The sequence below is a fragment of the Melioribacteraceae bacterium genome, assembly GCA_035362835.1.
Taxonomy (GTDB): Bacteria; Bacteroidota; Ignavibacteria; order Ignavibacteriales; family Melioribacteraceae; genus DSXH01.
Genome location: DAOSDY010000007.1, coordinates 1 through 44850, shown reverse-complemented (window position 1 = coordinate 44850; position 44850 = coordinate 1). Strand labels below are relative to the sequence as shown.

At 34.6% G+C, this 44850-nt stretch carries 39 protein-coding genes; 17 read left to right on the top strand and 22 right to left on the bottom strand.

Annotated elements, in window-relative coordinates:
- Nucleotides 1–415 precede the first annotated feature (415 nt).
- The 7 genes from PLZ15_15255 to PLZ15_15225 all read left to right on the top strand — a co-directional run bounded on the left by PLZ15_15255 (nt 416) and on the right by PLZ15_15225 (nt 6095).
- Nucleotides 416–712: a hypothetical protein gene (locus tag PLZ15_15255; protein ID HOI31102.1), complete on the top strand. Its 297-nt coding sequence runs from the start codon at nt 416–418 to the stop codon at nt 710–712.
- 351 nt (nt 713–1063) lie between these two features.
- Complete coding sequence (locus PLZ15_15250) at nt 1064–1375, top strand: hypothetical protein (GenBank protein ID HOI31101.1); 312 nt, start codon at nt 1064–1066, stop codon at nt 1373–1375.
- Between the two features lie 175 nt (nt 1376–1550).
- Nucleotides 1551–2246, top strand: coding sequence for a Crp/Fnr family transcriptional regulator (locus PLZ15_15245; GenBank protein ID HOI31100.1), 696 nt, complete (start codon nt 1551–1553; stop codon nt 2244–2246).
- A 109-nt stretch (nt 2247–2355) separates the two neighbouring features.
- The gene (locus tag PLZ15_15240; GenBank protein HOI31099.1) at nt 2356–2970 is read left to right on the top strand and encodes a DUF6448 family protein; all 615 of its coding nucleotides are present in this window, start codon (nt 2356–2358) and stop codon (nt 2968–2970) included.
- 83 nt (nt 2971–3053) lie between these two features.
- Nucleotides 3054–3497 (top strand): hypothetical protein, encoded by a 444-nt coding sequence (locus PLZ15_15235; GenBank protein ID HOI31098.1) that lies wholly within the window; start codon nt 3054–3056, stop codon nt 3495–3497.
- A gap of 381 nt (nt 3498–3878) precedes the next feature.
- Nucleotides 3879–4427 (top strand): hypothetical protein, encoded by a 549-nt coding sequence (locus tag PLZ15_15230; GenBank protein ID HOI31097.1) that lies wholly within the window; start codon nt 3879–3881, stop codon nt 4425–4427.
- 42 nt (nt 4428–4469) lie between these two features.
- Nucleotides 4470–6095, top strand: a complete 1626-nt coding sequence (locus PLZ15_15225) for a cbb3-type cytochrome c oxidase subunit I (protein ID HOI31096.1) — start codon at nt 4470–4472, stop codon at nt 6093–6095.
- 59 nt (nt 6096–6154) lie between these two features.
- On the opposite strand, the gene PLZ15_15220 is transcribed toward PLZ15_15225, so the two are convergent.
- The 22 genes from PLZ15_15220 to PLZ15_15115 all read right to left on the bottom strand — a co-directional run bounded on the left by PLZ15_15220 (nt 6155) and on the right by PLZ15_15115 (nt 27581).
- Complete coding sequence (locus PLZ15_15220; protein HOI31095.1) at nt 6155–7483, bottom strand: BamA/TamA family outer membrane protein; 1329 nt, start codon at nt 7481–7483, stop codon at nt 6155–6157.
- Between the two features lie 57 nt (nt 7484–7540).
- On the bottom strand, nt 7541–8878 hold the full coding sequence (locus PLZ15_15215; GenBank protein ID HOI31094.1) for an inositol-3-phosphate synthase: 1338 nt from the start codon (nt 8876–8878) through the stop codon (nt 7541–7543).
- A gap of 22 nt (nt 8879–8900) precedes the next feature.
- Nucleotides 8901–9611: an HAD family hydrolase gene (locus tag PLZ15_15210; protein ID HOI31093.1), complete on the bottom strand. Its 711-nt coding sequence runs from the start codon at nt 9609–9611 to the stop codon at nt 8901–8903.
- Nucleotides 9608–10621, bottom strand: a complete 1014-nt coding sequence (locus PLZ15_15205) for a lysylphosphatidylglycerol synthase transmembrane domain-containing protein (GenBank protein ID HOI31092.1) — start codon at nt 10619–10621, stop codon at nt 9608–9610. The genes PLZ15_15210 and PLZ15_15205 overlap by 4 nt, the downstream gene beginning before the upstream one ends.
- A 9-nt stretch (nt 10622–10630) precedes the next feature.
- A complete protein-coding gene (locus tag PLZ15_15200) occupies nt 10631–11581 on the bottom strand; it encodes a CDP-alcohol phosphatidyltransferase family protein (protein ID HOI31091.1) in 951 nt (316 codons plus the stop codon).
- 5 nt (nt 11582–11586) lie between these two features.
- Nucleotides 11587–12450, bottom strand: a complete 864-nt coding sequence (locus tag PLZ15_15195; protein HOI31090.1) for a hypothetical protein — start codon at nt 12448–12450, stop codon at nt 11587–11589.
- A 23-nt stretch (nt 12451–12473) separates the two neighbouring features.
- Nucleotides 12474–13406 carry an MlaD family protein gene (locus PLZ15_15190; protein HOI31089.1) on the bottom strand — a complete coding sequence of 311 codons (933 nt, stop codon included), beginning with the start codon at nt 13404–13406 and terminating at the stop codon, nt 12474–12476.
- A 22-nt stretch (nt 13407–13428) separates the two neighbouring features.
- Entirely contained in the window at nt 13429–14223 is a 795-nt protein-coding gene (locus PLZ15_15185) for an ATP-binding cassette domain-containing protein (protein ID HOI31088.1), read from the bottom strand.
- Nucleotides 14208–14963: an ABC transporter permease gene (locus tag PLZ15_15180; GenBank protein ID HOI31087.1), complete on the bottom strand. Its 756-nt coding sequence runs from the start codon at nt 14961–14963 to the stop codon at nt 14208–14210. Before PLZ15_15180 ends, PLZ15_15185 begins: the two co-directional genes overlap by 16 nt.
- Nucleotides 14964–14968: 5 nt before the next feature.
- Nucleotides 14969–15742: an NDP-sugar synthase gene (locus tag PLZ15_15175; protein ID HOI31086.1), complete on the bottom strand. Its 774-nt coding sequence runs from the start codon at nt 15740–15742 to the stop codon at nt 14969–14971.
- Nucleotides 15743–15749: 7 nt separating this feature from the next.
- Nucleotides 15750–16874, bottom strand: coding sequence for a BamA/TamA family outer membrane protein (locus PLZ15_15170; GenBank protein HOI31085.1), 1125 nt, complete (start codon nt 16872–16874; stop codon nt 15750–15752).
- Complete coding sequence (locus tag PLZ15_15165) at nt 16871–17281, bottom strand: hypothetical protein (protein HOI31084.1); 411 nt, start codon at nt 17279–17281, stop codon at nt 16871–16873. The genes PLZ15_15170 and PLZ15_15165 overlap by 4 nt, the downstream gene beginning before the upstream one ends.
- 420 nt (nt 17282–17701) lie before the next feature.
- The gene (locus PLZ15_15160) at nt 17702–19120 is read right to left on the bottom strand and encodes a DUF3943 domain-containing protein (GenBank protein ID HOI31083.1); all 1419 of its coding nucleotides are present in this window, start codon (nt 19118–19120) and stop codon (nt 17702–17704) included.
- Nucleotides 19121–19196: 76 nt separating this feature from the next.
- Complete coding sequence (locus PLZ15_15155) at nt 19197–19889, bottom strand: class I SAM-dependent methyltransferase (GenBank protein ID HOI31082.1); 693 nt, start codon at nt 19887–19889, stop codon at nt 19197–19199.
- 15 nt (nt 19890–19904) lie between these two features.
- Nucleotides 19905–21035 (bottom strand): ABC transporter permease, encoded by a 1131-nt coding sequence (locus PLZ15_15150; protein ID HOI31081.1) that lies wholly within the window; start codon nt 21033–21035, stop codon nt 19905–19907.
- 5 nt (nt 21036–21040) lie between these two features.
- Nucleotides 21041–22171 carry an ABC transporter permease gene (locus PLZ15_15145; protein HOI31080.1) on the bottom strand — a complete coding sequence of 377 codons (1131 nt, stop codon included), beginning with the start codon at nt 22169–22171 and terminating at the stop codon, nt 21041–21043.
- Nucleotides 22161–23102 carry an ABC transporter ATP-binding protein gene (locus PLZ15_15140; GenBank protein HOI31079.1) on the bottom strand — a complete coding sequence of 314 codons (942 nt, stop codon included), beginning with the start codon at nt 23100–23102 and terminating at the stop codon, nt 22161–22163. Before PLZ15_15140 ends, PLZ15_15145 begins: the two co-directional genes overlap by 11 nt.
- Nucleotides 23102–24415, bottom strand: a complete 1314-nt coding sequence (locus PLZ15_15135; protein ID HOI31078.1) for a TolC family protein — start codon at nt 24413–24415, stop codon at nt 23102–23104. Before PLZ15_15135 ends, PLZ15_15140 begins: the two co-directional genes overlap by 1 nt.
- A gap of 27 nt (nt 24416–24442) precedes the next feature.
- On the bottom strand, nt 24443–25351 hold the full coding sequence (locus tag PLZ15_15130; GenBank protein HOI31077.1) for an ABC transporter ATP-binding protein: 909 nt from the start codon (nt 25349–25351) through the stop codon (nt 24443–24445).
- Nucleotides 25352–25365: 14 nt separating this feature from the next.
- Complete coding sequence (locus PLZ15_15125; GenBank protein HOI31076.1) at nt 25366–26331, bottom strand: efflux RND transporter periplasmic adaptor subunit; 966 nt, start codon at nt 26329–26331, stop codon at nt 25366–25368.
- The gene (locus PLZ15_15120) at nt 26318–26917 is read right to left on the bottom strand and encodes a TetR/AcrR family transcriptional regulator (GenBank protein ID HOI31075.1); all 600 of its coding nucleotides are present in this window, start codon (nt 26915–26917) and stop codon (nt 26318–26320) included. Before PLZ15_15120 ends, PLZ15_15125 begins: the two co-directional genes overlap by 14 nt.
- Nucleotides 26918–26990: 73 nt before the next feature.
- Nucleotides 26991–27581 (bottom strand): TetR/AcrR family transcriptional regulator, encoded by a 591-nt coding sequence (locus PLZ15_15115; protein ID HOI31074.1) that lies wholly within the window; start codon nt 27579–27581, stop codon nt 26991–26993.
- A gap of 404 nt (nt 27582–27985) precedes the next feature.
- On the opposite strand from PLZ15_15115, the gene PLZ15_15110 reads away from it, so the two are divergent.
- The 10 genes from PLZ15_15110 (at nt 27986) to PLZ15_15065 (ending at nt 44647) form a co-directional block, all read left to right on the top strand.
- Nucleotides 27986–28300 carry a hypothetical protein gene (locus PLZ15_15110; protein HOI31073.1) on the top strand — a complete coding sequence of 105 codons (315 nt, stop codon included), beginning with the start codon at nt 27986–27988 and terminating at the stop codon, nt 28298–28300.
- Between the two features lie 547 nt (nt 28301–28847).
- Nucleotides 28848–34649 carry a CHAP domain-containing protein gene (locus PLZ15_15105; protein ID HOI31072.1) on the top strand — a complete coding sequence of 1934 codons (5802 nt, stop codon included), beginning with the start codon at nt 28848–28850 and terminating at the stop codon, nt 34647–34649.
- Between the two features lie 50 nt (nt 34650–34699).
- Nucleotides 34700–35146 carry an NUDIX hydrolase gene (locus PLZ15_15100; GenBank protein HOI31071.1) on the top strand — a complete coding sequence of 149 codons (447 nt, stop codon included), beginning with the start codon at nt 34700–34702 and terminating at the stop codon, nt 35144–35146.
- A 3-nt stretch (nt 35147–35149) separates the two neighbouring features.
- Entirely contained in the window at nt 35150–35401 is a 252-nt protein-coding gene (locus PLZ15_15095; protein ID HOI31070.1) for a hypothetical protein, read from the top strand.
- 254 nt (nt 35402–35655) lie between these two features.
- A complete protein-coding gene (locus PLZ15_15090; GenBank protein HOI31069.1) occupies nt 35656–36429 on the top strand; it encodes a Cthe_2314 family HEPN domain-containing protein in 774 nt (257 codons plus the stop codon).
- A 203-nt stretch (nt 36430–36632) separates the two neighbouring features.
- Entirely contained in the window at nt 36633–37376 is a 744-nt protein-coding gene (locus PLZ15_15085; GenBank protein ID HOI31068.1) for a nucleotide-binding protein, read from the top strand.
- Nucleotides 37377–37580: 204 nt separating this feature from the next.
- Nucleotides 37581–38927 carry a HEPN domain-containing protein gene (locus tag PLZ15_15080; protein HOI31067.1) on the top strand — a complete coding sequence of 449 codons (1347 nt, stop codon included), beginning with the start codon at nt 37581–37583 and terminating at the stop codon, nt 38925–38927.
- A 253-nt stretch (nt 38928–39180) separates the two neighbouring features.
- Entirely contained in the window at nt 39181–41100 is a 1920-nt protein-coding gene (locus PLZ15_15075) for a YCF48-related protein (protein HOI31066.1), read from the top strand.
- A 265-nt stretch (nt 41101–41365) separates the two neighbouring features.
- Nucleotides 41366–42139, top strand: coding sequence for an MBL fold metallo-hydrolase (locus tag PLZ15_15070; GenBank protein HOI31065.1), 774 nt, complete (start codon nt 41366–41368; stop codon nt 42137–42139).
- A gap of 279 nt (nt 42140–42418) precedes the next feature.
- The gene (locus PLZ15_15065) at nt 42419–44647 is read left to right on the top strand and encodes a T9SS type A sorting domain-containing protein (GenBank protein ID HOI31064.1); all 2229 of its coding nucleotides are present in this window, start codon (nt 42419–42421) and stop codon (nt 44645–44647) included.
- The last annotated feature ends 203 nt before the right edge of the window (nt 44648–44850 follow it).

Below are 44850 nucleotides of genomic sequence, written 5' to 3'. Positions count from 1 at the left end.
TTGCTCTCACAGATCCTAAAGTCTTTCTTAAAATCGAATAGCTGTGAATTATTTAATGCACTAAAAGAACTTTATTAAAGATTAATGAAGTGAATTATTATCAGAACTATTTTATTTAACTGACCTCAAAAATTTGGCGTAAGAATATGACTTATCGCATATATAGTTTAATTAATAAAATACGACCTCAAAAAAATCGCGTCTGCCTGCATTCTTTTCGGCGGTTAGAAAATTTGATGAGCGGAATGATAAGCGGAAATTGCTGTTTGACGATCCCGATTTCTATAAACTATTTACAAAAAAGAGCGGGGGAGGAGTTCAATTTCCGCAATGCAGCGAATCAAATTTTAGCAGATTTTTTTGCAGTCTTGATTTTTTGTTACTTTTTTATCAAGAAAAAAGTAAAGGCACCTTTATGAAACACGGTGATAATGATATTCTTATACTCAACATCAAAAAAATTCATTTCTGGATTATTTTGATCTCGGCTTTCCTCTCCCTGGCATTCTCAATCGGTGCCGTTGTCGCACAGGGAAGAATGATAGACCAGACAATTTTCAACCACCAAAAACGACTCGAAAAACTCGAAGAAATAACAAACAAACGATTCAAGCTCTTATACGAAATCAAATTCAATCTGAAAGAAGTCATGGAAAAGAACGGCTACACTTACAGGGAAATTGACGGCAATCTCGATTCAATCCTTAATTAGTTATAAATAATAATTTCTCATAATGACATCAAATTCTTGACGAATAGAATATAAATGAGCACAACGATAAGAAAAAAATTCTGTCTTACGATTTTATTGATAATTCTGTTCGCACCTTAAAAGAATTGCGTATAAAAACTGAACGAAGCGAAACGTTGGGCCCGATAATTTACGGGACAAAAGAGAAAATCTGTCTGACCCCGCATCCCATAAATTCTAATCAAAAGCGGGGGAGTTTTTTTCTCTTAGTTGAGCAAAGTGAAGTTTTAGCAATTCTTTTTCAGTGCTGTTTCTTTTGCTTCTTTTCTTACGTTAAGAAAAGAAGTAGAACAAAATAAAGGAGCACTTATTATGGAATTAAAACAAGGTGTAAAATCAATGGGAATCAAACCCGAAATTATCCTTGCCGCAGTAATTGCGGGAGAAGTATACAAAGCTTTTGAAGTCGATTTCGTTATAACTTCTATGACTGACGGCAAGCATGCCCAGCAGCACTCGCTTCACTATTGCGGATTCGCATTCGATATAAGAATTAAAAACATACCTAATAAAAAAATGATTGACGAAATCTTCCTCGAAATCCGCCGCCGGCTGACTAAAGATTACCAGGTCATTCTCGAAACAACCCATATTCATGTAGAATATCAGCCATTATATCCGTAATAATTCCTGTGCAGTTAGGCTTTGCCCGATTACTAGAGTTGCAACTCAGGTTTGTGCATAATATATCTGCCAAAATCCTGAAGTAACTCTTCGCATAAAGTGCTTCCATTTGTCTCATAATTTTTTATGCTAAATAAGAAAATATTCTCTAAATTATTATAGGATGAAAAATATTATGCTAGCCGAGAATAAAATATCAATCGAATTATTAAAGAATCTTCCCTTATTTTCTGAATTAACCAACCAGCAATTAGACAAAGTTGCAGCTATCTCTAAATTAATTAATTGCAAAAAGAATGAAATAATTTTTCAGGAAGGGGAATTATATAAAGGATTTTATATTTTAATTACCGGCTCTGTCAAAATATTTAAATTCTCATTTGAGGGGAAAGAATCAATTCTCCATATAATAAAGCCGGGTGAATCATTTGGAGATGTACCTCTTTTCGAAGGCACTAACTTCCCGGTCTCTTCACAGGCGATAGCTCATTCCTCTTTGTTATTCATTCCCGAAAAATCTTTCAAAGTAGTAATAAAGAACAATCCGGTTATCTGCTTTAATATGCTGTCAGGATTTGCTAAAAAAATGAGGCGTCTTACCCAGAAAGTTGAAGAGCTCTCTACAAAAGAAGTTTCTAACAGACTCGCCAGGTATCTTCTCGATGAAATAAAAAAATCAGGAAACGAAAACTTGCCCGAACCTTTTGTCCAAATTAGTCTGTCAAAAAAAAATATCTCTTCTTATATCGGTACTATTCCGGATACTCTATCCCGGCTCTTAAAGAAGTTTTCCGAAGAAAAAGTTATTCGTGTTGACGGAAAAACAATATTTATTACTGATTTGAGAAAACTAAGATCACTTGCTAGGTGAATTAAACTCCTTTTGCACCTTTTACTAAAAATATCTAAATCCGACTTAAGTCAAAGGATATCTGCTCCGATGATTCGATATTTCACATGTAAAAAAAAGGAGATTTACCATGTTACACATTTCATCAAAAACTAAAACTTTTGTTGCGGTCGTTTTCAGCCTCTTACTTGTTTCTTCAACTCAATCATTAGCCCATTGCGATGGATTAGATGGTCCGGTAATTAAAGACGCTAAGAAAGCCCTCGAAACTGGAAATGTCAATCTTGTTCTCATTTGGGTACAAAAAGCCGATCAGGAGGAAATAACCTCCGCCTTTAACAAAACTCTCGCGGTACGTAAATTATCACCCGAGGCAAAAGAATTTGCCGACATGTATTTTTTCGAAACTTTAGTCCGTATTCATAGAGCTGGAGAAGGTGCGCCTTATACTGGTATTAAACCCGCTGGACGTGATCTTGGCCCTGCAATCCCGGCAGCCGATAATGCATTGTCATCTGGTTCGCCAAAAGAACTTATCAAATTCCTGGAGGACGAAGTCCACAAAGGTTTGCATCCTCTTTACATGGAAGTTCTGAAAAAAAGAAATTTTGACCCAAACAACGTTAATGCTGGAAGAGAATTTGTTAAAGCCTATGTTGAATATGTTCACTATGTAGAAAAAATCTATCAGCTAACTTCCGGTAATTCACACAACGGTAACGGAATAGATTCTCATTCTCATTAATCTCTACCCGGCACTTTTTGCCCTATGCTTTAAGATGCCGGGAGTAATAATTAAATATGTATAATAAATGAAGGAAATATAAAATGGAATTTACAATCCCCAATTCTCTTAAAATAGAACACGAAGAGTTGCATATGCATTTACTTAAAGTAACTAAAGAAAACGGCAAAGTTGGACCTGCCGCTAATAGAGTTGCAGAAATTCTTCACAGTCATTTTGTTAAAGAAGAAGAATTTGCCGCCCCGCCTCTTGGTCTTCTAATCGATCTATCTAATGGGATTATAACTCAAGACATGAAACCCGTTCTTGAAATGACGGATAAACTTAAAGCGGAGCTTCCCGTTATATTACAGGAACATCAATTGATAAAAGATGCGCTCCAGGATTTGATCTCCGCTGCTTGGAGTGACAGTAAACTCGAATATGTGGATTTTGCAAATAAACTGATTCTTCACGCTCAAACCGAGGAAGAGGTGCTTTATCCGGCTGCTATTTTGATCGGAGAATTTCTAAAATTAAAACTGTAGTATTATGACGGGGGACTAGTGTTCTCAACCGTTATATATTTTGTTAAGACCAGTAAAATATTCCTTGTCATAGGAATAATGGCTGGTCTTTACTTGTTTCTCAAGAGTATTTATAATAATGATTTGCATCTTACAGTTTTGGTTTCTGCTCAATCACATATCATTCTATTTGGTCCGGTAATTATGATTACATTAAGCCAATCATTCTGGTTTTTCCCGCGCCCAGAAATAGACCATGAAATTTATAAACCATTATTTAGCTCTTGTAAAACGTATTCAGAAACCTAAATGAGAAATATTCTAAATAATAAATTCTTTTATGCTCAAATACGACATGCTTATACTTATTAACTAATTCTTTATTAAAAAAAGGGTAAAACTATGATTGATTCCAATGTAGTGCTGACGGGACAAACTATAGCATACACGCTATATGTTCTCGTAATTATGATTTTAATGGGATGGTTTACCTTCAAGGTAACTAGAACAGGGAAAAGTTCAATTATTAAACCGGCTCTCTTTTATTCTTTTGTCGGGCTATTGTTAGTCATCGGTGTTTCCCTTCATATTATTACTTACAATACCATTCCATGGGCTTCGATGGATTTAAACAGAGATGGTATCAAACCTGATAAGGTCTTTAATATCAGAGTTGAAAATCATCAATTCTACCTTCCATCAGAAAAATTAATCATTCAAACCGGTGAAACTGTTTTGTTTAATGTCTCTTCAAATGATTTAACATACGGATTTGGCTTGTTTAGAAACGATAATTCTATGGTTTTTCAAATGCAGGTTATTCCAGGTCATCAAAACGATATCCTTTGGAAATTCGATACGCCTGCTCTCTATTCTATTCGATCTACAGAGTATTCTGGTCCAAAAGGAAATGATATGATTGTTAAAAATGCTGTCCATGTTCTGGAATAACTATCAAGAATAACTTTTTATAACTAAACGAGAGAAATCACTATGAACTTTATTAAAATCCTTATCAGTGGCGAACAGGAATTATTTAAACCCGATTCCTTAACGCCTATGCAGAAAATGACACTCCGGTTTGTGGTAATAGGATTGATTTTTTATGGTATCGCTGTTATTGAAGGTATGATTATGAGAATTCATGAGGTCACTCCTGTACCATCTGTCGATACAAACCAGTTCTTTGCTATTTTAACAGCTCATCCGCTCGTTGGAATCTTTGGGTCTACATATCCAATTGTTTTTGGTGCGTTTTTATTTCTTGTCCCTTTCTTAATGAAAAAACCTCTTTGGAGTATTAAACTCGCAAATTGGACAGCAGCTTTGATTGGAGTCGGTACTTTTATTTTTTGGTTTGCTGGTTTCATTAGCGAGTATGCACCACTCTATACCCTCTACTGGCCTTTACCGGCAGATTTTACTCAGTTTAATCCCGTCGGCGGTTCATTCTTTATCCTTGGCATTGCACTCGTTATGGTAGGTACAGCTTTTTTTGTAGTCAATATCTTTAAAACTATTGCTTATACCCCAAATGGTTGGGATCATCAGCCCGCCGGAGCTCTGTTAAGTTCCGCTCTCGGTATTAGCGGAATAAAAAATATCTTCAGAAAAAAGAAAAAAGAACATCTGGTCTCCTTGCCTGTTGCTGCTATCGCTAGAGGTACTGTCGATACTGCGCTGAATGCCGCTATAATATTATTTACTGGCGTCCTGATTCTTATTTATATGCTCTCTTATTTATTCGGGCTTGATTTGAAACACTCTTCCATCGATGCGCTCCTATACAAAAACTGGTTCTGGTGGGGTCTCGATTTAATTGCCGATGGAATGGTTCTTATTTTTGTTGCAGGTACCTGGTACCTTCTCGCTATGCTTATTACTGGTAAAAAACTTTATATGGAAAACATTGCTCGCGCTGCTTTGCTCGTTGAACTTGTTGTTTCCTGGACTGTCTGGTCGCACCATTTGTTATCAGATCAGGCACAACCTGGAATCTTGAAAGTTGTTTCTGGTGAAATGGTTACTGCTTTTGAACTTATAACCCAAGGTCTTGCATTCTTTATTACCCTTGTTACCTTGTGGAGTGCTCGTCCTCTGCAAATGACTAATCCGTTAAAATTCTTACTTGGTGGTCTGCTTGGTTTCGCTCTTGCGGTTCCTGCCGGTATTATGCAAGCAGATATAGGTCTGAACAGAATCCTCCATAATACGCAATGGATTGTTGGTCCACATGTTCACGTGGCTGTATTGGTGGGATTAACTATGACTCTTTATGCTGCTATCTATTTTCTATTTCCAATTTTAACTAATGGTGCAAAATTGTTTAGTCAAAAACTTGCTACTTTTCATTTTTGGACTCATCTGATCGGCGGCATTGGAATGGGGGCTTTTATGGGTATGGCTGGCTTAAAAGGAATGCTGCGGCGCACTCTCTATTTTGATGGTGAATTTTCTTGGTATATGATTCTGGCCGCACTGTCTGGATCTTTATTACTTTTTTCTTTCATTGCCTTCTTCTTCAATATCGTTATGAGTGTGGGATTGAAAGGTGTTATTGGAATTTTTATGCCGGCTAAATTGGATACTATTGATGTCTTACCTGTTAAGACGGATTAATTTTTTTTTATTATGATTATTTATTGCCCGGTATCTTGCCGGGCAATTTTTTATACGTCTCAAAATGCGTGATCTACAAACATTTGAATGTACATTCCTTCCTTGCCTATTGAATTATCTAATCTTAATATCAAATTGTTCATAAATATCCTTATTCCTGCACCCACATTCCATTTCATATCTTTATGAAGTGTTGAAATCTCCCATTCAGGTGCAACTCTTCCTATTTCTCCATATAAGGCAAATTGTATCCAGTGAATATTTAGATTTCTTAATAACTTCCAGGAATTGAATGGATTCAATAAAAATATCTGTCTGTATTCTGCACCATAATAAATTGCTGCGCGGTCGTTAAATCTTCCTTCGTAATATGCCCGCAAATGATATCTGCCTCCAAGATATGCTCCGGTATACGGCGGTGGGCGATGGTATCGTTTAATGTTATTTCCGTATTGATCTATCCCAACAACATCGTAACTATCCCAGGTAAGTGTGTTAACCGTCCAAAAATTAAATGCTAATACTTTAGGGAGAGAATTTTTACTTCCAAGTAATTCGTTTATTGGTAAATACCATCTAAGATCGGTTTCTATTACACTCCATGGTGCCATTGAATCAAACCAGCCGAAGTCTCTTCGAATGGCAAGTTTTTGGTAACTCCCTCTCGTTGGATTAATATAATAATCAGTATTCTCGCGGGTTATTGCAAATTCAATTCCGTTCGTTGCAAAAGATACTCGCTTCCTGTAGAATGGTTTGATATCTATAAATGTCCTTCCGCTTTCTATCGGATTACAGCTGGTGCCACCCATTTCTCCGGATTTCAGAATTCCGTTTTTAAGTTTTGGTGCAAAATAAATTTTATCTCTACCGTGACCTATCGGAAGCAGAAATCTGAATTTCAATTCATACCACTGATCTGATCCGCTTACTTCTATATAGTCTTTTTGGTCGGATTCATTACTTCCGGCTCTAAATTTTGTATCCGCTGGAACAGGGGAGTTTGGCGGATCTTTATATACATTTAATACGCCAAAATAACCCCCTAATATATCTGGCGCGATGTATATCCTGGGATAAAATGGTAAATAGAATTCTCTGAATTGTATAAATCCGTATTTTGTCCCGTTCGTGCTGATTAATCCTCCCATATAAAGAGACATATTCTTTTGAGAAAGACCCTGTATTCCTACAAAACCGCCGGCAGCCCATCCGAATATTTCACTGTATAACGCGAAGGGGAGTGATGAAATTTTTAGCGCATTTTCACCTGACTCCTCAGCTATCATATCACTTGATGTTTTATTCTCAGATTCCAACTTGGTTGCAATTTGTGCATTTACCATTGATGCAAAAAAATAGGCCGCTATTAGAATTTTAAAGTTCATTCTATTCTATTTCCGTTGGGTCTTGCTCGCATGTTTATTCTATCTGTAATTTGTCCCTTATTCATAGCATATTAATTTGCCTATCTCTTTTTCATCCATTTCAATATGAGTAATAGGACTTTCATTCATCAGCTTTCTTAAAGTGTTTTTTAACTTCATCATTTGAATGAATAAATCATGCTCGGGTATAGTATTCATTGCTTTCATCGGACTTTTGAAGAAGACCGAAAGCCATTCCTGTATCCCTTTCATATTGCTCCTGCTTGCTAAATCAGTAAACAAAATTAAATCTAGCAGTATCGGAGCCGCCAGTATCGAATCACGGCATAGAAAGTTTATTTTCAATTCCATAGGGTAGCCAAGCCATCCGAATATATCGATGTGATCCCATCCCTCTTTGTTGTCACCTTTCGGTGGATAATAATTGATTCTAACTTTATGATAAAAATCCGAATAAAGATCACTGTAAATTTCTGGCTGCAATATTGAATCAAGTACCGAAAGCTTGCTCTCCTCTTTTGTCTTGAATGATCCGGGATCATCCAGCACCTCTCCATCTCGGTTGCCTAGTATATTATTTGAAAACCATCCGTGTAATCCTAATAATCTCATTTTTAACATTGGAGCTATTACCGTTTTTATTAATGTTTGTCCGGTCTTAAAGTCCTTTCCGGCTATCGGTACATTCATTTCATTGGCATAGTCAACTATTGCGGGTATATCTACGCTTAAATTAGGCGATCCGTTTATGTATGGAACTCCCTCTGCAATTGATGCAAATGCATATAACATGCTTGGCGAAATGTCCGGATCGTTCTTAATCATCCCATTTATAAAATTATCTTTTGAAGTATGAACCACTTTCTGTTCTATAAATGTTTCTGTGCTGCCGGACCATATTACCACAACTCTCTCCAGCGAGTTATACTCTTTAAAGAATCTTATATCCTCCCTTAGCTGTATCATTAGGTCGTATTTATTTGTACCTGTTTTTATATAACTGCCTTCTAATCTTTTCACGAAATCAGGATTGAATACTCCTCGCATTGGTTTTATTTTCTTTAGCTCATCCGAAACATTGCTTAAATCTTTTTCGCTAAGCACTTTTGCGTATTGTGCTGACTCAAAGCAATTCTCATCCCGTATATCCCAGCCGCCAAATACCAGTTCGTCTATCAACGTTAGCGGTACAAAATCTTTAATCAATGGGAAATTATTCTCTGTTCTTTGGCCGATACGTATTGTTCCCATTTGAGTTAAGGAACCGATGGGTAACGCTAAACCTTTCCTTACTGCATGTATTCCTGCTAAAAATGTCGTCGATACAGCACCGTTTAACCCAACGATTAATACTCCTAGATTGCCGTTTGGTTTCTCAATTATTCGATTTTCCATTCTATTTCTCCTTACTTATTTTTTATAATAATTTATTTATCGATTCTTCTATTTGACTGAATGAATTGATGATTATATCTGCATCTTTTGTATTTATGGGGGTATCCCAACTTCTGACTTTCAACCAAATCGTGCTGCACCCGATTTGTTTTGATGGTGAAATATCATTTGTATAGGAATCGCCTACTACTATAGACCTGTCTGGACTCGAATTTATTGATTCAATTGCTAGTGAGAATATTTTTGAATCCGGCTTGCGTACCCCTGCTGTTTTTGAATCAACAATTGTTGAAAAGAATTTCTTTATTCTAATTTCGTTTAACACCGAATGAAGATTTCCGTAATAGTTGGATACAATTCCAAGTCTGTAATTTCTCTCTAATCTAGAAAGAATCACCTTGTTCTCTTTAGTATTTCTCAATACCGATCTATAACAATATTCAACTAATTCATCAATAATTGCATTGTAAGCGCTTGAAAGAATGTTGTTCCTTTCAAAATATTTCAGCTGATAAAACAACTGGGCTCTGTATGTCTCTCTTAATCCGCTTACCGGTTTTATAATGTTCTGCACATTCTTCTCAGAAAATATATACGCATTACTAAAATCTTCGCGCATAACTGGTATTTTGAAATATTTATACGCATCCCAGAATTTTTCTCCCCAGTGAATCCCTCCCGTATCTATTGTGCCTCCATAATCAAAAATTACCGCTGTTATCTTTTTGGTCATGATATCTCTATATACCCCGAATTATTTTCTATAACCGTTTTATCCTTTCTTAATTGTATAATTGCTAATCCAATTATTATCCAGAATAATTCTCTAAGCCTGTTTACTAATCCGACATATATGCCTACCCCGGGTGAATATTTGAGCAGATCCATTATGTAGAATAAACTCCCTTCTCGTACTCCTAATGTCATTGGCATGAAAAAAAGTATATTTATCATTAATGAGGAAAATGCGTTGATTAACACTGCTTCTGTTAATGTGATCTGTAATCCGATTGACCACAATATGAATACGAACTCCAATGATGCAGCTATTCGTGCGGCAACTTCAATTAGTAGCGAACTCCAAAAGTATTTTTTCTTATTATTGTAAAGATCTGCTATCTGCTCGTCTATAATTCTCGGCGTTTCTTCTTTTATCCCTAATCTGCTTACTATTTTTTGTGAGAATGGAATCTTGTTAATAAAGCGTAGAAGCCATTGTATAATCCCGTTTTTGTGCCTCGATAAAAAAAATGCTATTCCTGATATTGAGATTATTAAAATTACCATTGATATATATTTCAATTCCGAATTCATTGGAATTGTAAATGGAATAATTATTATACCTATCACCCAGAATATAAACGATGAGAGGAAATGAATCATGCTGTATAATACAATAGAAGTAACTGACGGATGTAATCCTATCCTGCTCTTTAATGCCCATATCTTGTATGGCTCGCCGCCAAGATTTATGCCCGGCGTTATATAATTGATCGCAAATCCGCTTAAGGAAATTGATAATGCCTCCCTATAAGGTATCCTTTTATTCATCGCTTTCAATATTAATATGAATGCCGTTGTATTAAGAAGATAAACTCCCAGCCAGGTCCCTATTATTACTGTTATCCACCACCCGGTCTTTTCTAAATTGATGATTACGTTGTCTATTCCGTAATTGTTTATCAATAACACTAGGATCGTGGTTCCCACTAATAAAAAAAATATTTTTATTTTCTTTTCCATTTGCATTTATTAGTTAAGTACGCGCTCTTTCTTGTCCAGACTTCCTTTTGAAAGATTCTTCTTTACAAACAAATGGATTGCTTGGCTGTTCAATTCATGTATGACTACCATGTAAATAAAAAGTAGATTCAGTAACGTTAATTCGAAAAAGAAGTAGATTATTGGTTCGGCTATGATTATGCTTGCGAACAGTACAATCATTCTGGTGTTGGTAGTAAGTATGTTGAAATACTTTACCAATGGTTTGTTTCTCAAATAGTAAAGCTGACTTACGTACTCTGGAATATTTCCTTTATAGTTATTTTCTATTGTTCGGTATAGGTTAATTAAGTTGCTTGAGAGTAATTGCTGTTGTATCGTGTAGTTTATATAAACCCTCATTAAGAATTTTTTTACAATATTGCTCTTCCATGTAAAATTTTCGTATTCTTCTTGCAATGTCTGGAGATCGTCTATTTCACTCTTGCTTCTCCCGTAAATAAAATATAGAAAATGATTGCGGTAGTAATCGGCATATGCTGATTGGAATGAATGACTGATCCCTGCAACAAGAATTAACAGAAAAAATAATGGCTGGATACCTTCGTTAATTAGTCGAAAATATACGCTTAGATAAATGCTTAAAAACCATAAATTGCCACCCATACCATCCAAAATTCTCCCGTATCTGCTTTTGGTGTTTGTCATTCGGGCAAGCTGCCCGTCTGCACTGTCCATTGCGTTTGCGATTATCAGTAATATAATCCCACCAATATTTAATAACAGGGAACTATAATAAAAAAGATGTCCTGCTATCATTCCTAAGAAAATGCTCGAAATTGTAATCTGGTTTGGAGTAATTCGAAATTGGTATGCTAGTTTTGCAATTACAAAACCAAATCGCCTGTAAAAGATTATGTCGATCAGCTCTTCGGTCTCTTTGGATTTATATGTCGTTTCTAATTTGCTTGCAACTGTCATAGATACTATCCCTGTAATTTTTTCTCTGTAATGCTTGTCTCTACTGCATAACTCTGTTCCATAGCGTGGTTAAATACTGTCTCGGCAATTACTCTGCTTGCTTCATTTCTTACTGGAGCAAAGCTTGGCCAGTCATTCATATCTATTATAATTATCGTCCCGTCACTCTTAATTATTGCATCGCCACCGTATACTATTATTCCCAATTTATCAGCCGCAGCTGTCGCGAGATCGCGAAGGCGGCCCTCGCTGAACTTATAACTATTGTTGCCATTTTGATAATACCAGTGAAAAAATGTTGTCCCTGAAACTGAATAAAATTTTATTACGTCTCCTTCAATATGTTCTTGAAGGAGTGCTTCGCGGATTCCGCGATTCGAATATTCTTTTAATAAAAAATTTAATTCTTCATCGCTGTAAGCTGGTGTAACGTCTTCCCTGTGTATTGCATGTACGTCCCCGCGTTTTACCCATATTTTTCTCTTCACGCCCAAATCTGATATACTGAATTGCTCTTTGGAACTGGTATTGACTGCTATACTACTCGGAAATGGAATATCATTTTCTACTAGTATCTTATGCATATTCGTTCTGTAACAGTTTAATGTTGATTGAGGTGGATTTATCACAATTACTTCTGACTCTTGTAATCGCATCAATTTGTCTATCGAACCTTCTCCTCTTGCCATTGAGAATATTGTAGCCCCTTTCAATTCTTCAATATTAACATCTTCTTCGGCGTAGATATTTACACTTGCGCCTAGTTTAATAAGTTCTTGTGCTGTCTTTAAGAATATTAGCGCGTCATTCGTAGTTTGATTCGGTGAATAATTACGGCTCCTCTTTATTCCTGCGATTTGTAATTCCATCTTATTTCTTTTCCCTTTGAAAATTAGAATACTGAAACATTTATGTAACGCGTTGGATTCTCTCTTATATCGGTTACCAAAAAGTTTAATTCATCAATTAATGTGTTAAGTTTTATATAAAGATTTTTATCATTTAACGAACCCCCAATTAGTGTGCTGTCCTTCTCGGTTATTCTAATTATATTATTTAATCCGCTCGTTATATTGTTAACTTCATTGTATAACAAATCATCTCTTAAAAGTTTACCTATTGTGCCTTTGCCTGATGCTAGTGAATCTGTTATCGTCTTTATATTCAATGTTATTGAAGCAAGGTCATGGTATAATCCCGGCTCGTTTATCAATTTGCCTATTAAACCTTTTGATGAATTAATTGATGAAACAATACTTGTAATCTCCTCAATTATCTTGTCCAACTTATCCACTGCAGAATCTTCAACTAATAACTTGCCGATAGTACCGTTTCCCGCTGAAACTTTTCCGGTTATCGTTTTTACATCCGTAACTATCCCGTCTAGCTTACTTAATATTGGTCCAATTGCTGTCCCGGCTGTTTCAAGTGAAAATGACTCCTTTACTTTAAGAAAATCCCCCTCTCTTAATGGCTCTTCATTATATTTTCCTAGCGAAATGTTGACCATCTTGTCTCCAAGCAGTCCTAATGTTTCAATCGATGCTGTCGACCCTGCTGTAATCTTGCCGGCGTATTCCTGAAGGATTGATAACTCAAGTATAATTTTATTGTTGTTATCTTCAGGTACTATTTCTATATCCGTTATGTTTCCTATTTTTAATCCGCCTAGTAATACAGCCCCTCCTTTTTTCAACCCTTCCGTCTCTTTTACGGCAAGGTTAAGATTGTAAGTCTTTGAAAAAAAATTTTCACCGGTTCCGACAATTATTGTGAATAATATTAAAATTACCAGTCCGGAGAATATTGTATAACCAACTTTCATATTATTCTTCCTAGAATTTATATTATGCATTTATCAGCTCGTACTTTTTATATCCTGGTTCTATAATTTGGTTGTGTCTATTTAGTTGATAGAAAAATCTATTAACCAGCGGGTCCTCCGATGTAACTATTTTATCTATTGTTCCTGTTTCAACTATCCTCCCGTTGTTTATAAAAAGTATCTGTTCTCCTAACTCCATTACATCGTTCAGTATATGCGAAACTACAACAGAAGTCGTCCCCTTATTTTTAAGCTTTTCAATTAATTCTATAATCGCCTCAGAGTTTAGGGGATCAAGGCCTGTAGTCGGCTCATCAAAAAGTATTAGCTTTGGTTTGAATGCGAGTGCACGGGCTATTGCTATCCGTTTTTTCATACCACCGCTTAATTCTTCCGGATACAAATATCCTGTCCCTTCCATATTTACAAAACTCAGCAGTCGCTCCGATATCCCTAGTAATTCACGATCTGTTAAACTTTTTCGCTCTGGTAAAAAGTATAGAATGTTCTCATTTACTGTTAATGAATCGAATAATGCATTACTTTGGAATACAATCCCGATCTTCTTCCGCATCGCGTTATATCCTTTTTCTGTCATCCTAAAAACATTTTCTCCGTTAAATATTATCTCCCCGGAATCTGGTCTCCACAATCCGGCAATTATTCTTAAAATAGAACTTTTCCCAGCTCCGCTCGGTCCTACTATTACTGTCGTTTTATTCTTTTCTATCCTGAAAGAGAAATCTTTTAGAATTACTTTATCCCTAATTGAAAGTGAGATGTTTTTTAGTTCAACCATTGCTATAATACTTCCCATACAATTTTTGTAAATATGAAATCAATGACTAGTATTACTATTGAAGAATAGACCACAGCATTTATTGTGTTTTTCCCGAGTCCAGACGTTCCCCCTGTGGTCCTGAGGCCGAAGTAACAGCTTATTGTCGATATGAAAAAAGCAAAGAAAAAAGGTTTTGCAAAGCCAACAAACAAATCTCTCACCTTTAATGCATTGATTGCTGTGTCCCAGAATAAGGCTGTTTCTATCTGAAAGGTCTGATTTGCTATTAACATCCCTCCCAATATGCCAGTAATGTCCGCTATTAGTGTCAGCGGTAAAAACATTATTATTGCTGCAGCTGTCCTTGGTAATATTAATTTATGAACCGGATTGAATCCAAAAGCAGTTAATGCGTCAATCTGATCACTCAGCTTCATCGCTCCTATCTCGGATGAATTTTTTGCCCCAGTTCTTGCCGCTAGTAATAACCCGGTTACTACCGGTCCCAATTCTCTCACCATTCCGAGTGATACAGTCCTGCTGATTAGCGATGTGGCACCAAAAATTTTTAATTGATGTCCTGTCTCTATCGCTAATATCACTCCTGTAAATAATCCTCCTAATAAAACTAATGGTATTGCCTTCGTCCCTAATAAATACATCTCGGTCATTGTTTCATCCCAGTTTTCTCTTATTGTCCTAATTCCCGAAATGAGATCACTTACTATTATCCAATATTCTCCAAAACTTAATATCATATTCCTGAATGCAGTCATAATCTTTAAGTATCCTGTCCCTGTTCCATTCCCAGGTACTCTTCTGCTTTTGTTATATCGCTTCTATGATCAACATCAATAATCCTTGAGAATGGGAATATCTGGAAATAGAATTCCTTCTTGACCAGAAAGCGCAAAAAATTTCGTAACCTTTTTATGTTTGATCTCATAGCGTCTTCAATTTCTTTATTTATTTTTTTTCTGAAGAGATACATTCCGCCTGTTACATAAGAAAAATTATTAGCGGCATCATCAAATCCTGTTACTCTTCCTTCTTCATCAATATTTATGTATAGAGGGCTTTCGTCGTCTTTAAAATCTGTCGCCGCAACTATCACATCTGCCCCTGATTCATTCAATCCGAATTCTATAAAATGTTTGAATTCATCCGCCTTGAAAATTGAATCTGCTGTCGCTATCAGAAAAGGAGGGGAGAGGTATTGTGATATTTCTTTCAAACTGTGAAATGAACTTTCTGTGGTCTTTACTAATATATTTATGTCGTTCGCCTTATCATAATTTCTAATGTATGATTCAAGATCTTTCGATTGTTCATTGATTATACAGTTTATTTTGTTAGCTCCACTATTTCTTGCCGCATCTATTATTATTTTAATTAATGGTTTACCTAGTATCGGCACCATAGGCTTTGAAGTTTTAATCCCTTCTGACTTTAATCTTGCTCCTTCACCTGCCGCAATTATTCCAACTTCGTATTTTGCTTTTTTACTCTTCTGTATCATTTCTTTTAATTGTTTGTTCTTCGAATATTTTTTCATTATTAAACTAAAAAGCCTCTTGAATAGTAAAATAAACATATGTCCCCTCACGAGATTGAGCGATATCTAACCTTACATTTAAATGCTGGTCTTTATCTAGCATATATCTTAGCCCGGCTCCTCCTGCAATCTTTAAATCACTTATGCTGAATTCGGAATATTTTGGAAATACTTGTCCGACACCCGCAAATAGAGATAATCCTATTCTCCAGAATAATGCTCTTCTGTATTCTGCCTGAAATGCCCATAAATTTTTATCAAGGTATTTACCCATTGGATAACCGCGCATCATTTGATGGCTCCCTAACTTCGGTAACATTTGTATTGGCACTTCGCCTGCTGTGCTGTTTAATAACGTATTTAAAGCTATTACTTCTCCTTTTGCTACTTCCATATAGTATCGGATGTCAACATCAAATCGTAAAAAATTTACATCACTCCCGATTAATTTGTTGAAATAGAGTCCTTTCATGTCGGCAAATATCCCTTTCGTTGGGAAAAATAAACTATCGCGCTTATCAAGTATTATTTCTATTCCTAATCCTGATGTGGTTATTCCTAATGAACCTGTCAGATTTCCTGCGGCTATTACTCCTCTCGGATCATATTCTGAAAGTGTGAATTTTTCAAACCAGTAGTATGGACCAACATATATGTCTTCCTTAATAGAGCCAAGAAAATCTAGCTTTAGTCTGGTCTGATTATATGTTACTTTCTCGCTCACTTTTGTACTTGGATCAGGACCAATCCCCCAGAATATATCGGGTGTATGATAGTATGATGCCTCAAAATCAAATCGATATTTATTACCATCGTAAAATCGGTTTACTCTTAAACTCCCTTGAATTTGTCCTTTAGTTGAATATGTCCCGTATCCTCCAATTATGTCCGGGAATCGATCGGGATTTGCTGAATCAGGTGTATTGTAATATATAAATGCTGCTCCGAATGCATACCCCGTTGATGGTAAATAAAATAAAACCGGAACAGGGTAAAATCCTTCTTTACTTACCTTTATACTCTCTTCTATTGATTGACTGTGTGATTCTTCTGTAATTATTATCAATCCTGCAATCAATATTAAATATCTAATTTTATTGTTTATCATCTCACCGCTTTGCTGAATCATCATTTCTCCGAACCAAAGATCTCTTCTTTGCGGAGACTTCTCAATTCGGGTTTATTTATTCTTTTGAATTTTTCCTTTTGGTCTCTGCTCAATTGACCCTCAGCTACCCTTATTAAATCCTTTATTCTAGATCTTCTTTCATCTCTCCCGTTTTTTACCTTTATCTTTTCAAAAAAGCCTGGTTCATCATCATTCTTTACTCTTTCCTTTAGTTCACTAATTATTTTATTGTCTTCCGCCAATATCAGTTCAATTTCTTTTACAATTTTTATTATTGAGTTGTATTGACTTTCATTTAACAATAAATAGTCTTTTACTTTTTCAACATCCGTTAATGATATTTTTTCTTGCGCAGGTAAATGAGCACCGGTTGTTAAAAAAAATGAGAATAAAAATATTATTGCAATCATATCTTTTCCTTTTGTTCGTGATTATTTCTATAGTTCACTAGCAGGGTAATAGTTATGATTAACCATATGGACGATCGAATTATCATCGCAGTAAGACTATGCATTGATATATATGAATCAAATAAGTATAGGAAACTTATTGATGCCAGCGTACTGATATGGGAAAGTGTGATGACCACTGAATATCTGATTGCATTTTTGTTTCGCCGGAATATCTGAATCCCTCCTAGGACCCCGACTACACTCATTAATATATTGTAAACCAATAAAGGCGTAAAAACAATGTAGTCTGGAATTGATATCTTCAATGCAACTTGCATGCCTTCTATAAATGATAGTACGCTGAATATTATTGCAATTGTTGCGGCAATTCTGTCGGCTGCTGTTCTCATTTGATTATTCCTTCCTCCCATTTTGTACTCATATTGATTGCTTTATATAAAACCTGATTGCTGAATTCGAATCCCTGGTATCCGGGAAATTGTCGTATTCTCCATACCTTTCGTAAAGCAAAAAATCTAATCCTAACGATGTCTTTGAAAATATTCTGTAGCTTGTTCCTGCATTTAGTAAACCAACGAATTCTTCGCTGTCCGCTCCGCTCAATGTGTGTATCCAGTACCTTTTATAGTTTGCATATATGTCAGCATTATCTTTAAACGATATCTTGATCCCTATTTTCCCGCTTGCACCGGGCCCTAAATTGTAATCTTTCCCATATTCTTTGGCATATTGTGAATTTGTTCCGCCCATTAATATTGCCGATATCCCTAAATAATTTTGCATCATAATCCCACCCGTTAGAGGTACTGTATTTATTATTTGTCCTGTTACACTTGTTGCTGACAATTTATAAACTGTATTTATATGAATATCTACTTCTTTATATATACCGATTATGTTTCTGGTGCCATCGAATAAATCGAGTTTATTATCTGTCAGAACTCCGCTTGCAAATATTCCAACTATATTATCTCCCTTTATAAAATTTACCTCCGAGTGTACCTTGAAATAGTCAAAGGGTTTTTTATGATTCCGAATATCTAATTGATTCCCATATTCTAAATCGCCTCTAATAGTCATGTATGTTTTACTGTTATTTATATTTTTACTTAAAAATACATTATGTATCCCGCTTGATATTGTTAAATTATATTGTGATTTCTCGCTTCCTAACCCATCCTTCCACATATCACCTCGCAGTAATCTGTGTATTCCATTCATCGGATTGATCAATGTTGCAGAAAATTCCCTAATAAATCGCTCGAATCCAGTTGTGCTCTCATCTACTATTAATTCTGAAACTCTGAAAGATATTTCTCCAAGTAAAATTCCTGTTACAGGCGTATTTACAATGTCATTATATGATGGGGGCTCAATCTCCATAAAATATTCCCACATCAGGCTGCCCCCAAATGCATATGGTGCAGATTCCCAGAATTCTAATCCGTTCGCCCTTGCAATACTGTAATAGTTCGCTCCATGATATGGATGCCAGAATTGATTCATTAAGTAGCCGTCTGCATCCCATTCAAATCCATTTTTAAAATTATTTTTTATTGATTCCCAGCTGATTGCTGACCAGCCTTCTGTCGTAATATATCGGTTGAATGCCCATATCCCCAGATTTAGTCCCACAACCTCTGCTCCTGGTAGCCAGTAATTCTTTTCATTTTGTTTTATCCCTTGCAATGTGTCTTCTATCTCTTCCAGAGTATATTTCGATAATCCAGCCGGCAGTGTTTCTATACTCCAGGTCTGTGCCTCAATTCTTATTAATCCTGCTAATTGCATTACTATTAATATTGCAACTATCAGCGCTTTTTCTTTCTTTATCATAAAATGTCCTTCGTATTATCTTTCATTTACTAAACTTTTTCTAATTCTATGTTTATGAATCTTTTTCACATCTACTTTATATTTTTTCTGCTATAAAACCTGTATGCAGAAATGCAGAGTAGAATCTCACAATGTTGTGATATCCCGTCTCTGCTAATAGTTTTTTAAACTTATTCTCTGTTATTAAACTTCTTTTTGCCAATGCTTTTTCAATTATCATTCCTGCTGCATTTACGGAAACTCCGTTCATTAATAGAAAATTATTCCAGCCATTTCGTAATAGGTTAAACTGCTGACTTTGTGATTGCTCAAATTGATCTATTATTACAATCCTTCCGCCTGGTTTTAATCGCTCGTTTATTCTTTTCAAAAGCTCCATTTTCTCGCCTTCACCCTCTACAAACCTTAATACAAAAATCACAGTCGCTATATTGTATCTTTCGTCAGGAGGCAAATCCTCAACTGTGCCCTTATATAAGTTTATTTTATTTACTAATCCTTTTTCTTCAATCTTTTTTCGGGATATTTTTATCATTTCTTCTGAAGGATCAATGCCTGTCATTTCTATAAAAGGCATATAATTCCCAAAAGTTATTATCTCCTTGCCAGTGCCGCTTCCAACTACTAAAACTTTTGCATTAATACTTCTCTCATCCATTAATAACCCTAATGTCATCTGGTATAATTGATTATAGCCGAATACAGCTTTTTCTGCATAACCCTCATATTTTGCTGCTTGATTTTTATCGAATTTTATCTCCTTCATCATCCTTTTTCTTCCTTTCTACTCAATTCTTTTACTGAATCTTAATGAGCTGAATATTAATAATACTATACCCATGCCAAATAGAATTACCGTCTCTAACCACAATGACGAAAAACCAATTCCCTTCAAAACTATTCCGCGCAGAATAGTTATGAAATACCTTAGCGGGATTAAGTAGGTAATATATTGAACAACAGAGGGCATGTTTTCAATAGGGAAGGCAAATCCCGAAAGGTAAATCATTGGCATCATGAGGGCGAATACCGATGCCATCATTGCTTGCTGTTGTGTCTTCGATACTGTCGAAATAAATAATCCGATCCCTAGATTAGACAAAACAAACAGTAGTGCCGTAAATAATAAATAAATCTTACTTCCTCGCACTACTATCCCAAACCATTGTGTCATTATTACCATTACAATTATGAGCACAACAAAACCAATCAATGTGAAGGGAATCAGTTTTCCAAGTAGGAGTTGTGAGGGTTTGAGGGGTGTTACTATTAATTGTTCCAATGTACCAATTTCTCTTTCGCGAACTATCGCCATCGACATTAATGATATTGTTGATATCATCAATATCAATCCAAGTATCCCGGGTACCATATAATTTCGTGTCTTCATTTCAGGATTGTACCATACGCGTACTTCGGGAGAAATCGAACCGTTTAATGAAACCTTCATACCGTATTTATCTTTTGCTTCAGAAGCGATGTGTTGCGAGTATTTTGTTGCAATTCCTTGAATGTATCCTAACGCTATCGATGCCTTGTTCCCGTCCGATCCCTCGAAGATTGTCTGAAGTGGAGCTGTCTCTCGTCTGCTTATTTTCTTCTCAAAGTCCTTTGGAATTACAATCACTACTAATGTCTTACCATTTTCTAGCAGCTCAGTAACTTCGTCATAACTTTCAACATAATGATCAATCATAAAATAACCGGACTGTTCAAATCGCTGGATAAAATCACGGCTTGTGGCGGTCCTGTCTAGATCATATATAGTAGTGTGTACAACGTTAACATCCATGTTGGCTGCATATCCTAAAAAGATCAGCTGAAGTATCGGAGCCATAAATATTACTACTAGCATTTTCTTATCCCGCTTTACCTGAAGCAGTTCTTTTATTATAAATTGAATAATCGTCTTCATGTTGCTCACTTATTTTTTGATTTTTTATCTGCTAGTGTCGCTAAAACAATAAATACTGTCCCGAAAATTCCGAGATAAATCAATTGATCCCAGAATGCACTTATACCTGCCCCGCGGAGGAGAATTGCTCGTAAAATCACTATATAAAATTTTGCCGGTGTTATATTTGTCAGTAATTGAATTGCTGCGGGCATACTCTCAATCGGGAATATAAAGCCGGATAATATTAACGATGGTAATAGTGATGTAACGTTTGCTGCTTGAAATGCGACTTGCTGTGAATCTGCAATCGTCGAAATGAATATTCCTAAACTTAGTGCTGCAAATAAAAATGTAAACGTTCCTAATAGTAATAATAATATGCTCCCCTTTATAGCAATTCCAAAAAGAATATAGCCTGCTGATAAAACTATTGATGCATTTATTAATGATATTGCTACATATGGTATTGTTTTTCCAACTATGAACTCAAGCGATGATAGGGGAGAGACATTTATCTGCTCAATTGTCCCTCTCTCTTTTTCCCGTACTATTGAAAGTGAAATCGATATTACCGCGGTTATTATCAAAATCATTCCCATTAATCCCGGTATTAGGAATCGGGTCGATTGTAAATCTGGATTGAACCAAAACCTTGGCTGCAGATCTATCGGTACATACATCCTTTTACCTGTTACTGCCAAATACTCCTTTGTCAATTCAAGTGAATAACTATAAGTCGCGGCGTTTACATAATTTTGAATTACATTCGCCGAATTACCGTCTACACCGTCTACTAAAAATTGAATTTTGGCTTCTCTCTTGGTAAGGATTTTCTCTGATAAATCTGCCGGAATTACTACTACGGCTTGTACAATCTTCTTATTTAGTAGCTCTTTTATTTTATCATCACTCTCTATATTAACAATCAAATCAAAGTATTCTGAACTGATTAATCCGCTGATGAAATCCCTTGAATAATCTGATCTGTCCTGGTCATAAACCGCTATTTGAATATGCTTAACATCAAAATTTATTGCATATCCGAATATTGCTAGCAGAACAACAGGGAAGAAGAATACAATAAAGAGCATTCTTGTATCCCGCCGCAATTGCCGCGATTCTTTTTTTGCTATGGCATAAATTCTATTGAACATATCTTTTGCTGTCCTTTTCTATGAGATGAATAAATACATCTTCAAGTGTCGGAATTATCTTCTCAACTCTTTTTGTTTTTATTCCGTATCCATTCCATAACAAGTCTATAACCTGATTTTCTGTAAAATCCCTTTCTTTAAGTATAACATGTATGTAATTCCCGAATATCGAAGTTTCACCAACCCAATCTTGTTTCTCAAGGATTTCTAAGCTGTCTACTACACGCTCGCTTTCTATTTCCAGAATTGGATTTTTGATGTAATTCGTTTTCAATTCTTTGGCATTTCCTTGTGCAATTAATTTCCCTGCATTTATTAAAATTATATCGTTGCAGAATTCAGCTTCGTCTAAATAATGCGTTGTTACTAATATTGTTGTTCCGGCTCCGGATAAATCGTTTATCAAATCCCAGAAACTCCTCCTTGATATTGGATCAACTCCGCTTGTCGGCTCATCCAGAAATACTATCTTTGGCTCGTGTATTACTGCTGTGCCTAATGCTAGTCGCTGCTTTATACCGCCGGGTAAAGAACCAGTTATTACATTTTCCATATTCTCTAGGTTGGCTACTTTCAAAACCCAACTTTTCCTTTCTTCGTATTTTTTTCCGCTTAATCCGTACACTCCTGCAAAGAATCGTATATTCTCTGCTACCGTCAAATCATTGTATAGAGAAAACTTTTGAGACATATATCCTATATTCTTTTTTACCATGTCAGGCTCATTTTTTATACTGTAGCCGCCTACTAATGCATCACCGCTCGTCGGTTCCAAAATCCCTATTAACATCCGAATCGTTGTCGATTTTCCCGCACCGTTGGCCCCTAGAAAACCGAATATTTCTCCTTGTCTTACACTAAAGGATACATTGTCAACGGCGGTGAACTTTCCGAATCTCTTCGTAAGGTTGTTAACTTCTATTGCTTCCATCAGAATATCCTTCTTCCTAATGATTTATCCAGCTTTACTTTAGATACTTGTAATTCTACTTCGGCTGTTTTCAAATTTGTCTCGGCCTGAAGCTTTAATGTCTCGGCATCAATTAAATCTGTGGTTGATGCTATTTGAACTCTGAATTTTTCTGAAGTAATTCTATAGTTTTCATCAGCCTGCTTTAATGCATCTATATTTACAATTACCTTCTCATGGTTTTTTTTCATTTCTAAATAGTTTGAATAGACTTCTTGCTGTATATTTTCAATCAGCTGTTCTTTATTTACTTCTAATTGTACTTTTGTTTCTTCTGCCTGCTTTGATTGCGATGATGTCAATCCCCAATTCCATATATCCCAGCTTAATGTTAATCCCAGCTCCCAATTTGTATTGAATTCTGCCGCTGGTGGTTGAAATCTTGGGTTTGGATTACTGTAGTTTAGATTACCGTTTAAATAAATTGATGGAAACCAGTTTGATTTGGCAGCATTAATTAAATCCTTACTTGCATCCAGTTTATATGATAATGTTTTCAGTTCATCTCTCTCACTTAATGCTTCGGCAAAAATCTTTTCTATTGATTCATTTATCGTTATTTCATTTATCTCGTCGCCTTTAACGCTGGTATCTGATGTTAATTCAATTCCTATCGATTTGTTGAACATCATCTTAGCAAGATTTCGATTTTTTTCTGCTTCGATTAGCATCAGTTTCGTATTTGAATATTGCACTTCTAGCTTCAGTAAATCGTTCTTTGAAATAAGTCCGTTATCAAAAAAGTGTTTTGCGTTTCTAAGATGCTCTTCCATTTGAATTAATGATTGCGATATTAATTTTTTTATTTCTTCAGCTTTATAATAATTCCAGTAAGCATTATAAATGTTAAAGGCTACTTCATTTTCTTCTTTTGAGATTTCTGACAAGCTTGCTTTTATATTATTATGAGCTGAACTCTTCAGCGAACTTAGTTTCATCCCGGTAAATATCGGCTGACTGAATCCTAACCTAAATGAATAATTATCATATATTGGTTCCGATATTGTAAATTTACTCGGTGCATTTGGCAGCTGAACTTCAAATGCTGGAATATTATCACTTAAACGTGTGTAATTTCCCGAAAGCTTAAATTGTGGCAGAAATAGACTGTTGATCTCTGCTAACTTTGCGTCCGCTGTGTTTAGCTTGGAGTGCGATAACTTTAATTCCTTACTATTCTGTATTCCAAGCTCAATACTTTCTTTTAGAGATAGCACTTTACCTTGTGCATAAAGCATCGAGCTCATTAATATTATTAATAATATTTTATTCATCTTTATTGTCCCTTTTTTATTAAAACGTTATTTATTCATAAAATGGATAAATACATTCTCTAGAGATGGAGTTATTACCCTTCGGTCAATTTCTTTAATAGAATTATCCTTGAATATTTCCGCGATAATTGAATAGTCTTCATCTATATTATGTACTGCTACATTCAATCTGTCGCCATACATCTGTACTTCAAACTCCGTATTCAATTTTATTACCTTGTATGCTGTTCGTATCGGTGTGCATACTATTTCAATTACTTGCATATGCATGGAATCTTTAACATTCTTTGGCGTATCGCAGCTTATTATCTTGCCTTTATCCATAAGCGCCACTCTGTTGCACCTTTCTGCCTCGTCTAAGTAGGGGGTTGACATAAATATCGTAATCCCTTCTTTTAAGAGATTCGATAATATTTTCCAGAAATCCCTTCTCGATACCGGGTCAACCCCTGTTGTCGGTTCGTCAAGAAATATAATTTTTGGTTTGTGTATTAATGTGCATGCCAATGCCAGTTTCTGTTTCATTCCTCCGGATAATTTATCGGCAAGCCTGTCGCGGAAGGGTGTCAGCCTTGTAAATTCAAGTAATTCATCCCGCCTTTTCTGATAATCCTTTACTCCGTGTATTTCCGCAAAGAATTCAATATTTTCATCTATTGTCAGGTCTCCGTATAAAGAAAATTTTTGAGAGAGATAACCTATTTCATCTTTTATTAAATTTTTTTGAGTCAATAAATCATAGCCTAATACTTCTGCAGTTCCACTGTCCGGATTTAATAACCCAACTAGCATTCTTATTGTCGTTGTCTTCCCGGCGCCATCAGGTCCTACCAAACCGAACATTTCACCTTCACCTACCGTGTAGCTGACTCCATTTACCGCTTTTATCTCAGTGTAGCTTTTATGAAGATCAGTTATATTAATTACCGTTTTCATCTTATTTATCACCTTTATAAACCAACTCTTGCATCTGCTGGCATGCCTGGCTTTAAATCAAAATTATTATTTGGAATTTCTATCTTTACTGCGAATACTAATTTTGTTCTTTCATCTTTTGTCTGGATGTTCTTTGGCGTGAATTCAGCTTCTGGAGAAATGAATTTTACTCTCCCGGAATATTTATTCTCAGGGTAAGTGTCAATTGTTATTTCTGCGGGTTGTCCTAATTTAATTTTTCCAAGTTCTTCTTCAGAAACGTAAATAACTAAGTTAACTGTAGTTAAATCTGATATTTTAACTAGGGAGGACATCGGTGAAACTGTTTCACCAATTTCTACAAATTGCTTAACAACAATTCCGTTAATGGGTGATATCACATAACTATCCCTGATGCTCTTTTTTAATTGCTCTGCTACTGCTTTGGATTTTTTTAAATTTGCTCTTGCCTGCTCTATTTCTTCTGGCCTGAATATTTTTTTTACTTTTTCATGGTTTTCTGTTGCGGATGCAAGTTGTGCCGCTGAAATTTGATATCGGGCTGTCATTTCTTCAAATTGCTTTTGTGTAATTGATTTACTTTCCCAAAGCTTCTTATATCTTTCAAAGTCAGCTTTCGAAAGCTGGTAGTTTGTTTCTGCTTGCTTCTTGGCCTCCTCGGCTTGTCTTACATCTTCCTGCCGCGCACCTTTGAGCATTAAACTTAATTGCGCATTTGAAATATCCTCGGCTGCCTCTGCTTGCTCTAGTTGATAGAGAAGTGATTCGTTATCTATTACAAGAATTGTATCACCCTTCTTAACTACACTTCCTTCGTCAATAAAAATTGACTCTATCTCACCCATGTTTTTAGAACTTATGGTTACATTGGTAGACTCAATGGTCCCGGTAGCTTCTATCGTATTATTACCACCGTTGCTGCTGCAGGCAGACAATGTTGCTAAGAGAACAAGCGCCAAAATGATTTTAATTGCTTTCATATTTCATCCTTTTATTAATTGCTAATAATTTTTTCCCTTTTTTTGTCAATATCCCGTTTAACAGTATCTCGAATATTGAGTTGAATACTTCCTTATACTTTTGCCCGACCTCAAAACTGCTATTTCTTTCAATAGCCAGATTCAGAGACGTGCTGAATAATTCAATAATCAGTTCATTCGGATATTCCTCTAATAATCCGTTCTTTCTTGAGTGATCTATAAGTAAATCGATAAGAGGGTAAACCCTGTTCTTTCTGAATAAAACTATCTCCTTCCATAATCCGTAATACTCTCTCTTTATATTTTGTAAAGAGCCTATGTTAAAAAGGATTAAGTTCTTCTCTATTATTTTAGATAACTTGTTTACCTTTTCGGCCATTGGACCTTTTTCTTGTATCAGAATTATTAAACTATTATATGCGGCCTCAAGCTCATAGTTGAATAGATCTTCATACATTGACTCTTTGCTATCATAATGCCTGTATATCGTTTTTTTACTAAGACCAAGTCCCTTTGCTATATCGCTTACTGAAATCCGGCTGTATCCGCTCTCCCTTATGCTTTCTCTTAAGTATTCTCTTATCATGACTCTGTATTTATTATTCCTGTCTTTCATATGTATGTTAGTTAACACTCACTAACTTAATAGATAAAAAAAATTATTTTTTACTTAAAATCAGCCTTTCAATCGTCTCAATTGTCTTTATACCTCTTTGCAGTAGGGAAAAGGAGAAACCGCTCAGTCGCCATTCAAGTACAACTAATCTTATGTAACCCAAAATTACTGTAAGTATTTCGTTCGTGTCTATTTCTATTATCTCGTTCCTCAGCTTGGCTTCTTCAATTATCCCTTTTATTATCTTTTTTCTCTTTTCTATGATAAATGCCATTTTCTCTTTTAATATTTTACTATTATTAAATATATCTTCAGCAAATATTACCGATGTCATTTCAGGCTTTTTTTCCAGAAAATCAAAATGATACTGTATAAAACTCTGAATCTTCTCAACAGGCTTTTCATATTGTCTAATCTTTTCAAATAAAAATGTATCAAATTCCTGAAACCTGTTTAAGATCCCCAGTACTATATCCTCTTTGTTCAAAAAATGCCTGTAAATTGCTGCTTCTGTTATTCCAACTCTTGCTGATAACTCCCTTATCGAAAATGATAAGAAGCCTAATTCGTGTATTATCTTGATCGCTTCGTCAATTATTAGTCTTTGTCTCTCTTCTGTACTGATCCGCGCCAATTATTACTCCGTTAAATATGTTAGTTAACACTCACTAACAAATATAACGTTTGAGCTTCCACTTGTCAAGAAAAATCTTTAAAAATTATTTTTCCATCTTTTCTTACTAAAAACAAGCTTTTATAAACAAATAATCCGTTTATCAGTTGTGATTAGTCGTTTTTAATGTAACTAGTACACTTTCCATCAGCCCAATTCTAATCTTTCGACGAGATAACAAACAAACGATTTAAGCTCTTATACGAAATCAAATTCAATCTGAAAGAAGTAATGGAAAAGAACGGCTACACTTACAGGGAAATAGACGGCAATCTCGATTCAATACTTAATTGATCCGTGATAATCCGTTCAATCCGTGTCATCCGTGTTCTATTAGCTTATTAATTTTTTAGGAGAGATATTTAATGGAACTTAAACAAGGTGTAAAATCAACGGGAATCAAACCCGAAATTATCCTTGCCGCAGTAATTGCGGGAGAAGTGTACAAAGCTTTTGAAGTCGATTTCGTTATAACTTCTATGACTGACGGCAAGCATACTCAGCAGCACTCGCTTCACTATTGCGGATTCGCTTTCGATATCAGAATAAAAAACATACCTAATAAAAAAATGATTGATGAGATCTTTCTCGAAATCCGCCGTAGATTAACCAAGGATTACCAGGTCATTCTCGAAACAACCCATATTCATGTAGAGTATCAGCCTATTCATCAATCTTAGTCTAATAGTTTACTAAATGGATATTTAGTGTAGAATAAAATCAAAAACTTATAATTATATCTTGACTATTTAAAACTAAACAGTTACATTAAACTACAGTCTGTAATGCAATGTCCGTGGCGGGGACTTACCCCCTCGGCTGCGGACTACCTTGTAAATTATTTTTTTTATAAATCTTTTTTACGAATGTACCTCCTCTCAAATAATGCTTTATATAACTTCCTAATTCATATTCCTTTTTAATGAGGTTTATATGGCCAAGGTAAGTCCCGAAAAAGATGTTAAGAAAAAGAAAATAGTAAAAAACAAACGTTACTTATGTAATTTTGGATGTCCTAAGTCATCTTGTCGTGGAAAATGTACTGATTCTGATGGTCATTCCGGAGGTCATATTTGTAATACTTGTGGGCATGCTTGGTGCTAAATTTGTTCTTAAACCAAACTCTCTTATCCTCATTCAAGCATCACAAATAGAAATAAAAAGTTTTATTTCTATTTCTAATATGAAAATATTACAAAATATTTTGTAAGTATTTCAGAGCTATTTATGAAGCTAAAGTATCTTGCTCTCATTATTTCTCTTTCATCCTCAATATTATATTCACAATGGCCTCCTGCAAACATTAATAGTTCAGCTTATACGACTGGCTATTATGCCACTGATTCTGATCTTTTGGTCGGACAATGTACTTGGTTCGTCTACGGAAGAATTCAAGAGACGGGATTAATACCAAAAACTGTTCTGGAAAGTAATAGTATATTTTGGGGTAATGCAGAAACTTGGGATAATATTGCAAAGAATGTCGGTATTGCAACAGGCTTTAATCAAGTACCTGGTTCTATCGCTGTTTATGAAAAAAGACATGTAGCATTTGTTGATGCTATCGATCGGTTTACTGAGTCTAATGCTATTCCAAGAAAAGGCGAGAGTGTTGTTATCGCAGCTAATAAAACAAGGTTACGAGAAAATAACTCAAGTACTTCCCATATTATTTATGAAATGCCAATGTTCACCATAATGTCCATTGAATCTGAGGCTGTATTCAACGAAGGTTTTGCTTGGTACAAAATGTCTGGAAATGGTTACAGTGGATGGGCCGCTTGGTTAACAATCGACGGCTCAGGTCCTGCAATTACTGACTTTAAAAATGTAAGAGGATACTGGTGGAATTTCACTAGAATCAGGCTTGAACCTACCTATCCATTTGCGGGCAACAAACCCGATGTTTACATTTACCCGAATGCTCAACCTCTTTCTCCAAATAATGGTGAATCTAACTGCTCGTCAAAAATTACTTTAAAATGGTCCTCGGTCAAAGGTGCAACATACTGGCTTCAAGTTTCAAAAAATTCATCCTATACAGATTTAGCATACAACCAGAAAAATATATCTTCAACCTCCTATCAGGTTGAACTTCAGCCGGGGACTAAATATTGGTGGCGTGTTCATATTGGTACTCCTGTTTACACCACTCAATGGGAAGGATGGAACTTTACTACTTCATCCGATATCTCTCAACCTAATATTATCCTTAGTACAAATTCTATCTCTTTTAATAATCAACTTGTTAACACAACATCGTCAATTAAAAGCTATACTGTCTCTGCTAGTAATTTGGTATCTAATTTAATAATCACTGCTCCCTCCGGTTTCCAATTATTAAGTGATGGTTCTTCAGGATTTTCAAATCAAATTCAATTGTCTCCTGCCGGTGGCAGTATTATTAATAAAACAATTCATGTTATCTTCAATCCTGCTTCAGCTTCGGCTTATTCAGGTAAACTCGTACATAATAGTAACGGGGCCGGTACAAAAGAAATTTCTATTAGTGGAACGGGTATTAATCAAATAAAAATCGATGATATTTCCTTATCTAAGAATAATCTCTTTCCTTATGAACAATTTTTAATTAATTATTCTATCAATTCTTCATATACCAAATCAGTAATTCTTGGCGCCAGTATTGGATTTTCTTCAAATAATAACTGGTTCCTTTCGGATCCTGCGAATGATAAAAAAGTAAGCTTATCTATCGGAACCAATAAAGTTTCCAGAACCTTTAATCTTTTGAACACAATTTCAACAGGTATTTATGATCTTATCGTTGCTCTCTGGTCCGATGAAAATAACAATGGTAAGATAGATCCTTCAATCGATTATCTACTTGATAGTAGAATAATCTTAAACTCTATTTCAATTAATCAATCCCCGTCATTAGTTCAGGTTACTATTAATTCTATCCCTTCTGGCTTAACGTTTAACCTTGATAATGGTCAGAATTATCAAACCCCTTATACCTTTTCTTTTGTTAAAAACTCCTCTCATGCTATCGTCTGGAATTCTTTGCAAAACGGCGTGGATGGTACAAGATATTCTTTCAATAAATGGCAGGATAATATCACATCTAATCTTAGAACAATATCTGTAAATGATAATGCCAATTTCACAGCTTTATTCAATACTCAATACTATTTGAACATGTTACCTAATAATAATGGAATAATTACTCCAGTTAGTGGATGGTTTAATAAAGGTGATATTATTAATATTAAAGCTGTACCCAATACCGGGTACAAGTTCAATTCTTGGATTGGCAACGGAACTGGCTCTTATTCAGGTTCTTCAAATGTCGCTTCTGTTACAATGAATAATCCTATCTCTCAAACAGCCTTTTTCGAAAATTCCTCCGGATCAATCGCTGTTATCAACCCCGCTCCCGCTGTTAACTGGCTAGTTGGTAATCAGGTAATTATTAATTGGAATGCTTCTAATAACATTAATTCAGTAAATGTTAAATTATCTAAGAATGGGGGAGTAACTTTCCCAATTATTTTGGCTTTGGGAGTTAATGCCAATTCCTCCTTTTATCTTTTAGTCCCTAATTACCCTGGTACACAAAATCAAATTAAAATAGAATCCCAAAATGACCCTAATGTCTTCGGACTAAGTGGAATTTTTACTATCCAGGCACCTGTCGTTCAAAATCCCCCTTCTGCTGTTACTGATCAGCCAACTAATATTACAACTTCTTCTGCTCAATTGAATGGAACTGTCAATGCCAATGGTCTTAATACTACATATTATTTCCAATATGGAGAATCAACAAATTTCGGCAGCACAACTAATGTTAAAAATTTGCAGTCAGTCTCAAATTCTTTAACCGTGAATGAAGTAATTACAAATCTCAATCAAGGAAAAACTTATTACTACCGAATAATTGCAACTAACTCATCAGGTACTACATTTGGTACGCCAATATCTTTCTCAACCAGTCAAAACACTGCTAACCAAAAACCTATTGTTTTTACACGTAATGCAACAAATTATAATTATAATTCTGCGCTTTTAAATGCCTCTATTAACCCTAATGGTAAATCAACATCTTATTATTTTGTCTACGGAAAAACTACAAGCTATGGAAATCAAACATCTTCTAAGAATGCTGGGTCATCAACTTCATTTTCTGATTTTTCTGATCAAATAACTGGCCTCGATGCAAATACTGTTTATCATTTTAAAGTAATAGCTACTAATCCCGAAGGATCATCAGAAGGAGTTGATTTTACTTTTACTACCGAAGGTATTATCTCCTCTCAATTACCCATCGTAAATACAACTGTATCTGGAAATATTACAGCAACGTCTGCTCAGGTAAAGGGTGTCGTTAATCCAAACGGATATAATACCACCTACTATTTTGAATATGGAAAAACTCTTGCTTATGGTAGCAGATCTGCAGAGCAAATGTCAGGTATAGGTACTTCTAATATTAATGTTGCTGCGGATTTATCCGGCTTAAGTTCAGAAACTGTTTACAACTACCGTCTTGTTGGCCAAAATGCAGCGGGAACTTCTTTTGGGCAGAATATGACCTTTAAAACTGCTAGCACTAATGCTGTTCCAATTTTAGTTTATGAAGAACCTAGTGGGATTGAAGACAAAACCGCGCAACTTAATGCTAAAGTTAATCCAAATGGCTTCCCGACTACTGCCCATTTTGAATGGGGTACAACTACTAGCTATGGTAACTCTACTAATCCTTATGCTATTGGATATGGTACCTCTGAAGTCCATTATCAGGCATATTTAAATAAAATCCTAAGTCCTGGCACTACTTATCATTACCGTGCAGTAGCTGTTAATTCTATCGGCACTACTTATAGTAATGATTATACATTTAAAACTCTGTCCGAACCATTACAACCACCTACTCTCAATACTCTGCAGCCAACAAATATTACTGATAAATCTGTTGAATTCCATGGTACAATTCATCCGCATGAAGTTAAAGTTACATATTCTTTTATATATGGTTATTCTCCTTCGGGTACCGGAAAGCAGGCCACTTGGATTGATATTCCGGCAGGTAATCAGGTTGTTAATGTTTCGCAGAAAATTACTGGACTTATACCAAATACTTCGTATACTTACCAGATCTACGCTCAAAGTAGAGGTGGTAATAGTTGGGGTAATCAAGTTACTTTTAAAACTCTCACGTCCAATGTCCCCGCTCCTCAGGTATATACGCTTGATGCTTCTCAAATTAGACTTACTGAAGCCTATTTGAATGCTGCCATTAATCCTAATGGATCCGCAACTACTTATTACTTTGATTATGGACCAACTCAAAGTTACGGATGGAAAACTCAAACTGAAATGACCGGTAATGAATCTTCACCAACTAATGTATCTTCTGTAATTCAAGGATTAACTGCAAATACACTCTATCATTATCGTATTGTAGCTTCTAATGCAGGTGGTTCTGTTATTGGTGCTGATAAAACATTTACAACTGCCCTTACCATTAATAATCCGCCATCTGCAAGTACTGTTGCCGCCTCTAACATTCTTAGTAATAAAGCGCAGCTTAATGGGAAAATTAATCCTAATGGTAGAATTACTAACTATTATTTCGAGTATGGCTTAACTCTTTCTCTTGGTAATTTTACTTCAACGCGTAGCCTTAGTTCTGGAAATAATCTCGTTGATCTTAATGAAATTGTTGATGGCTTAATGCCAAATACTAAATACTATTTTAGAATTATTGCTGAAAATCAAGGTGGTAAAACTGAAGGCTCTATCTTTAATTTCTCTACTGCTACCCAGCAGTTTAATGTAAATCTTGCCGTTAATTTACCTCAAGCTGGTGCGGCAAATGGAAGTGGTTCTTTTAATGTGGGGCAGAATGTTAATATTCTGGCTGTCCCAAATAATCAGTACATTTTTGATAATTGGACAGAAAATGAAAATGTACTTTCTATTAATGATAGCCATGATTTAACTATTGATAGAGATCGTAATATTGTTGCCAATTTCAAATTAATTGGCGCCCCGGTTTTACAAATTTCACAATCTTCATTTACTGCCGATTTTCAATCGGGACAATTATCCATTAACATTTCTAATTCCGGTACTGGTGAAATGATCTGGTATGCTACAACTTCCTATGATTGGATTGTACTCACTAATGCCAATGGTGTCAATTCTGGCAACATTAATATTGAATATTCTGAGAATTCCGGCCCTTTCCGCGAAGGCAAAATCATTATTGTCTCCGAAGGAGCTGCAAATAGTCCTCTTGAAATTTTGATTAATCAGGGACCTTATCAGTCTTATAATCTATCTACCAGCTCTTTCCCATTAAATGCTGGTATTACTTCTGGCAACGGTGCCTATTCAGCTAATTCTCTTGTCAATGTTCATGCTATATCAAATGAAAATTATAAGTTTAAAAACTGGCAGGATAATAACAATGTTCTTTCAACAGATCCAGAATTCTCCTTTAACCTAACTCGTGATCTTAACCTTGTCGCTCATTTTGATCCTTTGCCTCGCTCAACTTTTACAGTTTTAGCTTCTGCTAATCCTCCTGAAGCTGGTTCTGTAACTGGTTCGGGAAATTATTCAGCGGGATCAATGGTTTCTATATCCGCTATCCCCAATAGTGGTTGGGATTTTCTTGCATGGATTGAAAATCAAAACTTAATTTCTACTGCTAATAGTTTCACCTTCCCGGTTAGTAACGACAGAAACCTTATCGCCTTATTTCAAATATTAACTGATAAAAAAGAAGAGGTCTTTATAACTGATTATAAACTTTATCAAAATTTTCCAAATCCTTTTAATCCTGTAACAACTATAAGATTTCAGATCCCCGTGTTTGGTTTAGTAAGCATTAAGATTTACGATTCCCTCGGACGTGAATTAGTCACTTTACTTGATCAAGAAAAATCCCCGGGATCATATCAAGTTTACTTTAATGGTATCGAATATTCAAGCGGGGTCTATTTCTGCGTTATGCGCACCAACGAAAACGTTGTTGTAAAGAAAATGTTGCTCTTAAAATAATATCAAGGCACTTTAATCGATTTGTTTAATATGGATTGCTATCCAATATTATGCTTTTTTATCAATTTGTAATAAATCCATTACTAAGATTGTTATTTAAGTATCCGTCCTTTTTATTTTTTATTCAAAATATTTTTAACCGTCATTTCCTCTGTACCGTTGTCGGAATCATCCGGGACGATCAGGGCAGGATCCTTCTTTTAGATCACCGATATAGAAACGAACCATCAGCCTTGCCGGCCGGATTCATGAAGAAAGGAGAGAGTCCTTTCGATTCAATTGTAAGGGAGTTAAAGGAGGAGACTAACTTTGATATAATCCCCCAGCGCATAATAAATGTTAACTCCTCTGCAAACCGCTCCGCCCTGGAATTTATTATCTCAGCTTTCTACAAAAGCGGTGAATTTATTCCTAATAAGGAGATTGGCAATTATTCTTGGGTCGATGAATCAGAAATTCACAGCACAATCGAAAAACTAACAACAAAATGTCATTAGATTATGCCTAGAATATACTATTCACTCCGTATAGTTGATGATCAGGGAAACGGTATCCCCGATTCAGAAGTTAGGGTCCATTATGATTTTACGAAGGATATCAGGATAACAGACGCTGAAGGTTATGTTACCTTCCGAAAGAATAATTTCATGTCTAATGCGGCCTACGTAAAAATCTATTTAAACGGTAAAAAGCTAGGCTCCCTCTTCGCTCAAAACCATAAAGTATATTATTTAACCAGCAACACTAATTAATATTTTTAATAAAGTATTACTTGCATATTTAAGTTCAACCTATTAATTTCTCTTTACCCTCAAATCAATATTGGATTAAGTCGTATGAGCTTAATACCTATACTGCCTCAAGATTTTCCTTTGAAAACAAAATTAAATATATATAGCAATATATCGCTTAAGGGAATTGTAGTTTTTACTTAAAAACGCGGACTTCACCTCTTAATACAATATATCCGCTCGCAGTAGAAATATATGTTAGCTGTATAAATATTATGAGAACAAACACTCCAAATACTCTTAAAAAATTGATTGACCATCCTTTTTCTAAAAGAATATTAAAGGACTCAATTGAGATAAAAAATGAATTATATGAAAACCATATTAAAATAGATGATGCACCTAAGCGGTTACCAAATAAATTAGAATATTACAAACTAGATGTTGGTTTTCATATTTCGCAATTATTCTCTTGGTGTCAGCAACTAGTAAATAATGTTTATTTTCTCCGTGCTAAGTCGCCTCATTCTACATTAAATAAGTATAAGATCACAAGTTATGATTTGCTTATTTATCACATTGAAAATTATTATATCCGTGTTCAGAGTATGTATGACAGATTGTTGAATATTACAAATGCTTTATTCTTCCTTGGTAATTCTCCAGAGAATGTAACTCATAAAATTATTATTGAAAACATTTTTGTAAAACAAGCTAAGCTAGATACCGATTTAAAGAAAATAAATAAAATTATCCGTGACTATTTGGGAGCTAAAAGGAATCAAATTATTCATCAAGAAGGTTACCAAGACCAAAAAATTCGCGATCTTGAATTCTATTGCTTGTTCTTAGATGGGATAAACATCCCTGATGAAGACGTAGAAGCAAAAAAATATATTCCAATGGAGGTTAAAGCGATAGCGTCTGAAATCACCAATGAGAAATTTGAAGAATTCACTGTATTTAATGATAAAATATTTTCAGAAATGAATAGTCTTTTTAGTAAGTATGAAAAAATATATGATAATAAAATAAATGAATTTTCGTAGAATACAGCTAACCGCTTAAAAAAGGATTTAGTCAAGTGGTAAATAAATATAAGCGAGCAATAAAAGTTGTTCTGAAATATAACTTAGTAAAAGATATTTGTCGTTATTGTATTAATTAAGTACACGGATTATATTTCTTAGAACATGATATCCGCTTCCAGAATAAATATATGTTATATGGACAATATATTTTAGGATAAATTATGGAAAACAAATCTATTGTTTTTGCAAAATTAGCTGGAACTTATAAAACTCTTCAATCTCTATTAAGTCCACAAGGAAATCGTGATAGATTAGTTTTGAATTTTAACCCAAGCCAAGTTAGAGAAGTATTTAATGACTTTTCTAAATTACTAACACAACTCAAAGAATTATTTCCATCACTTTATTCCGATGTGCCTGAAAGAGTTGTCCCTGAGCCAACGGAAGGTGGTTCTATAGGTAGAGATTTTTTAGAAACTATAAAAAGGGATATGGATTATATCTTCGAGTTAAATGCTCAGTTATCGGTAAATGAATCAAAAGAAATTAGGAGACCGGGAAGAATATTTATCAGTCATGGGTCGAGTAAAGATTGGATGCAAATTCAGAATTATATTGAAAAAGATTTATTGATTGATACTCTAGAACTTGCACAAGAGCCCAATAAAGGTAGAACTGTTTTGCAAAAACTAAATGAAGAATCTGAGAAATGTTCATATAGTGTCGTTGTAATGACTGGAGACGATATAATTTCGGAAGGTGAAGTTAGAGCACGAGAAAATGTTATGCATGAGATTGGTTTTTTCCAAGGGAAGTATGGACTTGAAAAAGTATGTCTTCTTTATGAAGAAGGAACTAATATACCTAGCAACATACATGGATTAGTTTACATACCATTTCCCAAAAATGTAGTTGATGCAGTATTTGGTTCTTTATCTAGGGAGTTAAAAGTATATTTTAAATAAATGCCATATAACAAGCAACTCAGCCGGACGCCGATTTTCAAAGCGTCATTTGTTTTGTTCTTAAGTCTCGTTGCAAAAGTTAGTTGTCTTATGAATTTAGTTAAGTAAACAAAGTTATTAATAAATTATTGGCATTGATTTTCAAAGCTGTATTGCTGTGTTGGGTGGCGGCTTAAAAACAACGCCGTTATACACATTATAGAAATGATTGAAATACATCCAAAAGCCATTGAATCTTTTGATGCCCAAGCAAATGAATTATTGCTTTTGTTAAAGCCTTATAAATTTTCCGACCAACAAAAGCCAAAGGATTCATCCTCACGCTCGGCAGAGTATTATCAAAATTTACCTGAAGAAAAGGTTTTAAAACATAGTATCAGCGGATTTGTCGATGGTTTTGGCAATCGTCTATCTAGATATTTTAATTACAAAGGTAGCTCAGTTGGTCTCGATGGCGATGATTATTCTCAATTAATAGATTTCTTAGAAAACTTATATCATAAAAAAGAGATAAATAATTTTCTTAGCAGAAAATTTTTAGAGCACTGTTCGTTTGATTGGTTTGAATGTAAATATAAAGGTGAAGTTGATTCATCGGTAAGTTTCACCAAATATTTGTTTGAGAAAGCTGAAAATGTGGTTAAAGAAACAAAAATCTCTATCCCAATTTCATACTTATCAATTGAAGCTAGCTTCAAACTTGGTAATCTCACATATGAGTTCTATGATAAAAAATATTTTGATGATTTATTATCCAAGTTAAATGAAAGCAAGGAAGATAAAATAACTGAGAAAGAATATGAAGGTTTGCGCAAAGATTATCAAGGGGTAGTGTTTGCATCAAAAACAATAACCGCAGAGAAAGAAAGAGCGGTTGAATTAATTATTGATGAAGTTGATAAACAAATAAAACTTATTCGTTGTTTTTCTCCAACAACATTTCTTCCCACAGTAGATTCTTATTTTAATAGAATGGGGCACACCTTAATTCCTCATAACCATTCTTTTATTTTTGATGGAAAGCATCCGACAATAAATACTTTCAGAGATAAAAGCATAGATTATTATTTCCCATTTACATTGAAATTACTTGCTGATTATGAAAAAACTGGTTTTATTAAAATTTTCGATATTATTAATAAATCTGACCTCTCAGATTTTGAAGACCATTTATTAAACTCAGCATTTCTTTTTAGTCACGCTATTGAATCAAAGAATTTTCAAGATAAGCTAGTTTATTCGCTTGTCTCTTTAGAAACTCTGTTATTAAAAGATACTTCTGAACCAATTCAAAACACTATTGGATTGAGATTGTCATTTTTAACAAGAAATAATATTACTGATAGGAAGGCTGTTATTGAATTAATTAAAAGAGCTTATAAGTTGAGGAGTTCATACATCCATCACGGAAAAAAATCTGATGATTTGGAAGTCCTTCAAAAACTTCAGCATTTGGTTTGGCAATCCATTGTGAATTTAACGAATTCGATAAATAAATTTGATTCACAAGCTGCTTTCTTAGAATATATAGAAGAACTTATTTTAACATAAAATGTGTATAACCAGCTTTTCCACCTGACCGCGTTTTCAGTGCGGCATTTGTTTAATTATAAAGTAGCTTTGTAATAGTGATTTGCTTTTTGTATGTAGTCAATAGAACATGTTCATAAAATAGAACTCAGGACGCCTGTTATTGATCTTTAATAACTTTTCCCGATTGTCGGGATAACATGACGTTATGTTGCTGAGATTCAAATATTACATTGTAAAGTGAGGAATAAATACGTCTTTTAATAAAAAAATATTGTATTTGATATTCTTATCTCTTCTTTTGCAAGTAAAGATTTTAGCCCAACACAATACAAGTGGACCTACTAGATCAAATAACATATCTCAAGGTATTACAGAACAAACCCTCACTCAAAAAATTATAACCGGTGTACCTGCATATACTTGGAGACATGGTTGTGGTCCTACGGCTTTAGGTATGGTAATTGGTTATTACGATAATTATGGTTTTTCCGAACTTATTTATGGGAATGCAAATTTTCAGAATGATATTGTTAATTCATTTATTGCAAATGAAATGCACTATCAAGATTACTCATTGCCCTTGGACAGTTATGGTAACATTATACCTGATAAATCTACTTTAGGTGGTGCACACGATGATAATTGTTTGGCCGATTATATGCTTACTTCTCGTAGTAGTTATGGATTAACATATGGTGAAAGTTATTGTGCTCTTATTTTAACAGCATTCAAAAAACATTTATCGAGTGTATATAAAAATAATTCTGACTATTTCATTATATCAAATGATGTATATACATGGTGCGATAATTCATTTGATCTTTATAAAAATGAAATTGACCAAAATAGACCAGTAATTCTATTTGTTGACACTAATGGAAATGGTGGTGAGGATCATTTTGTTACTGGTATTGGATACGATGATATAACTAAAATGTATGGAATATATGATACATGGGATAAAAATATTCACTGGTATCTTTGGCGCCCAATTGGAAGTGGAATAAGATGGGGTATAGACAGATTTGTTACTTACTCAATCAATAAATCACCCATTTGTTGGGAAAATAATAAAAGTACTCTTGAAGGGAATTTAAGTTCAATTACATTTTTTAATGATAAATTTGGATTTATAGGAGCCAACTCTCAGATTTATAGAACAACTAATTCCGGTCTTAGTTGGCAAAAGACAAATCCCGGTATATGGGGCAGCGTAAAAAAAATTATAATTCTTGATTCCTTGAATATCTGGGCACTATCTGAATTTTCTGTAATCAATTCGACAAATGGTGGGCTTTCTTGGAATACTTTATTGCAAGAATGGGGAATCGATTATTTTAATGCAATCAAAATATTTGATAAAAATAGTTTGGTTATTCTAAAAAATGGGAAAGTACTTAAATCTTTAAATGGTGGAAATACCTGGCAGTATATAGATGTACCAGAATTGATTGATATAAGTAATGTCTTCTTTATTGATAATAATAATGGTTGGGCAGTTGGATATAATGGGAAATTATTTTCAACAAATAACGGAGGTATTAATTGGACAATCCATGATAGTAAAACCAAAAATTGGTTTAGGGATGTTTATTTTAGAAATAAAAATGAAGGATGGATCATAGGCCAGAATAGTTTTCTGTTTACTATAGATGGCGGTAAAAATTGGGTACTGGATTCTAGAAGTCCCTTATTATTACTAAACCAATTGGTTTTCAAAGACAATTATGGATTGATAATTGGAGAAAATGGAGTAGTGTTAGTTTCAACTGATTTTGGGAAAACATGGCTAATACAAAACTCTGGTGTCTCAAATAATCTTCTTGCTTGTCGTATAAATAATTCTAATTCCATGTTTATTGTTGGAAGTGATGGGGTATTACTTAATAATAATTCATTTTTAGTTACAGTAAAAGATGAGGTACCTTTAAACTATTCATTATTACAAAATTATCCGAATCCATTTAACCCTGTCACAAAAATAAAATTTACTATACCAAAATCAGAGCAAGTACAAATTAAAATATTTGATATTCTAGGTCGGGAGATCATCACTCTTATTGATGAGGTAAAATATCCGGGTGAATATGAAGTATTATTTGACGGTTCAAAAATTAGTAGTGGTATTTATTTTATTAGGTTTCTTTCGAATTCACATTCTCATACGATTAAATCCATACTTTTAAAATAGCATTTGATATTTTTGAGACATAACACTCCGCGCAACACGGACAGCGTTTTCATTGCGGCATTTTAGTAATTATAAAGTATTGTTTACAAAAATAAGTTACTTATTAAAGTAGGTTGTTCTAAGAAATATTTTTATAAATAAAAGTAGTTGCGGTTAATTAGCAATGCTGTTCTGGGTCGTCAGACTCCGTTAGATTCTGACGGACTCTAACGAGCTGAAGGTTAGCGGCAACACAATTATACTGTGTAAATAAAAGGATGATTTTATGAAAAGGATTCTCTTTTACTTTTTATTTATAGTCTGCTTTTTACAATTAGCAATACTTGGACAAGGTAAATCTAAGGTCATTTCTCAAATTCAAGGACCTATAAAAACAAACTGTTATTTGTTGTATGATTTGTCAACTAGAGAAGCTGCTATTATTGATGTTGCCGGAAATCTGGATAGTTTAACAACTTATATCTCCATAAACAATCTAAATCTCAGATATATATTTCTTACTCATGCGCACTGGGATCATGTTGAAGGATTGCCCGCTCTAAAAGAAAAATTCCCAAATGCTAAAGTTTGTCTTAATAAAGAAGAATTTATTGCCATGCAGAATTATTATCGATTTTCTAAAGAGAGTGATCCTGCTAGATTTGCAAAAGTTATGCAAGATAGTGCTTTAGCCAGGATGATGAACTTTGACCTTGCTTCTATAAATCCAGATATATACTTGAATGATAATGAAGAATTTTCTTTAGGCAATCTTATAATCAGAACATTACTTACTCCCGGTCATTCTGCCGGAAGCATCTGTTTTTCTTGCGAAAATGTCTTATTTGCCGGTGATGTTTTATTTTATAGGACTGTTGGTAATACCGATTTTTATAAAGCGTCTAGATCAGATCAAATATTATCTGTGAGAAAATTGTACAAATTATTTCCGGATTCAACCACGGTTTACCCCGGACATGGCCAAATCACAACTATAGGTTCAGAAAAAAAAGAAAATAAATATATTACAGTTGATGGCGGTAAATGGGATATTAAATAAAAGAACACTATAACCACGTTAATAAGTAAAAAGTCAGTCGATAATAACATAATGTACTCCACCGCAAAAGCACGCCAGCGGTTGACCAAAATTATACAGCTCTAATCCTTTTTTATTGTTTGATTTTTTAATTATGGAAAATTAGTTTTACATAACTCGTTTTCATCGCCCCTCTTATAACAATGGGCTTTATTCAAGAAAATATTTTTTTTGCTTGATAGATATCTATTGTTTCCTTTATTTCTAAAATTATATCTAAAAATAAGATAGGGCGATATTATGAAACCATTTATTCTTTCCATTATTATTTTTTTCGTAATAACAACTCAAATAATTTCTCAAAGCAATTGGTTTACTACTGGACAGGATGCTGATTTAATGTTATCTGGTGTTGATTTCAATAATACCGGTGGTCCTCTAATGTTTAACCATCCAATGGGATTATCATCTGACGGAACAAGATTTATATTAAGCGATACTTTTAATAATCGTGTTCTTATCTGGAATACTCTACCTGAAAAATGGGATGACAATCCTGATCTTGTCCTGGGTCAACCAGATTTTTATTCTAATAATCCGGGAATGTCGAAAAGCGAATTTAATTGGCCTGTTAATGTATCTTTGTCCCCAAATGGAACTATTGGTGTTGCAGATGCTAACAATCATCGAATATTAATCTGGAAAACATTTCCAACAAATAATGCGCAACCTGCGGATATTTCTATTTCATACAAGGAATTTCCTGAAATGGAGCATGGTGTTACTGAATGGCCTTGGGGTGTATGGACAGACGGAAATAGATTAGTATCCACAGCTACTAGAGGTGGATATATATATTTTTGGAATTCAATTCCTGCTTCCGATAATCAAGTGTATGATTATTCAATTCATCTCCCAGAATTTGGGACTCCAAGAAATATTTCAACTGATGGCTCAACATTTTTTTTTGTTGGAGATCATAACGGTACAATCAATGGGCTAACCCAACCAATCACCTTTTTTTGGAATACTTTTCCTACAACAAAAGATCAACGTTTTGATTGGACTTTTCCCGCGTGGATTAAAGGAAATAAGACCGAGGATGGTAAACTAGTTGCAAGCGGGTTTTCTTCTGTACACATTTGGAATACTATACCAACTAATTCTAATCATAATCCGGATATAACCTTAAATCATCCGAACTATGAAAACGGGGATGGTCCAGATGCTGTTGCTGCCGGGGAATATCTCTTTGCTAATAATTATAATGGGACTAACACACACGTATATAAATCAATACCAACGAGCATAAACCAAACACCTGATTTCGCACTCGGCAGCCATGATATTAAATATAATTCGCTAAACTCTATTAATTTCTTGGAAGCCCCTGTCCCAGCAACCAACGGTCAAATTCTTTTGGCTACTTCTGGTTTCAGAAATTGTTTATGGCTCTGGAAAACTATTAACCCGTCATCTGGTCAGGCTCCAGATATCAAAATCGATCTCGAATCAACTAACCTCGGACTAAATGATAATGCAATCTATAATAATAAACTAGTCGCAGCCGGTTTTCGTGGTAACCTTAGTTCTGTTGGAATTTGGAATTCTCTTCCCGTTAATGGAGAGTTACCTTCAAAAATTTTCTTTGATAAAATCGGTAATGTCCAATTCAAAGATTTAATGGGAATTGCTCTGGATTCTATTTTCTTTTATTTAGGCCAAAGTGATGGTAATATATATATATGGAGAAATATCCCTACTACAGGAGATGAAAATTATTATGTCAATATTAAATTACCTTCCGATGCATTGCAACAGCTCAATAGCGATGGCGAATATTTTTGTGCTACAACATATGGAGGTGTTTTTATTTTCAAGGTTAGTGATATTGTTAATGGTAATTTGGATCCTTATAAACAAGTCTTGCCTATTTTCGGACCCGATTTTTTTAAGTTTCCACTCAATATGCCCATGTCAGCAGTTACTAATAACGGAAGTTTGGCAATTGTTAGTAATGGTAGTCATGCGGTTTACCTTTGGAAGAATATCGAAGATGCGGGTGACCCTGATAAAGTTATCATCCTTGGGCAAGAATCTTTAAATAAAATCGGTCCATCAATTGGGAAAAATAGACTGTTTATGCCCGCTGCTATGTGTGCATATAAAAATCAATTATGGATTGGCGAGTATAAATTTTCTTCAAGATTACTTCGCTTTAGTTACTATGACCCGACAGAATTATTAAATGATTCTGAAATACCAGATAAATATAAATTATCTCAGAATTACCCAAATCCGTTTAATCCAACAACAACAATATCTTTTTCAATTCCTGAATCTCAATTTATCTCTTTAATGGTTTACGACATCCTTGGCCGAGAAATTTCCACACTGGTAAATGAAGAAAAACAACCTGGTAATTATAAAGTTAATTTTGATGGAAGTAATCTTTCTAGCGGTGTATATTATTATCAAATGAGAGCAGGGCAATTCGTAGAAACAAAAAAACTTATTTTACTAAAGTAAATTTATAACTGGGCGGTTCTTTGAATCGCCCATCTTAATTATTTTATTACTCTAAAGTGTTCCCGCCGCAAAAGCACGCCAGCAGTAAATCAGTTTATACTGGCTTTACATAACACCACATTATTTGCTTAACATACTTTCCATTTGTAGTTAATCATTCTATTTGTCATAAAACTAAAAAATTATATATCGCAAATAATGGG

Excerpts from the sequence above, each read along its gene's own strand:
- PLZ15_15210 (HOI31093.1), bottom strand. The coding sequence starts at position 9,611 with ATGACCAAAAAGATAACAGCGGTAATTTTTGATTATGGAGGCACAATA.
- PLZ15_15145 (HOI31080.1), bottom strand. The coding sequence starts at position 22,171 with ATGTTCAATAGAATTTATGCCATAGCAAAAAAAGAATCGCGGCAATTG.
- PLZ15_15105 (HOI31072.1), top strand. The coding sequence starts at position 28,848 with ATGAAGCTAAAGTATCTTGCTCTCATTATTTCTCTTTCATCCTCAATA.
- PLZ15_15190 (HOI31089.1), bottom strand. The coding sequence starts at position 13,406 with ATGAAAGTTGGTTATACAATATTCTCCGGACTGGTAATTTTAATATTA.
- PLZ15_15255 (HOI31102.1), top strand. The coding sequence starts at position 416 with ATGAAACACGGTGATAATGATATTCTTATACTCAACATCAAAAAAATT.
- PLZ15_15225 (HOI31096.1), top strand. The coding sequence starts at position 4,470 with ATGAACTTTATTAAAATCCTTATCAGTGGCGAACAGGAATTATTTAAA.
- PLZ15_15150 (HOI31081.1), bottom strand. The coding sequence starts at position 21,035 with ATGAAGACGATTATTCAATTTATAATAAAAGAACTGCTTCAGGTAAAG.
- PLZ15_15180 (HOI31087.1), bottom strand. The coding sequence starts at position 14,963 with ATGACTGCATTCAGGAATATGATATTAAGTTTTGGAGAATATTGGATA.
- PLZ15_15135 (HOI31078.1), bottom strand. The coding sequence starts at position 24,415 with ATGAATAAAATATTATTAATAATATTAATGAGCTCGATGCTTTATGCA.
- PLZ15_15140 (HOI31079.1), bottom strand. The coding sequence starts at position 23,102 with ATGGAAGCAATAGAAGTTAACAACCTTACGAAGAGATTCGGAAAGTTC.
- PLZ15_15100 (HOI31071.1), top strand. The coding sequence starts at position 34,700 with ATGCTTTTTTATCAATTTGTAATAAATCCATTACTAAGATTGTTATTT.
- PLZ15_15155 (HOI31082.1), bottom strand. The coding sequence starts at position 19,889 with ATGATGAAGGAGATAAAATTCGATAAAAATCAAGCAGCAAAATATGAG.
- PLZ15_15065 (HOI31064.1), top strand. The coding sequence starts at position 42,419 with ATGAAACCATTTATTCTTTCCATTATTATTTTTTTCGTAATAACAACT.
- PLZ15_15205 (HOI31092.1), bottom strand. The coding sequence starts at position 10,621 with ATGGAAAAGAAAATAAAAATATTTTTTTTATTAGTGGGAACCACGATC.
- PLZ15_15070 (HOI31065.1), top strand. The coding sequence starts at position 41,366 with ATGAAAAGGATTCTCTTTTACTTTTTATTTATAGTCTGCTTTTTACAA.
- PLZ15_15125 (HOI31076.1), bottom strand. The coding sequence starts at position 26,331 with ATGAAAGCAATTAAAATCATTTTGGCGCTTGTTCTCTTAGCAACATTG.
- PLZ15_15235 (HOI31098.1), top strand. The coding sequence starts at position 3,054 with ATGGAATTTACAATCCCCAATTCTCTTAAAATAGAACACGAAGAGTTG.
- PLZ15_15250 (HOI31101.1), top strand. The coding sequence starts at position 1,064 with ATGGAATTAAAACAAGGTGTAAAATCAATGGGAATCAAACCCGAAATT.
- PLZ15_15120 (HOI31075.1), bottom strand. The coding sequence starts at position 26,917 with ATGATAAGAGAATACTTAAGAGAAAGCATAAGGGAGAGCGGATACAGC.
- PLZ15_15110 (HOI31073.1), top strand. The coding sequence starts at position 27,986 with ATGGAACTTAAACAAGGTGTAAAATCAACGGGAATCAAACCCGAAATT.
- PLZ15_15080 (HOI31067.1), top strand. The coding sequence starts at position 37,581 with ATGATTGAAATACATCCAAAAGCCATTGAATCTTTTGATGCCCAAGCA.
- PLZ15_15170 (HOI31085.1), bottom strand. The coding sequence starts at position 16,874 with ATGATGATTCAGCAAAGCGGTGAGATGATAAACAATAAAATTAGATAT.
- PLZ15_15160 (HOI31083.1), bottom strand. The coding sequence starts at position 19,120 with ATGATAAAGAAAGAAAAAGCGCTGATAGTTGCAATATTAATAGTAATG.
- PLZ15_15130 (HOI31077.1), bottom strand. The coding sequence starts at position 25,351 with ATGAAAACGGTAATTAATATAACTGATCTTCATAAAAGCTACACTGAG.
- PLZ15_15095 (HOI31070.1), top strand. The coding sequence starts at position 35,150 with ATGCCTAGAATATACTATTCACTCCGTATAGTTGATGATCAGGGAAAC.
- PLZ15_15165 (HOI31084.1), bottom strand. The coding sequence starts at position 17,281 with ATGATTGCAATAATATTTTTATTCTCATTTTTTTTAACAACCGGTGCT.
- PLZ15_15200 (HOI31091.1), bottom strand. The coding sequence starts at position 11,581 with ATGACAGTTGCAAGCAAATTAGAAACGACATATAAATCCAAAGAGACC.
- PLZ15_15240 (HOI31099.1), top strand. The coding sequence starts at position 2,356 with ATGTTACACATTTCATCAAAAACTAAAACTTTTGTTGCGGTCGTTTTC.
- PLZ15_15090 (HOI31069.1), top strand. The coding sequence starts at position 35,656 with ATGAGAACAAACACTCCAAATACTCTTAAAAAATTGATTGACCATCCT.
- PLZ15_15215 (HOI31094.1), bottom strand. The coding sequence starts at position 8,878 with ATGGAAAATCGAATAATTGAGAAACCAAACGGCAATCTAGGAGTATTA.
- PLZ15_15245 (HOI31100.1), top strand. The coding sequence starts at position 1,551 with ATGCTAGCCGAGAATAAAATATCAATCGAATTATTAAAGAATCTTCCC.
- PLZ15_15085 (HOI31068.1), top strand. The coding sequence starts at position 36,633 with ATGGAAAACAAATCTATTGTTTTTGCAAAATTAGCTGGAACTTATAAA.
- PLZ15_15220 (HOI31095.1), bottom strand. The coding sequence starts at position 7,483 with ATGAACTTTAAAATTCTAATAGCGGCCTATTTTTTTGCATCAATGGTA.
- PLZ15_15195 (HOI31090.1), bottom strand. The coding sequence starts at position 12,450 with ATGGAATTACAAATCGCAGGAATAAAGAGGAGCCGTAATTATTCACCG.
- PLZ15_15185 (HOI31088.1), bottom strand. The coding sequence starts at position 14,223 with ATGGGAAGTATTATAGCAATGGTTGAACTAAAAAACATCTCACTTTCA.
- PLZ15_15230 (HOI31097.1), top strand. The coding sequence starts at position 3,879 with ATGATTGATTCCAATGTAGTGCTGACGGGACAAACTATAGCATACACG.
- PLZ15_15175 (HOI31086.1), bottom strand. The coding sequence starts at position 15,742 with ATGAAAAAATATTCGAAGAACAAACAATTAAAAGAAATGATACAGAAG.